At 74.9% G+C, this 57,671-nt stretch carries 53 protein-coding genes and 1 pseudogene (2 of these 54 running past the window's edge); 28 read left to right on the top strand and 26 right to left on the bottom strand.

The annotated features are described in order from the left end of the window. Both KG103_RS14235 and KG103_RS14230 read right to left on the bottom strand, forming a co-directional pair. On the bottom strand, positions 1-122 hold the beginning of the coding sequence (locus tag KG103_RS14235; protein ID WP_207339187.1) for a hypothetical protein. 688 nt of this gene lie to the left of the window's left edge; 122 of the gene's 810 nt are visible here — the first part of the coding sequence; its start codon is at positions 120-122; the stop codon falls past the left edge of the window. 111 nt (positions 123-233) lie between these two features. Next, positions 234-1,163: a formate/nitrite transporter family protein gene (locus tag KG103_RS14230; protein WP_207339186.1), complete on the bottom strand. Its 930-nt coding sequence runs from the start codon at positions 1,161-1,163 to the stop codon at positions 234-236. A gap of 338 nt (positions 1,164-1,501) precedes the next feature. Here KG103_RS14230 and KG103_RS14225 point away from each other — a divergent pair, with 338 nt between their 5' ends. From KG103_RS14225 to KG103_RS14215, 3 genes are all read left to right on the top strand, one after another. Beyond that, positions 1,502-3,154 (top strand): ABC transporter substrate-binding protein, encoded by a 1,653-nt coding sequence (locus tag KG103_RS14225; RefSeq protein WP_242635215.1) that lies wholly within the window; start codon positions 1,502-1,504, stop codon positions 3,152-3,154. Positions 3,155-3,237: 83 nt separating this feature from the next. Next, positions 3,238-4,266: an ABC transporter permease gene (locus KG103_RS14220; protein WP_207339184.1), complete on the top strand. Its 1,029-nt coding sequence runs from the start codon at positions 3,238-3,240 to the stop codon at positions 4,264-4,266. Next, positions 4,263-5,195, top strand: a complete 933-nt coding sequence (locus KG103_RS14215) for a carbohydrate ABC transporter permease (protein ID WP_207339183.1) — start codon at positions 4,263-4,265, stop codon at positions 5,193-5,195. Before KG103_RS14220 ends, KG103_RS14215 begins: the two co-directional genes overlap by 4 nt. Before the next feature lie 79 nt (positions 5,196-5,274). Here the strand turns inward: KG103_RS14215 and KG103_RS14210 are convergent, their stop codons facing one another. Beyond that, positions 5,275-6,726, bottom strand: a complete 1,452-nt coding sequence (locus tag KG103_RS14210; protein ID WP_207339182.1) for an NAD-dependent malic enzyme — start codon at positions 6,724-6,726, stop codon at positions 5,275-5,277. An 84-nt stretch (positions 6,727-6,810) separates the two neighbouring features. Here KG103_RS14210 and KG103_RS14205 point away from each other — a divergent pair, with 84 nt between their 5' ends. Beyond that, a complete protein-coding gene (locus KG103_RS14205) occupies positions 6,811-7,290 on the top strand; it encodes an NUDIX hydrolase (RefSeq protein ID WP_207339181.1) in 480 nt (159 codons plus the stop codon). Beyond that, positions 7,287-8,150: a Fic family protein gene (locus KG103_RS14200; RefSeq protein WP_207339180.1), complete on the top strand. Its 864-nt coding sequence runs from the start codon at positions 7,287-7,289 to the stop codon at positions 8,148-8,150. Before KG103_RS14205 ends, KG103_RS14200 begins: the two co-directional genes overlap by 4 nt. A gap of 244 nt (positions 8,151-8,394) precedes the next feature. On the opposite strand, the gene KG103_RS14195 is transcribed toward KG103_RS14200, so the two are convergent. The 7 genes from KG103_RS14195 to KG103_RS14165 form a co-directional block, all read right to left on the bottom strand. Next, on the bottom strand, positions 8,395-9,246 hold the full coding sequence (locus tag KG103_RS14195) for an HAD family hydrolase (RefSeq protein ID WP_207339179.1): 852 nt from the start codon (positions 9,244-9,246) through the stop codon (positions 8,395-8,397). 78 nt (positions 9,247-9,324) lie between these two features. Continuing rightward, complete coding sequence (locus KG103_RS14190) at positions 9,325-9,885, bottom strand: nucleotidyltransferase family protein (RefSeq protein WP_207339178.1); 561 nt, start codon at positions 9,883-9,885, stop codon at positions 9,325-9,327. Then, positions 9,878-10,729, bottom strand: a complete 852-nt coding sequence (locus KG103_RS14185) for an ABC transporter permease (RefSeq protein WP_249670604.1) — start codon at positions 10,727-10,729, stop codon at positions 9,878-9,880. The genes KG103_RS14190 and KG103_RS14185 overlap by 8 nt, the downstream gene beginning before the upstream one ends. Next, entirely contained in the window at positions 10,726-11,616 is an 891-nt protein-coding gene (locus KG103_RS14180; protein ID WP_207339177.1) for an ABC transporter permease, read from the bottom strand. Before KG103_RS14180 ends, KG103_RS14185 begins: the two co-directional genes overlap by 4 nt. Then, positions 11,613-12,446 carry an ABC transporter ATP-binding protein gene (locus KG103_RS14175; RefSeq protein WP_207339176.1) on the bottom strand — a complete coding sequence of 278 codons (834 nt, stop codon included), beginning with the start codon at positions 12,444-12,446 and terminating at the stop codon, positions 11,613-11,615. The genes KG103_RS14180 and KG103_RS14175 overlap by 4 nt, the downstream gene beginning before the upstream one ends. A 7-nt stretch (positions 12,447-12,453) precedes the next feature. Then, a complete protein-coding gene (locus KG103_RS14170; RefSeq protein ID WP_207339175.1) occupies positions 12,454-13,518 on the bottom strand; it encodes an ABC transporter substrate-binding protein in 1,065 nt (354 codons plus the stop codon). 288 nt (positions 13,519-13,806) lie between these two features. After that, complete coding sequence (locus tag KG103_RS14165; protein WP_207339174.1) at positions 13,807-14,352, bottom strand: nucleoside deaminase; 546 nt, start codon at positions 14,350-14,352, stop codon at positions 13,807-13,809. 105 nt (positions 14,353-14,457) lie between these two features. Here KG103_RS14165 and KG103_RS14160 point away from each other — a divergent pair, with 105 nt between their 5' ends. Further along, a complete protein-coding gene (locus tag KG103_RS14160; RefSeq protein WP_207339173.1) occupies positions 14,458-15,444 on the top strand; it encodes an XdhC family protein in 987 nt (328 codons plus the stop codon). Positions 15,445-15,552: 108 nt separating this feature from the next. Here the strand turns inward: KG103_RS14160 and KG103_RS14155 are convergent, their stop codons facing one another. Then, positions 15,553-16,176: a GyrI-like domain-containing protein gene (locus KG103_RS14155; protein ID WP_249670603.1), complete on the bottom strand. Its 624-nt coding sequence runs from the start codon at positions 16,174-16,176 to the stop codon at positions 15,553-15,555. Positions 16,177-16,749: 573 nt separating this feature from the next. On the opposite strand from KG103_RS14155, the gene KG103_RS14150 reads away from it, so the two are divergent. Further along, a complete protein-coding gene (locus KG103_RS14150) occupies positions 16,750-17,607 on the top strand; it encodes a hypothetical protein (RefSeq protein WP_207339171.1) in 858 nt (285 codons plus the stop codon). A 285-nt stretch (positions 17,608-17,892) separates the two neighbouring features. Here KG103_RS14150 and KG103_RS14145 read toward each other — a convergent pair whose 3' ends face one another. The 11 genes from KG103_RS14145 to KG103_RS14095 all read right to left on the bottom strand — a co-directional run bounded on the left by KG103_RS14145 (position 17,893) and on the right by KG103_RS14095 (position 30,982). After that, positions 17,893-20,673 (bottom strand): molybdopterin-dependent oxidoreductase, encoded by a 2,781-nt coding sequence (locus tag KG103_RS14145; RefSeq protein WP_207339170.1) that lies wholly within the window; start codon positions 20,671-20,673, stop codon positions 17,893-17,895. Continuing rightward, positions 20,670-21,467, bottom strand: a complete 798-nt coding sequence (locus KG103_RS14140; protein ID WP_207339169.1) for an FAD binding domain-containing protein — start codon at positions 21,465-21,467, stop codon at positions 20,670-20,672. Before KG103_RS14140 ends, KG103_RS14145 begins: the two co-directional genes overlap by 4 nt. Next, complete coding sequence (locus KG103_RS14135) at positions 21,467-22,369, bottom strand: MurR/RpiR family transcriptional regulator (protein WP_249670602.1); 903 nt, start codon at positions 22,367-22,369, stop codon at positions 21,467-21,469. The genes KG103_RS14140 and KG103_RS14135 overlap by 1 nt, the downstream gene beginning before the upstream one ends. Next, positions 22,366-23,670, bottom strand: coding sequence for an allantoate amidohydrolase (locus KG103_RS14130; RefSeq protein WP_207339168.1), 1,305 nt, complete (start codon positions 23,668-23,670; stop codon positions 22,366-22,368). Before KG103_RS14130 ends, KG103_RS14135 begins: the two co-directional genes overlap by 4 nt. After that, positions 23,667-24,875, bottom strand: coding sequence for a pyridoxal-phosphate-dependent aminotransferase family protein (locus tag KG103_RS14125; protein ID WP_243656161.1), 1,209 nt, complete (start codon positions 24,873-24,875; stop codon positions 23,667-23,669). The genes KG103_RS14130 and KG103_RS14125 overlap by 4 nt, the downstream gene beginning before the upstream one ends. A gap of 57 nt (positions 24,876-24,932) precedes the next feature. After that, entirely contained in the window at positions 24,933-26,288 is a 1,356-nt protein-coding gene (gene allB, locus KG103_RS14120; RefSeq protein WP_207339862.1) for an allantoinase AllB, read from the bottom strand. A gap of 76 nt (positions 26,289-26,364) precedes the next feature. After that, positions 26,365-27,267 carry a factor-independent urate hydroxylase gene (gene pucL, locus KG103_RS14115; protein ID WP_207339167.1) on the bottom strand — a complete coding sequence of 301 codons (903 nt, stop codon included), beginning with the start codon at positions 27,265-27,267 and terminating at the stop codon, positions 26,365-26,367. 2 nt (positions 27,268-27,269) lie between these two features. Further along, positions 27,270-27,590, bottom strand: a complete 321-nt coding sequence (uraH, locus tag KG103_RS14110; protein ID WP_207339166.1) for a hydroxyisourate hydrolase — start codon at positions 27,588-27,590, stop codon at positions 27,270-27,272. Further along, complete coding sequence (gene uraD / locus KG103_RS14105; protein ID WP_207339165.1) at positions 27,587-28,195, bottom strand: 2-oxo-4-hydroxy-4-carboxy-5-ureidoimidazoline decarboxylase; 609 nt, start codon at positions 28,193-28,195, stop codon at positions 27,587-27,589. The genes uraH and uraD overlap by 4 nt, the downstream gene beginning before the upstream one ends. A 130-nt stretch (positions 28,196-28,325) precedes the next feature. After that, positions 28,326-29,873: an AtzH-like domain-containing protein gene (locus KG103_RS14100; RefSeq protein ID WP_207339164.1), complete on the bottom strand. Its 1,548-nt coding sequence runs from the start codon at positions 29,871-29,873 to the stop codon at positions 28,326-28,328. Further along, positions 29,870-30,982: an acetamidase/formamidase family protein gene (locus KG103_RS14095; RefSeq protein ID WP_207339163.1), complete on the bottom strand. Its 1,113-nt coding sequence runs from the start codon at positions 30,980-30,982 to the stop codon at positions 29,870-29,872. Before KG103_RS14095 ends, KG103_RS14100 begins: the two co-directional genes overlap by 4 nt. A 231-nt stretch (positions 30,983-31,213) precedes the next feature. Between KG103_RS14095 and KG103_RS14090 the strand changes: the two genes are divergently transcribed. The 7 genes and pseudogenes from KG103_RS14090 to KG103_RS19180 form a co-directional block, all read left to right on the top strand. After that, entirely contained in the window at positions 31,214-31,918 is a 705-nt protein-coding gene (locus KG103_RS14090) for a pilus assembly protein FlpE (RefSeq protein ID WP_249670599.1), read from the top strand. Further along, entirely contained in the window at positions 31,915-33,156 is a 1,242-nt protein-coding gene (locus tag KG103_RS14085) for a TadA family conjugal transfer-associated ATPase (protein WP_207339162.1), read from the top strand. The genes KG103_RS14090 and KG103_RS14085 overlap by 4 nt, the downstream gene beginning before the upstream one ends. A gap of 52 nt (positions 33,157-33,208) precedes the next feature. Continuing rightward, positions 33,209-33,880, top strand: a complete 672-nt coding sequence (locus KG103_RS14080) for a type II secretion system F family protein (protein ID WP_207339161.1) — start codon at positions 33,209-33,211, stop codon at positions 33,878-33,880. Beyond that, positions 33,877-34,521 (top strand): type II secretion system F family protein, encoded by a 645-nt coding sequence (locus KG103_RS14075; RefSeq protein WP_249670598.1) that lies wholly within the window; start codon positions 33,877-33,879, stop codon positions 34,519-34,521. Before KG103_RS14080 ends, KG103_RS14075 begins: the two co-directional genes overlap by 4 nt. A 207-nt stretch (positions 34,522-34,728) precedes the next feature. Continuing rightward, positions 34,729-34,983 carry a DUF4244 domain-containing protein gene (locus tag KG103_RS14070; RefSeq protein ID WP_249670596.1) on the top strand — a complete coding sequence of 85 codons (255 nt, stop codon included), beginning with the start codon at positions 34,729-34,731 and terminating at the stop codon, positions 34,981-34,983. Beyond that, positions 34,980-35,360, top strand: a complete 381-nt coding sequence (locus tag KG103_RS14065; protein WP_207339159.1) for a TadE family type IV pilus minor pilin — start codon at positions 34,980-34,982, stop codon at positions 35,358-35,360. The genes KG103_RS14070 and KG103_RS14065 overlap by 4 nt, the downstream gene beginning before the upstream one ends. After that, a pseudogene (locus tag KG103_RS19180) lies at positions 35,270-35,686 on the top strand (Rv3654c family TadE-like protein); the annotation flags it as partial. The gene KG103_RS14065 and the pseudogene KG103_RS19180, both read left to right, overlap by 91 nt. 42 nt (positions 35,687-35,728) lie before the next feature. Here the strand turns inward: KG103_RS19180 and KG103_RS14055 are convergent. Further along, the gene (locus KG103_RS14055) at positions 35,729-38,317 is read right to left on the bottom strand and encodes a DEAD/DEAH box helicase (protein WP_207339158.1); all 2,589 of its coding nucleotides are present in this window, start codon (positions 38,315-38,317) and stop codon (positions 35,729-35,731) included. A gap of 171 nt (positions 38,318-38,488) precedes the next feature. Here KG103_RS14055 and KG103_RS14050 point away from each other — a divergent pair, with 171 nt between their 5' ends. From KG103_RS14050 to KG103_RS14005, 10 genes are all read left to right on the top strand, one after another. Next, positions 38,489-39,478 carry a LamB/YcsF family protein gene (locus KG103_RS14050; protein ID WP_307860893.1) on the top strand — a complete coding sequence of 330 codons (990 nt, stop codon included), beginning with the start codon at positions 38,489-38,491 and terminating at the stop codon, positions 39,476-39,478. Then, entirely contained in the window at positions 39,475-41,364 is a 1,890-nt protein-coding gene (locus tag KG103_RS14045) for a 5-oxoprolinase subunit B/C family protein (RefSeq protein ID WP_207339157.1), read from the top strand. The genes KG103_RS14050 and KG103_RS14045 overlap by 4 nt, the downstream gene beginning before the upstream one ends. 104 nt (positions 41,365-41,468) lie before the next feature. Then, a complete protein-coding gene (gene fepB, locus KG103_RS14040; protein WP_207339156.1) occupies positions 41,469-42,479 on the top strand; it encodes a Fe2+-enterobactin ABC transporter substrate-binding protein in 1,011 nt (336 codons plus the stop codon). Positions 42,480-42,486: 7 nt separating this feature from the next. Beyond that, complete coding sequence (locus KG103_RS14035; RefSeq protein WP_249670595.1) at positions 42,487-43,533, top strand: FecCD family ABC transporter permease; 1,047 nt, start codon at positions 42,487-42,489, stop codon at positions 43,531-43,533. Continuing rightward, a complete protein-coding gene (locus KG103_RS14030; RefSeq protein ID WP_207339155.1) occupies positions 43,530-44,597 on the top strand; it encodes a FecCD family ABC transporter permease in 1,068 nt (355 codons plus the stop codon). Before KG103_RS14035 ends, KG103_RS14030 begins: the two co-directional genes overlap by 4 nt. A gap of 26 nt (positions 44,598-44,623) precedes the next feature. Beyond that, positions 44,624-45,481 carry an ABC transporter ATP-binding protein gene (locus KG103_RS14025; RefSeq protein WP_207339154.1) on the top strand — a complete coding sequence of 286 codons (858 nt, stop codon included), beginning with the start codon at positions 44,624-44,626 and terminating at the stop codon, positions 45,479-45,481. Next, positions 45,478-46,317 carry a siderophore-interacting protein gene (locus KG103_RS14020; RefSeq protein WP_207339153.1) on the top strand — a complete coding sequence of 280 codons (840 nt, stop codon included), beginning with the start codon at positions 45,478-45,480 and terminating at the stop codon, positions 46,315-46,317. The genes KG103_RS14025 and KG103_RS14020 overlap by 4 nt, the downstream gene beginning before the upstream one ends. A 4-nt stretch (positions 46,318-46,321) precedes the next feature. Further along, entirely contained in the window at positions 46,322-47,692 is a 1,371-nt protein-coding gene (locus KG103_RS14015; protein ID WP_213319921.1) for an enterochelin esterase domain-containing protein, read from the top strand. A 133-nt stretch (positions 47,693-47,825) separates the two neighbouring features. Next, entirely contained in the window at positions 47,826-49,655 is a 1,830-nt protein-coding gene (locus KG103_RS14010) for a ribonucleoside triphosphate reductase (protein ID WP_207339151.1), read from the top strand. 104 nt (positions 49,656-49,759) lie between these two features. Beyond that, positions 49,760-50,413 (top strand): anaerobic ribonucleoside-triphosphate reductase activating protein, encoded by a 654-nt coding sequence (locus tag KG103_RS14005; protein WP_207801163.1) that lies wholly within the window; start codon positions 49,760-49,762, stop codon positions 50,411-50,413. A 10-nt stretch (positions 50,414-50,423) separates the two neighbouring features. On the opposite strand, the gene KG103_RS14000 is transcribed toward KG103_RS14005, so the two are convergent. Together KG103_RS14000 and KG103_RS13995 are read right to left on the bottom strand one after the other, a co-directional pair. Then, a complete protein-coding gene (locus KG103_RS14000) occupies positions 50,424-51,578 on the bottom strand; it encodes a hypothetical protein (protein ID WP_207339150.1) in 1,155 nt (384 codons plus the stop codon). Next, positions 51,575-52,141, bottom strand: a complete 567-nt coding sequence (locus KG103_RS13995; protein WP_207339149.1) for a SigE family RNA polymerase sigma factor — start codon at positions 52,139-52,141, stop codon at positions 51,575-51,577. Before KG103_RS13995 ends, KG103_RS14000 begins: the two co-directional genes overlap by 4 nt. A gap of 166 nt (positions 52,142-52,307) precedes the next feature. Here KG103_RS13995 and KG103_RS13990 point away from each other — a divergent pair, with 166 nt between their 5' ends. Both KG103_RS13990 and KG103_RS13985 read left to right on the top strand, forming a co-directional pair. Continuing rightward, on the top strand, positions 52,308-52,643 hold the full coding sequence (locus tag KG103_RS13990; RefSeq protein WP_207339148.1) for an STAS domain-containing protein: 336 nt from the start codon (positions 52,308-52,310) through the stop codon (positions 52,641-52,643). Between the two features lie 133 nt (positions 52,644-52,776). Beyond that, positions 52,777-55,068, top strand: a complete 2,292-nt coding sequence (locus KG103_RS13985; protein WP_207339147.1) for a sodium-translocating pyrophosphatase — start codon at positions 52,777-52,779, stop codon at positions 55,066-55,068. Between the two features lie 67 nt (positions 55,069-55,135). On the opposite strand, the gene KG103_RS13980 is transcribed toward KG103_RS13985, so the two are convergent. Then, complete coding sequence (locus tag KG103_RS13980) at positions 55,136-55,810, bottom strand: hypothetical protein (RefSeq protein ID WP_207339146.1); 675 nt, start codon at positions 55,808-55,810, stop codon at positions 55,136-55,138. 115 nt (positions 55,811-55,925) lie between these two features. Here KG103_RS13980 and KG103_RS13975 point away from each other — a divergent pair, with 115 nt between their 5' ends. Next, positions 55,926-56,618, top strand: a complete 693-nt coding sequence (locus KG103_RS13975; RefSeq protein WP_207339145.1) for an endonuclease/exonuclease/phosphatase family protein — start codon at positions 55,926-55,928, stop codon at positions 56,616-56,618. A gap of 21 nt (positions 56,619-56,639) precedes the next feature. Then, a protein-coding gene (locus KG103_RS13970; protein ID WP_207339144.1) for a DUF7059 domain-containing protein crosses the window boundary here: on the top strand, positions 56,640-57,671 show its 5' portion. 537 nt of this gene lie beyond the right edge of the window; 1,032 of the gene's 1,569 nt are visible here — the first part of the coding sequence; it begins with the start codon at positions 56,640-56,642; the stop codon falls past the right edge of the window.

Here is a 57,671-nt window from a genome sequence, read left to right as displayed (position 1 = left end):
GGGGCGGGCCGCTGCACCGCGTGGCGGCCGGTGTCCGTCTCGCTCGCGTCGGCGGGGGTCGCACCCGGCGTGCCGCCCGTGGTCGGGCGGTCGCCCGGTCGCTCGGGGTCCGTGGTGCTCACGCGTGCTCCTCGGGTCGGGGTGGCGCGTCGTGCGACGCCCTGCGAGGCCACGCTATTGCGCGCGTGCGCCGCTCGCCGGTCGGCGCGCGGCGCACGGCCCGCGGCGGCGCGTCAGCCGCGGCCGACGGGCTGCGGCGGTGCCGGGGCGACCGCGTCGTGCGCCGAGGCGTCCGCGTCCGCCGCCCGGACGGGGGTGCGGCCGTCGTCCGCGGGGGAGGCGTGCGGTGCGGGGGCGGTCGCGACGGGCGCCTGGACGTCGCCCGGCAGCGCGGGCACGCGCGCGCCGTACGCGTAGGCCGCACCCACCAGCAGCGCACCGCCGATGGTGTTGCCGACACCCACCGCCACGAGGTTCCGGGCGAACTCGGCGACCGTCGCCTCGGGCAGCCCGGCGTACAGGCCCAGCGAGAACGTCGTCATGTTGGCGACGACGTGCTCGAAGCCGGAGGTGATGAAGACCAGCACGCAGGCGAAGACGGCGACGATCCGGGCGCTCTCGCTCGTGAGCCGGGCCCAGCACCACACGGCCAGGCAGACGAGCAGGTTGCACAGCACACCGCGCACGACGAGCTGTGCCGTCGTCGCCTCCGCCTTGTGGGCGATCATCCCGGCGATCGCCTCCCCGCCGGCGGTCCCGGGCGCCAGCACCCCCGACGCGTGCAGGAGCCCGGCGAAGGCCATCGCGCCGAGCAGGTTGCCGCCCAGGCAGGCGAGCAGCGTCAGGCCGGCCCGGCCCCACGTGATGCGGCGTGTCATCGCACCCTGGGTGAGGATCATCATGGCGCTGGTGGCGAGCTCGCCGCCGGCCACCAGCACGATGGTCAGCGCGATGCCGAACACGGCGCCGTTGACGAGCGGCGCCCACGGCGAGCCGGCGACGGTCAGGGGACCGCCGGCGGTGACCATGATGAGGACGCCGATGCCGATGTAGGCACCGGCCAGCATCGTCCGGACCAGGAACAGACCCGGTGACCGGGTCAGGTCGACCTTGTGCGTGGCGGCGTCGGCGTGCGCGGCGACGGCTTCGGTGATCGTGAGCACGGCACCATCGTCCCCCCCGGTCAGAGGCCCTGGGTGGGACGAAAGCACCCGTCCGGAACACGCGCTCGGCGTCGATCCGGTAACGACCGCAGAGGTCACTTGACCAGCGGCCACGGGGGCGCATAGCGTCCGGCACATCGGCAGATGTATCGTTAATACTCTACTTCTGGCGATACATCCGATGTACCCCGGCGACGACGCCGACGGGGCGTCGGGCCGGTGGCGTGACGCGGCGGACCGCACGCGTCAGCGGTGTCGTTTTTCCCTGCTCCAACGCCCGGGTCGTCGCCTGGGACCGGATCTCGAAGAGGAGAGCCCTGATGGCACGTGCGGGACATATGGCAGGACGGCGGACGCGATCGGCGCGTGCGGCCGGTGCGCTGACGCTGGTGGGTGCGCTCGCGCTCGCCGCCTGCGGCAGCGGGGACGGCGGGGAGGCCACCGCCGACGGTGAGGCCAAGGACCTCGAGTGCTCGACCGAGGCGGTCGCGGACAAGCCGTGGAAGGCCGCGGAGCCGCGCGAGTTCTCGCTGCTCTGGACCGACTGGGCCGACTTCCCGATCACGGACAGCTGGGAGTTCTTCGACGAGATCGAGGAGCGGACGAACGTCAAGCTCAACCTGACGAACATCCCGTTCAGCGACGCGACCGAGAAGCGCAGCCTCCTGATCAGCGCCGGTGACGCGCCCCAGATCATCCCGCTCGTGTACACGGGTGAGGAGCGCCAGTTCGCGGCCTCCGGCGCCGTGGTGCCGCTGAGCGACTACGCCGACTACATGCCCAACTTCCAGAAGTACGTGGACGAGTGGGACCTGCGCGACATGGTCGACGACCTCCGGCAGGAGGACGGCAAGTACTACATGACGCCGGGTCTCCAGGAGGTCTCCGTCCCGACCTTCACGCTGATCATCCGCAAGGACGTCTTCGACGAGGTCGGCGCCCCGGCGCCCGAGACCTGGGAGGACCTCCAGAAGGGCATGGAGCTCATCAAGGCCAAGTACCCGGACAGCACGCCGCTGGCCGACGGCTTCGAGGGCCAGTCGATGATCAACTACGCGGCCCACGCCTTCGGCACGGTCGGTGGCTGGGGCTTCGGCGACGGCGCCTGGTGGGACGAGGACAAGGGCGAGTTCGTGTACGCCGCCACGACCGACGGCTACAAGGACATGGTCACGTACTTCGCCGGGCTCAACGAGGCCGGGCTGCTCGACAGCGAGTCCTTCACGGCTGCCGACGACGGCGGCGGCACGGTGACCGAGAAGTTCGCGGAGGAGAAGGTCTTCGCGGCTTCGGGTGGCTCGTGGACCGTCCAGGAGTTCGCGACGGCGCTCGACGCCGCAGGTGTCACGGACTACGAGCTCGTCCAGATCGCGCCCCCGGCCGGTCCGGCCGGCGACTTCGTCGAGCCGCGCAACTTCTGGAACGGGTTCATGCTCACCAAGGACGCGGTGAACGACCCGAACTTCTGCGACCTGCTCGCGTTCACGGACTGGCTCTACTACAACCCGGAGGCGCGCGAGCTCATCCAGTGGGGTGTCGAGGGCGAGCACTACACCAAGGACGCCGAGGGCAAGTACACCCTCGAGCCCGACTTCAAGCTCACGAACCTCAACCTGAACCCGTCCGGCACGATCGACCTCAAGAAGGACCTCGGTTACGCCAACGACGTCTTCGCCGGGTCGACCGAGTCGCGCGCGCTCAAGGAGTCCTACAACGTCCCGGCGTTCGTCGAGTACATCGACTCGGTGCAGTCGACGCGCACGCCGCGGGACCCGTTCCCGCCGCACCCGCTCGACGAGGTCGAGCTCGAGCAGGCCTCGCTGCTGAGCACCCCGCTCAAGGACACGGTGGACACGGCGACCCTCGGGTTCATCCTCGGGCAGAAGGACCTCTCGGAGTGGGACGCGTACGTGTCCGGGCTTGAGGGCCAGGGCCTGTCGGGCTACATGGACCTGATCAACGGCGCTCGTGAGCGCGCCGAGAACAGCTGACCGACGCTCGACGAGGTGCGGTGGGCCGGTCCCTCACGGGGCCGGCCCGCCGTACCACCGAACCGCTCACGAAGGAGTGAGAGATGAGCGCTGCTCACGCGACGGGTGACGCACTCGCGACCACGGTCCCGGTGCCACCCTCGGGGACGACCTCCCCGTCGAGGGACGGTCAGGACCCCGGCAAGAAGGACGCACGGCCTCCCGTGCGGAAGATCGGGTGGCGGCACACCATGCGCCGCGACTGGGTGCTCTACGCGATGGCGCTGGTACCGGTGCTGTTCCTGCTGGTGTTCCGGTACGTGCCGATGTTCGGCAACATCATCGCCTTCCGGCGGTTCCGGGCGGGTGGCAGCATCTTCGGCGACGAATGGGTCGGGATGCGCTACGTCGAGCTGTTCCTCAACGACCCCAACTTCTGGAACGTCTTCGGCAACACGGTGATCCTCGGTGGGCTCACCCTGATCTTCTGCTTCCCCCTGCCGATCGTCCTCGCGCTCCTGCTCAACGAGGTGCGCAAGAAGGCGTTCAAGCGAGTCATCCAGTCGATCTCCTACCTGCCGCACTTCCTCTCTGTCGTCATCGTGGTCGGCATGCTCATGCAGCTCCTGTCGCTGCAGGGCACGGTCAACCAGATCATCGAGGCGATGGGCGGGGAGGCCATCCCGTTCCTGCAGCGTGCCGAGTGGTTCCGCACCGTGTACGTCACCTCCGAGGTCTGGCAGACCGTCGGCTGGGGCACGATCCTCTACCTCGCGGCCCTCACCACGGTCGACGCCTCGCTCTACGAGGCGGCCCGGATCGACGGCGCCAACCGGTGGCGCCAGACCTGGCACATCACGCTGCCGGGCATCCGCCCGACGATGATCACGCTGCTCATCCTCAACATCGGGCTGTTCCTCAACGTCGGGTTCGAGAAGGTCCTGCTCCTGTACAACCCGCTGACCTACGCCACGGGTGACGTCGTCTCGACGTACCTCTACCGCGTGGGTCTGGTTGCCAACAACTTCAGCTACGCGACGGCCATCGGACTGTTCCAGGCGATCATCGGCCTCGTGATGATCCTCACCGCGAACTTCGTGTCGCGCCGAGTGGTAGGAGCAAGCCTGTGGTGACCCAGAGCGCACTCACGTCGACGCCGTCGGCCGGCGGCGGTGTGTCCGTCGGGCCGCGCGACTCGAAGAGCTACAAGGCGTTCACGTGGTTCAACGGCACGTTCCTCGTGGTGCTGTGCGGGTTCATGCTGTACCCGTTCGTCACGGTGCTGGCGCAGTCGTTCAGCAGTGCCGGCGCGGTCAAGGCCGGCATGGTCAACGTCTGGCCCGTCGGCTTCAACCTGACCACCTACAAGGTGGTCATCGCGAACGACCTGTTCTGGTCGTCGTACAAGAACACCGTCGTCTACACGCTCGTCGGCACGACGATCGCCATGGTGCTGACGACGCTGCTCGCCTACGTGCTCGCGAGGCGCGCACTGCGCGGGCGGAACATCCTCATCGGCATCGCCGTGTTCACGATGTTCTTCAACGGCGGCCTCATCCCGAACTACGTGCTCATCCAGACCCTCGGGCTGAAGAACACGATGTGGGCGGTGGTGCTCCCGGGAGCGATCTCGGTGTTCAACCTCCTCGTCATGAAGTCGTTCTTCGAGAACATGCCCACGGAGCTCGAGGAGGCCGCGCAGATCGACGGGCTCGGCTGGTGGGGGATCTTCCGGCGGATCGTGCTGCCGCTGTCGAAGGCGGTCATCGCGACGATGATCCTCTTCTACTCGGTGGCGATCTGGAACGACTGGTTCGCGGCCTTCCTGTACCTCGACAAGCAGGAGCTGTTCCCGGTGACGCTGTACCTGCGCAACATGATTGCGGGTGCCTCGTCGACCGCCTCCCAGGGCGCGGCGGCCTCCGGGTCCAGCACGTCGGAGATCGCGGCGAACATCCAGGCGGTCACGATGATCCTCACGATCATCCCCGTGCTGTGCATCTACCCGTTCGTGCAGCGGTACTTCGTGTCCGGCATCATGCTCGGCTCCGTCAAGGGCTGACCGACGACGACGGGCCCCGCTCCGGACGACCGGAGCGGGGCCCGTCCGCGTGCCCGGGGCACGCGGGCCGCGGCTCCCGTCAGGTCGTGCGCAGGCGGACCGCGGCGATCTCACCGGTCTCGGGACGAGGCCCGGCGTGCCCCTGCTCCGCCTCTGCCGCCTGCCGCACCGCCGCCGCCACGGCCGAGGTCGCCTCGGCGTTGAAGACGCTGGGGACGATGTACGTGGGGTTGAGCTCGTCCGGGTGGACGACCGACGCCAGCGCGTACGCCGCGGCGAGCAGCATCGACTCCGTGACGGTGCGGGACTGCGCGTCGAGCAGGCCGCGGAAGACGCCGGGGAACGCCAGCACGTTGTTGATCTGGTTGGCGAAGTCGGAGCGGCCCGTGCCGACGACGGCCGCGTGGCGTGCCGCGTCGTCGGGGTCCACCTCGGGGCGGGGGTTGGCCAGCGCGAACACGATCGCGTCGCCGGCCATGCGAGCCACGTCGTCCCCGGTGATGACGTCGGGCGCCGACAGGCCGATGAAGACGTCGGCGCCGACGACCGCGTCACGCAGCGCGCCGGTCAGGCCCCGGTGGTTGGTGGCCTCCGCGGTCCAGCGCAGCGACGGGCTCAGCCCGGGGCGGGCGTGATGCACGACCCCGTCGACGTCGGCGACGACCACGTCGCGCACCCCGGCGGCCAGCAGCAGCCGCAGGACGGCCGTGCCCGCCGCGCCCGCGCCGGACATGACCACGCGGACCTCACCGATCCGCTTGCCGACCACCTGCAGCGCGTTGTGCAGCGCGGCGACGACGACGATGGCCGTGCCGTGCTGGTCGTCGTGGAAGACCGGGATGTCCAGGCGCTCACGCAGGCGGCGCTCGATCTCGAAGCACCGCGGTGCGGAGATGTCCTCGAGGTTGATGCCGGCGAAGGCGGGCGCGATCGCCACCACCGTCTCCACGATGCGGTCCACGTCGGTCGTGTCGAGGCAGATCGGGAACGCGTCGATGCCGGCGAACCGCTTGAACAGCACGGCCTTGCCCTCCATCACGGGCAGCGCCGCCAGCGGGCCGATGTCGCCGAGGCCGAGCACGGCGGTGCCGTCGGTGACCACCGCGATGGTGTTGCGCTTGATGGTCAGGCGCCGGGCGTCCTCGGGGTGGTCCGCGATCGCGCGGCAGACGCGGGCCACGCCGGGCGTGTACGCCATCGACAGGTCGTCGCGGTTGCGCAGCGGCACCTTGGACTCGATCGACAGCTTGCCGCCCAGGTGCATGAGGAACGTGCGGTCGGACACCCGCTGCACCACCACGCCCTCGAGCTCGTCGAGAGCCTGGACGACGTCCGCGGCGTGGTCGGCGTCGCGGGTGGCGCACGTGACGTCGACGGTCATCGTCTCGTGGAAGGACGCCGTGACGTCCAGCGCGGTGACGATCCCCCCGGAGCGCTCGATCGCGGTGGTGAGGTCGGAGACCGCCGTCGGGCGGGCGCGGACCTCCAGACGGGCGGTGATGGACGACGAGACGGAGGGCGCGAGGACCATGCGGACATTGTGGACGTGCAGGTGCCCGCAGCGCCTCCGGCCACGCCGGACCGTGCCGGGTCGCCACGCCGCTAGCATCGTCGCGTGCCGACCCCGCCGTTCGTCCTGGCCCTGCGTGAACGCGTCGGGCACCAGCTGCTCTGGCTGCCCGGGGCCACCGCCGTGGTGCTGCGGGAGGACGGCCCCCGCCCCCGCCTCCTGCTGGTGCGGCGCGCCGACACCGGTGAGTGGACGCCCGTGACGGGCATCGTCGACCCGGGTGAGGAGCCCGCGGCCGCGGCCGTGCGCGAGGTGCTCGAGGAGGCCGACGTCGTGGCCACGGCGCAGCGGCTCGCGCAGGTCAGCGTCGTGGGGCCGGTGGTGTACGAGAACGGTGACCGGTCGCAGTACCTCGACCTGACGTTCCGCTGCCGCTGGGTGTCGGGCGAGCCGTTCCCCGCGGACGGTGAGAACACGGACGCGCGCTGGTTCGACCTGGACGACCTGCCGCCCATGGCGCCGGACATGGTCTCGCGTGTGGCGGCGGCGCTGCCGGCGCGGGGCGAGGCCGAGTTCACGGCGTGAGCCGTCCGGGGGGCGACCCGCTCGCGGGCCTGGTCGACCTGCCCGGCGTGACCGACGCCGTGGCCGCGGCGCGCGCGGCGTGCGAGGAGCTGCGCTGGCACGAGGCCTTCCGGCGGCGGTGGCGCGAGGTGCGGGCCGAGGCCGGTCTGCGTGCCGCGGCGGCGTCGGCGGCGCTGGACGGGGCGCCGGTCGGCGTGGAGGCCGTGCGGGCGTGGGCCACCGGGACGGCGGCGCCGACGGGCGGCGCGGAGGCTGTCGCCGCGGGTGCGTTGCGGGCGCAGGGTGTCGTGGAGTCGCAGCTGCCCGCGCTGGGGGCCCGCGGCGGTGCCCCGGGCGCGCCGTTGCCGCAGGTGCTCGCGCGGCTGCACGCCGCCGCGGCGGCGGACCTGCTGCCGGCGGACCTGGTGGGCAGGCCGCGCACCGGACCCCCGGGCGACCTGCGCGGTCTGGGCACGGCGCCGTCGGCGGACCAGGCGGTGGCCCGGACCGCCGCCGTGCTCGCCGACGCCGGTGCCACCCGGGCGCCCGCCCTCGTGGTGGTGGCGGTCGTGCACGGCGAGCTGCTGGCGGTCCGGCCGTTCGCCGCGGCCAACGGCGTGGTCGCTCGCGCGGCGGCGCGACTGCTGGCCGTGCGCACGGGCCTGGACCCCACGGGGACGGTGCTGCCGGAGGTGGTGTGGCAGGAGGCGCCGCCGGTGTACCTCGCGGGTGCGGCGCGCTACGCGGCGGGCGACCCCGATGCGGTCGCGGCCTGGGTCGTGGCGTACGCCGGGGCCGTGGTGCGGGGCGCGCAGGTCGCGCGGGGCGTCGCGGACGAGGTGCTGGCGGGGCGCCGGGCGGCGGGTCCGTCGGGCCCCTGAGCGACGTCCGGGGCAGCGGGTCCGTCGCCGTGAGCGAGGACCGCGGGAGTGATCATGCGTGCAACCTCTCGGTCGCTCCGGGACCAGCCCGGTCGACCCGCCCTAGGGGGGCGATCCTGCGCGTGGGTGCTCCCGCGGCCCTGCAGGTGGTGTCCTATACCCGCGCACGGAGCCGCTGCAACTCCCACGGGTGTCCTCGCAGGTCAGCTGCGCTTCCGGGTCGCATGGTGAGAACGGCGGACCGTCACGCGGGACGCCGTCGTCGGCGCCACCACCACACCGTGACGGCTGCCGCCGCGAGCACCGTGAGGACGGCGCCGGTGGTCACGCGCACCTGCGTGTCGAGCCGGCGCAGCGGCACGGGGCGGCGGAAGGCGAGCACCTCCCAGCCGCGCTCCTCGGCGATCCGGCGCAGCGCGCGGTCGGGGTTGACGACGTGCGCCCGCCCGACGGCCGCGAGCATGGGGACGTCCGTCACCGAGTCCGAGTACGCGAAGCTCGTGGTCAGGTCGTAGCCCCGGGTCGCCGCCAGCTCCCGGATCGCGACGGCCTTGTTCTCGCCGTAGGCGTAGAAGTCGATCTCCCCGGTGTACCGGCCGTCGGCCACGGCCATGCGCGTCGCGACGACGGCGTCCGCACCGAGCATCTCGGCGATCGGCTCGACGACCTCGGCGCCGGATGCCGACACGACGACGACGTCGCGCCCGGCGGCCCGGTGGGCGTTGATGAGCTCGACCGCCTCCGCGTACACCGTGGGGTCGATGGACTCGTGCAGGGTCTGGCGCACCACCGCCGACACGAGGTCCACGTCCCAGCCCACCACGGTGCGCGACAGCTGCGCCCGCAGGCGCTCCGTCGCGGCCTCGTCGGCACCGCCCAGCAGGTACGCGAGCTGCGCGTACGCCGACGCGACGACCGAGCGGCGCGTCAGCAGACCCTCCGCGAGGAAGCCGCGGGAGAAGGCCGTCGCCGACGACGTCGCGATGATCGTCTTGTCGAGGTCGAAGAAGGCGGCCGGCCGTGCGTGCTGCGCGCGCGGCTGCCCGCTGCGTGGCGGCGCGCCGCGCGACGGGTCGGCGGGCTGCTGGTCGGCCATGACGCTCCACGGCTCGGGGACGAGGACCCTGACCTGCGCGAGCGTAGCGGGAGGGACCGACAGGCGCCGGTCGCGCGCTCAGTCGGGGGTGTCGCGGTCCGTCCCGCCGGGCAGGCCCGTGCAGTCGACCGCTACCGGCGGATGGGTGCGCAGGTAGTCGCGGGCACCGGTGTCGCCGTCGAGCGCCTGGCGCAGGGCCGCCCAGTGGTCCCGACCGAGGAGCACCGGGTGCCCGGGTGCGCCCGCGAAGGTGGCGCGACGCAGGTCGCCCGGACCGACGGGTCCGGCGGTCACCCGGGACACGGCGCGCGCGTCGAGGTCCGGCAGGTCGACCAGGGTGACGACGACCGCCGTGGCGGGGGAGTCGTCCAGGCCGGCCAGCCCCGCGGCGAGCGACGCCCCCATGCCGCGCGCCCAGTCGTCGGCGACGACGGCGTCGGTGCCCGTCGGCACGAGCGCGCGGGCCTCGTCGGCCCCCGCACCGAGCACGACGCGCACGCCCGCGCACCCGCCACCGCGCAGCGCGTCCGCGGCCCGGTGCAGCCACGGCACGCCGTCGGTGGCGCACAGCGCCTTGGGCCGGCCCATGCGGGTGCCGGCCCCGGCGGCCAGGACGAGCCCGAGCAGGTGCTCAGGCACGCCCCGCCGCCGGTCCGAACCGCGACAGGACCCACTGCTCCAGCAGCTGGGCGAGCGTGTAGAGCACCAGCGACGCGACGGTCACCACGACCACCAGCGCCCACACCTTGGTGTTCTGCGCCCGGCCGACCGCCGACACGACGCCGTAGCCGATGCCCCCGCCCGTGGCCAGCCACTCGGCGATCAGGGCACCGGTGATCGCCCCGGGCACGGAGATCCGCACGGCCGCGAACACGGCCGGCAGTGCCGCGGGCAGCTGCACGAGCCGCAGCACCGTGCGCGGGCCACCGCCCAGCACCGTCACGACGTCACGCATCTGCGGCGACGCCGAGCGCAGCCCCAGCACGATCGTCACGAGCGCCGGGAAGAGCACGACGATGCCGCTCATGACCGCGACCGACGCCACGCCCCGCCCGACGAGCAGGACGATCACCGGCGCCAGCGCGATCAGCGGCACCGACCGGAAGAGCATCGCGACGGGCATGATCGCGCCCTCCGCCGTGCGCGAGAGCACCATGGCGGCGGCCAGCAGGAGCGCGGCGGTCATGCCGGTGACGAAGCCGATCGACGCGTCGGTGAGCGTGCGCCCCAGGAGCGCCAGCACCTCGGTGCGGCTCTCGAGCGCGTCGGGGTCGCTCACCAGGTACTCCCACACCTCCGCAGGCCCCTTGCCGACGTACGGCGACACGTTGAGCACCGTCAGCAGCGCCACCCACGCGACCAGCACGACGACGGTGGTCGCGGTCGCGTCGAGCAGCACGCGGCCCGCGCGGCGCCACGCCGGGTGGGCACCGGCCCGCACCGGCTGCTCGGGCGCCACGGGCGCGGTGACCGGGGCGCTCACGACGCACCCCCGTCGCGTCCCCCGGCCCAGGGCGTGACGAGGCGAGCGAGCAGCGCGAACAGGCCGTAGCCCGCCCCGGCAACCAGGCCGCACACCAGGGCGATGCCCCAGGCGCGCTCGGCGTTCAGCGACTGACCGGCGTTGACGAGCGCCGGTCCGACGCCGCGGTCCACACCGCCGATGTACTCGCCGAGGATCGCGCCGAGCAGTGCCGCGGGGGCGGCGATCTGCAGGGCGCCGATGATGCCGGGCAGCGCCGCGACCAGACGCACGCGGACCAGCTGCTGCCAGCGCCCACCGCCGAAGACGGTGACGACGTCGAGGCTCGCGGGGTCCGCGGACCGGAAGCCGAGCACGGCGCCCACGACGGTGGTGAAGAAGACCGACAGCGCGGCGAGCACGACGGCGGTGCCGGACGGCTCACCGGACGGTGGCGGGCCGATGACGATGTAGAGGATCGGGGTGATCGCGACGAGCGGCAGGCAGTAGCTGATGACCGCGACCTGCATGATCAGCCGCTCGAGCGCGGGCACGAGGAGCACCAGCGACGCGAGGAAGAGGGCCAGGCCGTTGCCGACCGCGAAGCCCCGCACGGCCTCCTGGAGCGTGACGGACAGGTGCGTCACGTAGAAGCCCACGCCGTCCGCCGCGAAGCCCTGCAGCACGCCCACCGGCGTGGGCAGGGTGCTGTCGGCGAGCACGGTGACGGCGGCGAGCCACCAGACTGCGACGATGCCGAGGACGCCGGCCGCGCCGGGGGCGGCCCGGCGGCCGAGGCCCGCGAGCCGCCGCGCACCGGTGCCGGCGGCGGGTGCGCCACCCGGGACGGTGCCGGTCGTCGTGCCGCCCCCCGCGTCACCGGGTGCGACGTCCGCGGCGGCGCTCACGCCGCGCCCTCCGGCGCCGCGGCACCGCCGAACAGCAGCTCGGACGCGTGGTCGTGCAGGGCGTGGAACTCCGGCGTCCGCATCATCTCCGGCGTGCGCGGTCGGGGCAGGTCGACCTGCAGGACCTCCTTGACCCGGCCAGGTCGCGGGCTCATGACCGCGACCTGGTCGGACAGGAAGATCGCCTCGCCGATGCCGTGGGTGACCATGAGCGTGGTCGCAGGCTTCTCGGTCCAGATGCGCAGCAGCTCGAGGTTGAGGCGCTGGCGGGTCATGTCGTCCAGCGCCCCGAACGGTTCGTCGAGCAGCAGCACCGAGGGCTGCACCACCAGCGCCCGGGCGATGGACACGCGCTGGCGCATGCCCCCCGAGAGCTGCGCGGGCTTGGCCTTCTCGAAGCCCTCGAGGCCCACCAGCCGCACGAGATCGGCGACCAGGGCGTCGTCCACGGGGGTGCCGGCGACCTCGAACGGCAGCCGGATGTTGGCCACCACGCTGCGCCACGGCAGCAGCGCGGAGTCCTGGAACGCGATGCCGAGCGCGTGCTCCGCGCGCAGCTCCACCGGGGTGCGCCCCTCGACGAGCGCGGAGCCCGTCGTGGGCTCCTCCAGCCCGGCCAGGATCCGCAGGATCGTCGACTTGCCGCAGCCCGACGGCCCGAGCAGCGACAGGAAGCTGCCCTTGTCGGTGAACAGGGTCGTGTCCTGCAGCGCGGTGACGTGGCGACGGCCGGACGTGAACGTCTTGCCCAGGCCGTCGAGGCGCACACCGGTGCCCAGCGAACCCGCGGGGGTCCGCCGGGCACCGGCGTCGTGCTGCACATCCGTCACGGACGCCTCACTTCGCGAGGTCGGGCTGCTCCTCGAGCAGCTCCGTCAGCAGGGACAGGTCGAACAGGTCCTCGGCCTCCAGCTCGATGCCGGCCGCGGCGAGCGTCGTGAGGTTCTGCGCGATCAGGTCGTCGGAGATGGTGAAGAGCCCGTTCTTCTTCGTCTCGTCGGTGACGATGAGGTCGATCTGGATCGTCGCCTGCGCGATCTCCTTCTCCAGGTCGAGCTCGAGGTCGGCGCCGTACTCCTCGACAGCCAGGCGCGCGCCCTCCTCCGGGTCGGCGACGGCGTCCTTCCAGCCCCGGATCTCGGCCTCGAGGAACGCCTTCACCTTCTCCGGCTCGTTCGCGATCATCTCGTCGGTCGTCACGACGGACTCGGCGACGAACGGCAGGCCGTTGTCCGCGAAGAGCAGGTTGGTCACCGGGTGGCCCTCGGACTCGACCGTGATCGACTCGTTGGTGACGTAGGCCAGGAAGCCGTCGACCTCCCCGTTGACGAGCGGGGACGGGTCGTACTCGACGGGGACCTTGGTGACCTCCGACGGGTCGATCTCGTTGATCGCGAGCAGGGCGTCGAACAGCGCCTCGTTCGGCCCGGCCTGGACGCCGATCCGCTTGCCCTTGAGGTCGTCCGGCGTCGCGATGTCGCCGCCGTCCTTCAGGGACAGGATCGTGAACGGGTTCTTCTGGAACGTCGTCCCGACGATCTTCAGCGGTGCGTCCTCCTCCGCGACGACCTGGCCCACCGACACGGCGTTGGACAGCCCGAAGTCCGCCCCGCCCGACAGCACGATCGACTCGGTCGCGCCCGGACCCGCGTTGAGCGTGACCGAGGAGAAGCCGGCGTCGGCGAAGTAGCCCTTGCTGTCGGCGAAGAACTCACCGGCGAACTCGGCGTTCTTGATCCAGGAGAGCTGGACCGTGATCGCGCCGAGGTCGGTGCTCTCGTCGTCGTCGGCCGGCTCGGCGTCGGCGCCCGAGGAGCAGGCGGCCAGCACGAGCGCGAGGGCGGCGCCGGCGGCGGCCAGGCGGGCACCGCGGGTGCGGCGGGGGCGCAGGGGGAGGGTCATCGGCACTCCATCGGGAACGGGCGCGAGGGGGTTCGCGCAGTGGCACCGTGCGATCGCTGCTCGCCGGCACGGCGGGGGACGAGCGGTGAAGCCGACGCCGTGGGACGGACGTCGTGAAGCAGAGGTCGTGAAGCAGACGTTGTGAAACAGACGTTGCGGGCCGTGACGCTACGGACGGGTCGTGTCGCGCCGGGTGCGGCCCTGTGTCCCGGGTGTAAACGTGCACCCGCCCGGGGTCACGGTTCGGTCTCGGGCTCTCGTCCCGGCCCGGCGCGCGGTACGCAGCGCTCAGTACGCCGTGCGTGCCGTGTGCGCCAGCCACGCGTCGAAGGGGTCGGTGGACCCGGGCACGCGCCGGGCGACGACCCGGGTGCGGTCCCAGGTCGCGCGGTCGCGGGCGAACAGCTCGTAGAACGCGGAGTCGTCGAACCCGCCCCGGGCGGCGTCCTGGCGGTCCGCGCTGAAGACGACGCGGTCGAGCCGGGCCCACAGGCACGCCGCCAGGCACAGGGGGCACGGCTCGCACGACGTGTAGAGCGTCATGCCGTCCAGCGCGAACGTCCCCGTGGCCCGGCACGCGGCCCTGATGGCCTGGACCTCGGCGTGCGCGGTGGGGTCCAGGTCCCGGGTCACCCGGTTCTGCCCGACGGCCACCTCGACGCCGTCGGCCACGACGACGGCACCGAACGGGCCACCGCCCTCGGAGACGTTCGCGGTGGCGAGCTCGACGGCGCGCGCCAGCCAGCGGGCGTCGGCGTCGGTCCGCGCGTCGACTCCCGGAGGAGAGGCGGCGTGGTGCGCGGTGCCGGCGACGGGGTCCACGACGATCGACATGGCAGGTCCTCTCGTTGTCCTGCGCCGATCGTCCGACTCGGCTGTTTCGGTGCCGTTACCCCCGCGCGCCGGTTCTCGAAACATTCATTTCGTAGCGTCGCGGGCATGCTCGACCAGGCCGCGGAGATCTGCCGCCGCCTCGACGCCGGTCAGCGCGTCGCGGCGGCGACGCTCGTGCGCGTCGAGGGCAGCGCACCGCGGGCCGTGGGCGCCTCGTTCGTCGTCGGGTCGGACGGCACCGTGGCGGGCAGCGTGTCGGGCGGGTGCGTCGAGGCGGACCTCGTCGAACGGTGCCGGGCGGTGCTCGACGGCGGTCGGGCCCACCTGACGTCGTACGGGATCGGCGACGACCTGGGGGAGCCGGGCCTGATGTGCGGCGGCACGATCACGGTGCTGGTCCACGAGGTCTCCACGCTGTCGGCCGACGCCCTGCACCAGGTGCGCCGGGCCGCCGAGGGCCTGGACGCGTGGATCGCGCTCGACGCCGACGGCGACGCGTGGACCGCCGAGGTGGGGTGCCCGGAGCCTGCTGACGACGGCCGTGCCGCGACCGCCGAGCCGCTGGTCACGCTGCGGACGCCGGCGGCGCAGCCGCTCCTCGTCGTCGGCGCGGGCGAGCACGCCGTCGCGCTCACGCACCTCGCCGCGGCGTGCGGGTTCGCGGTGACCGTGCTCGACCAGCGCCCGTTGTTCGCGACCAAGGAACGCTTCCCCGACGCGTACGCCGTCGTCCGCGACTGGCCCGACCGCTGGCTCGCGGCGCACCCGCTGACGTCCACGCACGCGGTCGTCGTCCTGACCCACGACCAGCGCGTCGACGTCCCGACGCTGGCGACGGCGTTGGCCTCGCCGGCCCGGTACGTCGGGGCGATGGGCTCGCGCACGACGCACGCCCGACGCGTCGAGGCGCTGCGGACGGCCGGGGTGAGCGGTGCGGCGCTCGCGCGGCTCCGCTCGCCGATCGGCCTGGACCTGGGCGGGTCGACGCCGGAAGAGACGGCGCTGTCGATCCTGGCGGAGGTCGTGATGACCCGGCACGGCGCGACCGGCCGGTCCTTGTCGACGACGACCGGTCCGGTCCACGGCCGCTGACCCGCCGTGCCGGCGGCGAGACCGGGCCCAGGTCGCTCATGAGGGTTCGTCAGCCACCGGAGTCCGGTCTCGCGCCGTGGGCGTCTCGCCACCGGGATGGCAGGCGCGTCACGGCGTCGCGACCGGCGTGACGGGCTGACGCAGGATCGTGCGGAGTCGCTCCGGCGCCGTGCGACGGGCGTCGCTCAGGTAGATCTCGTGGTGCGTGCCCGTCATCCGCAGACCATGGGCGGGGAGGAACTCGTGGTGCATCGCGTCGAGCACCGGGGCCTCGGCGTCGTAGGGGCCGACGTGCAGGGTCTGCACCGCGAGCCCCTCGTCGAGCGCGTCCACACGGATCGCCTCGATGAGGGGTGCGCTGCCCTTGCGGGCCACGGCGGCACGGGCGGTCTCGACGTGCTCGGCGGTGATCCAGTCGGGCACCAGGCTGAGCAGGGTCCAGTCCCACCGGGACTTGTCGCGTCGGGCGGTGAACGCGGCCATGTCGTCGGACCACCACAGGCCCTCGAGCGGCGGGATCCCGTAGTCGCGGTCGAGCTCACGCTTGCTGAGGAACTTCAGGGTGTACGCGAGCGGGTAGATCGAGCTCAGGGCGTCGCGGTACGCGTCGGACGTGTTCGGGTCGCCGTGCCCGTCGACCATGAGGTACCGCAGGGGCGGGACCGTGACGACGTCGAACCGGCCGCGCGTCGCGCGGTACGTGGGCGTCTGCTTGACGAGGTCGACCTTCACGGTGGGCACCTCCGGGGCGGTCGGGTCGGGCACTAGGTCGAAGGGCGCGGTCTTCGTCTCGGTCAGCGGCAGCACCGGCCGGGACGAAGGGGAGAGGTGTGCGGGTCGGCGGCACGAGGCAGCCACCGGCTTCACCGGCATCGGGGTACAGCGACAAAGTCCAAGCGAGGTGCACGAGAACCACCAGAGACGACGCGACAGGGACGCGACCGATCGTGTCTGTGTCGTCTCGTGACGGGCAGTGACGCGCTCTGCGGGCCGCGCGCCCTGTGGTTCCCGCCTCCCTGCAGCCGCGTGCTGCTCGCGTGGCCCCGGGACAGGGCCTCTCTGTCTGTAGTCGCTGCCGGTCAGCCAGCGCCCGCACCGGCACCAAACCACACCGTGCGACTCACCTCAACGGGTTCACCCGTTTAGCGGCTGCCGCGGGACCGTTCGTCCTCGCCCGCAGAGCGGGCTGCGGGCGCTGCGTCCCTTCCCCTCGAACCGCTCGGGTCGCCTCCCGAGTTACGTTGCTACTTCAAGTCAAGAGCTCGCCTATGGCGCGCCTCCGCTAGGTCCTGTCAGTATGGCTCGGTGCCGAGACTTGTGAAGTACCCTCACTATCGAGACCACGAGCAGCAGCGCATTCAAACGAACGACACGATGATGGGCCTGCTCGCCGGATCGAGACTCGCTTCTCAGACATTGAGCCTAACCGAAGGTTCGCAACTGGTCTTGAGTCAGATCTTCCCGGGGGTCCCGCATATCGAGCGGTTCAATTTGCGAACCGATCGCGCGCGCGAGATCCTCGACGACGCAGAGAATCTGCTTGGCATTCTTGCTGTGCCCCAGGTTCTCGCGCTGCACGAGGACCTGCTGCGCGAGATGCTAACTCTTCTAGCCGCGGACGACCCTCAATGGTCTAATATCGACGATAACGCTAAGGCGGCGAATGTTCACGCGAAACTCAGCTCGGCTACCGGCGTCGCTTTCACTCCCGAGTCGATCGAGATATTTCACCTTGTGCGGGTGGCCCGAAATGCGCACATCCATTCAGGCGGCCGGGCGAACCAGACGCTTCTGAACCGCATATCGAGCGTGAGTCCAGCCGCTTTCGCCGTGTGGGAGGAAATTACCGGTACCGCCTTTCCTCCGTACGAGCTGGGTCAGCCGGTGGCGTTAGGCTTGAGTGAGCTTATCGGGATACTGGCAGTTACTAAGCGCCTGGCCGAAGAGGCCAATGTTGCTCTCCAGGCCGCCCTGTCGAGAGTCGGATGGGCAGATATCATCGTAACTGATTGGTCCCGGTTCGCCAAAGCAGGTAACCCGGGGCAGAAATTGCGCCAAGTCGTCGGTGTCGCGCGTCGTTACTATGCTCCGCTATGTCTGACGGAGGACGAGCTTGCGGCTGCAATGACAAGAGCCGGGCACAAGGTCGAGAAAAAGCAGTAGGGCCGACCTTGCGGTCGGCCCTACTGGGAAGAAAGCGGGAGCTCTGCACTAAGCTACGTCTCCGCGAAGAGCCGCCAGGAATCGAACCTGAGTCACCCTCGTTCTGTGGAGCATCCGGTGGTGAACCGGAGCCTGGTCGTCAACCAATGCCCCGTCTCTGACTTGGGACGTTGCCACGTCTACCACGGAGCTGCCGACTGTGTCCCGATCATCATGGGATGGATTGGCAACTAGTCGCCTTGCCCAGGTCGGGTGGACCTCAGCGCACCGGCTCGCCGATGGGGCTCACCTCGCCGATGCCCCCTGCGCCAGCCGCCAGACCCGGTCCTTCGTCATCGGGATCTCGTGCGGGCGGACGCCCAGGGCGTCGCGGACCGCGTTGGCCAGCGCGGGTGCGACGGGGTTGTACGGGGCCTCGCTCATGGACTTCGCCCCGTGCGGGCCCAGGCCGTCGCGGGTGCGGGCGAGCAGGACGCGGGTCGGGGGGACGTCGGCCATCTGCGGGACGCGGTAGCCGCGCAGCGCGCGCGTGACCACGACCCCGTCGCGCAGCACCGTCTCCTCCAGCAGGGCCGAGCCGATGCCCTGCGCGACGCCGCCCTCGATCTGGCCGCGCAGCTGCTCGGGATTCAGCACGACGCCGGCGTCGGCGGCCTGCACCGACTGCAGGATCCGCACGGTACCCGTCGCGGTGTCGACGGCGACGCGGAACCCGTGGACGTTGAACGCGACCGACCGCGGGCTGCCGTGGTGCGAGCCCTCGGCGGATCGTGGGCCCAGCTCGGCGAACGTCACGAGCCGGTCGCCGACGCGCACGCCGTCCGGTCCGACGACGGGGGCGTCGTGCGACGTGGGTGCGCGACCCGCCGCGGCCCCCGCCTCGTCGGCGCCCTCGAGGATCCCGCAGGCCGCGGCCACCAGATCCTCGCGCAGCAGCGCCGCCGCCTGCGCGACCGCGCGCCCCGCGACGACCGACCCCGTCGACCCGTACGCGCCCGTGTCGTACCCGGCCCGGTCGGTGTCCGACTGCCGCAGCCGCACCCGGTCCGGCGTGGTGCCCAGGGCCGTGGCGACGAGCTGCACGTGCACCGTCGACGTGCCGTTGCCGAACTCGGCGGTGCCGACCGCGACCTCGTAGCGACCGTCCGCGTCGACCGAGACGGTCGCCGTCGAGTGGTGACCGCGCGGCGGGATGGTCGCGATCATCGCGACCGCCATGCCCTCGCCCACGCGCCACCGGTCGCCCGTGGGGACCTGTGCGGTGTCGCCCGCCCGCGTCGTCGCCAGCGCGTCCTCGACCAGGTCGAGGCACTGCGTGAGCCCGTAGGACGGGGTGTCGTCGCCCGGCTCGACCAGCCCGTACCCCAGGTCCGTCGTCGTGTCGGCGTGGTTGACGAGGAACTCGTCGCCGGGGCGCACGACGTTGCGCCGCCGCATCTCGAACGGGTCGATCCCCACCTCGCGCGCCAGCTCGTCGACCGCGGACTCCAGCCCGAACATCACCTGCCCCAGCCCGTACCCGCGGAACGCACCGGACGGCAGCTGGTGGGTGTATACGGCCTCGGCGTCCACGCGCTTGGCCGGGCACCGGTACTGCGCGACCGACTCGTGGATGCCGTGGAACAGCACGCCCGGCGCGTGGTTGCCGTACGCGCCGGTGTCCGAGAGGACGTCCAGGTGCATCGCGGTCAGCCGCCCGTCGGCGTCGGCGCCCAGCGTGACCTCGACGCGCATCGGGTGCCGGCAGGGCGCCAGCGCGAGCTCGTCCTCGCGGGTCATCTCGTACTGCACGGGCCGTCCGGTGCGCAGCACGGCGAGGGTCACGAGGTCCTCGGTGAGCACCTCCTGCTTGCCCCCGAACCCGCCGCCGACGCGTGCCGCGACGACCCGCACGCGCTCGCGGTCGAGCCCGAACACGTGGCACAGCTCCTCGCGCACGAGGAACGGGACCTGCGTGCTCGTGCGGACCACGAGCCGGCCGTCGTCATCGAGCCACCCCACCGCCGCGTGCGTCTCCAGCGCCGTGTGCGACACGCGGGCCGTGCGCCACGTACCCCGCACCACGTGCGCCGACGCCGCCAGCGCGGCCGCCACGTCGCCGACCTCGCCGTGGCTCGCGGCCACCACGTTGCGGCCCGGGTCGGCGATGCGCGACGCCGCGGCGTCCTTGTCGCCGTGCACCAGCGGGGCCCCGGGGCGGCGTGCCTCCTCCGGGTCGAGGACGGCGGGCAGCGGCTCGTACTCCACGTCGATCAGCGCGCAGGCCGCCCGGGCGAGCGCCACCGAGTCCGCGACGACCGCCGCGACGCGCTGGCCGTGGAACCGCACGACGTCGTCGAGGACGCGGGTGTCGTCCGGGTCGTCCGTGCGGTGCTGATGGCGGCCGGTCGAGAAGAGCACGTCGGGGGAGTCGCGGTGGGTGAGCACGAGGTGCACGCCCGGCAGCGCCTCGGCGCGGCTCGTATCGATCGCGACGATGCGCGCGTGCACGTGCGGGGAGCCCAGCACGGCCAGGTGCAGCAGCCCGGTCGGCACCTCGTCGAGCGTGAACGGCTCGCGCCCGCACACGATCCGCCGCCCCGCGGGCACGGCCACCGGGTCCCCGACCCCGCCGTCGCGCACGACGTTCGCCTTGCCCGCCAGCGCGTCGCGCACCGACCGGTACCCCGTGCACCGGCACAGGTTGCCCTTGAACCGGCGGACCAGCCCGTCCTCGTCGAGGTGCACGTGGCCGGCGTCGTCGGCCAGCGCCGTCGCGGTGACGACCATGCCGGCCGTGCAGAACCCGCACTGGAAGCCCTGGGCCTCGACGAACGCCTCCTGCACGGGGCTCAGCGCGTCGGGCGTGCCGAGGCCGGCGGCCGTCGTGACCTCGGAGTCGAGCGCGCGGGCCGCCGGCACGAGGCACGAGTGCCGCGCCTGCCCGTCGACGAGCACGGTGCACGCGCCGCAGTCCCCGGAGTCGCAGCCCTTCTTCACCGCGACGTGCCCCTCCTGGCGCAGGAACGTGCGCAGGCACTGGCCCGGTGCGGGCGTCGCGGTGACGTCCTGGCCGTTGACCCTCATGCGGTCACCTCCTCGACGACCTCGTGCGCGAGCAGGGTCGTCACGGCGCGCCGCCAGTCCGGGGCGCCGTGCACGTCGTCGTACCACTCGAGGCCGGCCAGTACCCCGCTGACCTGGGACGACGTCGGCAGCGAGGCGAACCGGTGCTGGACCGGGCGCGGCGTCGCGGCCGTCACGGTGAGCGTCACGGTGCCGTCGGTGTCCCGCCGCGCGACGACCAGCGAGGCCGAGCGGCCGACGGCGGTCAAGGACACCTGCCGCACCGCCGTCCGCGCCCGGAGCGCGTGCCCGGGAACGTCGAACGCGCGCAGCACCTCACCGGGCGTCAGCGTCGTGCGGCCGGGCCCGACGACGAGGTCGGCGACCGCCTCGCGGCGCTCACCACCGTCCGGCGTCCAGACCACGGCGACCGCGTCGAGGGCCACCAGCAGCGCCGTCATGGCACCGGCGGGCAGCGCCATCGCGACGTTGCCGCCGACCGTGGCCTGCCCCTGGACCTTGAACGACATCAGCAGGGCGTCCGCGCAGGCACCGACGAGCGGCCACGCGGCCCACGCGGGGTCGGGCACGTGCGCGGCGAGCTGCTCGACCGTGCACGTCGCGGCGACGCGCAGGCCGTCGGCGGTGCGCTCCAGCGGCTCCCATCCGAGCGTCGTCAGGTCGACGAGGCCGGTGACCCCCGGCTGCGGCTCGGAGAACAGCCAGGTGCCGCCGGCGAGCAGGCGCTCACCGGGCGCCAGGCGCAGGTCGGCACGCGTGCGGGCGGCCCGCAGGGACTCCACGGCGAGGTCCATCAGCGTGCCTCGACCTCTCCGAGCGTGCGGTACGCCGAGTCGATCGCGGCGACGCGCTGCTCACCCGTGCGTCCGCGCCGGGCCAGGACCGCGTCGGCGAGCGCGGCGACGACGGACGACGCGGCCGCGTACGAGTCGAACGCACCGCGGGCCTGCACCGGACACTCCAGCCACCACGTCGCGTGGGCCGCCAGGGCACGCGCGGTGGGGTCGGCCAGCAGGACGACGGGCGTGCCCGCGGCGTGCAGTCGCTCGGCGAGCGCGCGCACGCCCGGCGGACGGCGGCGGAACGCGACCAGGACGACGGCGTCCTGCCCGGACAGGTCGACGACGTCCTCCGACCACGACTGCCCGGGCTGCGGGAGCAGAGTGACGTGCGGGCGCACCTGCGTGAGCTGCTGACGCAGGTGCAGCGCGACGGGGTAGCTGTTGCGCAGGCCCACGACGACGACGCGCGGCGCGTGCGCGAGGAGGTCGGCGACCGCGTCCACGTGCACCGCGAGGCTCGCCGCGGCCACGCGCACGGCGGCGCTCTCGGCGTCGGCGTGCGCGTCGAGGTCCGGCGTGGCGCCGAGCGTCACCGGCAGGCCGTGGCCGCGCAGGCGCCGCAGGTGGTCGCGGACCTGCGTGAAGTCGTCGAAGCCCAGGCTGCGGAACAGGCGGCTCATGGTCGCCTTCGAGACCCCCGCGAGGGTCGCGAGCTCGGCGGCCGAGTACGTCGCGAGGTCGCCGAAGTGCTCGAGCAGCACGTCGGCGCCCTTGCGCTCCTGGGGTGGCAGGTCCGCGTAGCGGGCGACGACGCGCTCGTCGAGGCGCAGACCGTCGAGGTCCGGGACGGGGGGTGCGGTCGGTGCGGAGGGTGCGGTCAGTGCCGGTGTGACGGCGGGGACCGTGGTCGTCACGCGCGTGCCTCCGCGTCGGCCACTGCGGCATCGGGGACGGCGGCGGCGGCCGCTGCGGCGTGGGCGACTGCTGCGTCGGTCCGTGCCGCGACGGTCCGTGCCGCTGCCGTCAGCGCGTCCAGCCCTGCGGCGACGTCGACCTCGCGCACCGACTCGTCGGGGTGGTGGCTGATGCCGTCGCCGCAGCGCAGGAACAGCATGCCGACGTCGGTCACGGCGGACACGGCCATCCCGTCGTGCCCCGCCCGGCTCCACACGTCGAGCGGGTCGGTGTCACCGCTCGTCGCGATGCCGTCGCGCAGGGCGTCGCGCAACCAGGCGGCGCACGGGGTGGCGGGGGCCTCGTACAGGTCGGTCACGCGCATCGTCAGCCCGCGTGCCGCGCAGACGTCGGCGATCCCGGCCAGCAGGGTGGCGCGCATCGCGTCGCGCTCGCCGTCGGTCGCGGCCCGCAGGTCGACGGAGAACACGGCGCGGCCGGGGATGACGTTGACGGCGCCGGGCTCCACGGCGACCTGCCCGACCGTCGCGATCGCCCCCGAGTCGCGCACCGTCCGCTCGATCAGCACGATCGCCTCGGCGGCCCCGACGAGGGCGTCGCGTCGCCGCGGGTACGGCGTCCCACCCGCGTGCCGTGCCTCCCCGACGACCTCGACGCGGAACCGCTGCGCACCCGCGATGGTCGTGACCACGCCCAGCGAGCGGTCCGCCTCCTCCAGCAGCGGGCCCTGCTCGATGTGCGCCTCGAGGTAGGCCACCAGCTCGTCGGGCCGACGCGCGGCCGTGCCGACCAGCGCCGGGTCGAGCCCGAAGTCCCGGGCGGCCTGCTCGAGCGTCGTGCCGTGCGCGTCGCGCAGCGCCCACCACGCGTCGTCCCAGGTGCCGGCGAGCGCGCGGGACCCCAGCAGCGCGGTGCCGAAGCGTGCGCCCTCCTCGTCGGTGAACCCGACGACCTCCAGCGCGCACGGCCACGCCGGGACCTCGTCGCGCAGCCGCTCGGCGGCGGCGACGGCCAGCAGGACGCCGAGCATGCCGTCGTACCTGCCCGCGTCGGGCACCGTGTCGAGGTGCGAGCCGAGCAGCAGCGCCGGCAGGCCCGGCTCGCGGCCCTCGGCGCGTCCGCACAGGTTGCCGGCCTGGTCCCGCCACGTGCGCAGCCCGGCCGCGGCCATCCAGCCCTCGACCAGGCGCTGCGCCGCGGCGAGCGCGGGCGTCAGGTGCGCGCGGTCCAGGTGCTCCGCGTGCTCGCTGCACGCGGCGAGCGCGTCGCAGCGGCGCAGCACCTCGGCGGCGGACGTCACGCGGCGTACACCTCCTGCGCAGCGGTCACGCCGCCACCCGTCGGGACGGCCACGCCCTGCGCGCGCAGCACGTGCTCGAGCGCGGCGAGCGTCGTCAGCACGGCGTCCTTGCGCGCGTTGACGCCCATGGTCCCGATGCGCCACACCCGCCCGTGCAGCGGGCCGAAGGACGTGCCGATCTCGATCGCGAAGTCGTCGAGCATCGAGGCGCGCACCGCGTCGGCGACGACGCCCTGCGGGACCTCCACGGCGACGACGTTGTGCATCCGGTGCGCGACGTCGCCGAACACGCCGAGCCCGAGGCCCTGCACGCCGGCCAGCATCGCCGCCCCGGCGACGCGGTGGCGCTCGATCGTCGCGTCGAGCCCGTCCTCGACGAGGATGCGCGCGCACTCGTGCGCGGCGTACAGCATCGAGGTGGCCTCGGTGTGGTGGTTGAGGCGGCGCGGGCCCCAGTAGTCGAGGAGCTGCGCGAGGTCGAGGTAGTTCGAGCCGATGACGGTGCCGCGCGGCTCGTCGTCGTCGGTGCGCAGGCCCTCCTCGACGTGCCGGCGCGCACGCACGGCGTCACGCGCCCGCTCCGACAGCGTGGCCGGTGCACTGCCCGACGGTCCGCCCAGGCACTTCTGCAGGCCGGCCGTGACGACGTCGAGGCCCCAGTCGTCCGTGCGCAGGTCGTTGCCGCCCAGGGACGCGGTCGCGTCGACGTACAGCAGCGCGTCGTGCTCGGCGCACACCGCGCCGAGGTCGGCCAACGGCTGACGCATCGTCGTGGAGGTGTCTCCGTGGACGACCGCGACGAGGCGTGGTCGGTGGGCGCGCACGGCGTCGGCGATGCGCTGCGGGTCGACGACCTGGCCCCACGGGGCCTCGACCGTCTCGACGACCGCCCCCGCACGCCGGGCGATCTCCACCAGCAGGTGGCCGAACCGCCCGAACACCGGGACGAGCACACGGTCGCCGGGCTCGACGAGCGACACGACCGCCGCCTCGATCGCCGCGCGGGCCGTGCCGTCGACCAGCAGCGTCGCGTCGTTGGCGGTGCGGAACACCTCACGGTAGAGGTCCTGCGTGGCGTTCATGTACCCCGTCATCACCGGGTCGAACTGCCCGACCAGCGGGGCGGACATCGCGCGCAGCACGCGCGGGTCGGCGCTGATCGGGCCCGGCCCCATGAGCAGGCGGTGCGGGGGGTTCAGGGTCATGGGCGGCACGCTACGAAACGGCCGTTTCACCGAGGTTTCGGCCAGGTGCGCCGCGGGTCACGGACGCCCCAGGAGGCGGCCCGTGCCCGCGGTCACCGCCCCGTCGCGCACCACGACGCGCCCGCGCAGGACCGTGCCCGTGACCGATGCGGAGAGCTCGACCCCGTCGTACGCGCTGATGGGGTTGCGGTGGGCCAGCGCGTGCGCGTCCACGTGCAGCGGGACCCGCGGGTCGAGCACGAGGACGTCCGCATCGGCACCCGGTGCGAGGCGGCCCTTGTGGGGCAGCCCGACGAGGTCCGCGGTCCCCGTGGCCATCCAGCCGCTGACACGGGCGACGTCGATGCCCCGGGCCGCGGCGCCGTGGGCGACCGCCTGGAAGCCGACCTGCAGCCCGGCGACCCCGCCCCACGCCTGCTGCAGGTCCCCGTCACCACGCAGCTTCTCCTGCGCCGTCGCGGGGGAGTGGTCCGTGACGACCACGTCGATGATCCCGTCGAGCAGGCCGTCCCACAGGGCCTCCCGGTTGCCGGCGTCACGGATCGGCGGGCAGCACTTGTGCGCCGGCGACGCGTCGGGGATCGCCTCGGCGTCGAACGTCAGGTAGTGCGGGCACGTCTCCACGGTCACGGGCAGCCCCTCGGCGCGGGCGTCGGCGAGCAGGTCCAGCGCGCGGGCGCTCGACAGGTGCAGCACGTGCACGCGGCAGCCGGTCGTCCGGGCGCCCGCGACGACCCGCGCGATCGCGGCGGTCTCCGCCTCGTGCGGGCGTGACGCGAGGAAGTCCCGGTAGGCACCGCCGGGGCGCACGGGGGCGTCCGCCAGCACCGCCGGGTCCTCGGCGTGGACGATGACGAGCCCGTCGAACGCCGCGACGGTCCGCAGCGCGGCGTCGAACGCCGCCGGTCCCAGGGGCGGGAACTCGTCGACGCCCGACGGTGACAGGAAGCACTTGAAGCCCATCACGCCCGCGTCCCACAGGGGGCGCAGGTCGTCCAGGTTGCCGGGCACCGCACCGCCCCACAGCGCCACGTCGACCGAGAGCTGGCCCGTCGCCGCGCACCGCTTGGCGGCCAGGCCGGACGTCGTGGTGGTGGGCGGGATGCTGTTGAGCGGCATGTCCACGAGGGTCGTGACACCGCCCAGCGCCGCGGCGCGCGTCGCCGTGGCGAACCCCTCCCACGCCGTGCGGCCCGGCTCGTTGACGTGCACGTGCGTGTCCACCACGCCCGGCAGCACGTAGGCGTGGTCCGGGGCCGTGAGCACGGGCCCGTCGACCGGGGCGTCGTACGCGTCGACCGCTGTGATGCGGCCGTCCGCGACGTGCAGGGTCGCGGCGCGCAGGGTCCCGTCCACGAGGACCTGGCGGCCGCGGACGCCGGCGACGAGGTCGCCGGGGGCGGGTGCGGCCAGGCGGACGGCGGTGCCGGGCCCCGGCGTCGCGGGACGCGTGTCGTCGTCGGGTGCGGTGGTCGTCACGGCGCGGCCCTCAGACGAACCCGGGGACGCAGGCCCACACGTGCGGCACCGGGGCGTCGCCCTCGCGGTGCACGGCCGCCTCGATCAGTCCGTACGGGCGGTCGGCGGCGTAGAACACCTCGTTGTCGTTCTCCAGCCCGAACGGCTCGAGGTCGACCAGGAAGTGGTGCTTGTTGGGGCACGACAGCCGCACCTCGGCCACGTCGTCGCACGCCTCGAGGACGGCGCGGCCCATCTCGAAGATGGTGTGCTGCAGCGCGAGGGAGTGCACCTGCGCGAAGGTCGAGAGCAGCAGGTCGCGCACGATCGGGTAGCGGGTCTCGAAGTCCACGTCCGCGGTCCGCCACCGCCACCAGGCGGTCACCGACGTCGCCAGCACGCGGTCCTTCGTCTCCCCGAGCGTGGTGTACCGGTCGCGGGGGAAGCCCCAGAACTCCGAGCCCGTCGTCTTGAGCACCGTGGCCCCCGTGAACCCGGAGACGACGTGCGCCCCGTCGCCGCCCAGCTGCACGACGGTGCGCCGGGTCTCGCGCCCCGTGCGGACGAACGCGTGGTCGTGCGGCTCACCGTCGACCGCGATGCGGTCCCAGGCGTGCACGTCGGCGGCGAACCGTCCGCCGGTGACCTGCGCGAACTCCTGGACGAAGTGCCGACCCAGCCGCAGCAGGAACTGCTCGGGGGAGCCGACGCCGTGCTCCTTCGCGAACGCGTACACGGTGTTCTTCTGCGTGTCCGTGGCCACGACGTGGGCGTTGTCGCCGGTGGTGTGGCAGGCGGTGAAGTCGCCGCGCAGCTGCGTGGTGACCGTGAGGTCCTCGATCTCGTGCACCGCGGTGTCGCGCGTGACGCGCACGAGCCGCACCTCGGCCTTCCCGTACTGGTTGGTCCCCAGGACCACGTCTCCCACGGCCATCGTCAGCTCCCTCGGTACGTGGTGTAGGCGAACGGGCTCAGCAGCAGAGCCAGGTGGTAGTGCGGCTGGTCGGCGTCGACCAGCACCTCCAGGTGGACGGCGGCGTGGACCGTCGGGACGCCGGCGGTCGCGAACCACGCCGCCGTGTCGAACCGCAGGCCGTACCGGCCGGTGCCCAGGACCGTGTCCCAGCGCAGCCGTCCGTCGGCGTCGGTGCGACCCGCCTCCAGGGGCGTGCCGTCGCCCGCCAGCAGGGTCACGGCGAGGCCGACGGCCGGGCGGCCGGCGACGGCGTCGAGGACGTGCGTGGAGCAGGTCGTCATGCGACCGGGCCCCCCGCCGGGACGGCCGCGGGTGCGGCGGGGACCGTGCGTGCGGCGTCCGCGGACGTGGCGCGCGGCGGTGCGTCGCGCGGGGCACGGGGCGCCGGGGCGGCCGTCACGAGCGACGTCAGGCGCAGGAGGGCGATCTCGCGGAGCTGCTGCGCGGTGACCTCGGCCTCGGTGAGGTCGTCGTGCGTGAGACGCTGCTCGAGCAGCGCGAGGATCTCCGCGCTGCTGCGTCCCGCGGCGCGCACCAGGTAGACGCGCCCGAAGCGCCGCTCGTACCGGGCGTTGCCGGCGGCGAGCCGCGCGGCGACGTCCGCGTCGGAGGCGTCCACACCGGACTGCTCGTACGTCGACATCGCGGCCGTCGGGCCGTCGCCGCGGTGCCGCTCGCCGATGCGGGGGTGGTCGGCCAGCGCCCCGTCGACGTCGACGTGCGCCCAGGCCAGTGCCTGCTCGGCGGCGTGGGCCCGGAGGTCGCCGACCGATCGGTACGGACGCGCCGCGACGACGGTCGCCGCCCACCACGGCACGTCGGCGCAGGCGCCCACGACGGCCTGCGCGTCCGCCACCGGCAACGCGTTGAACTCCTGCAGCAGCATCCCGTGTCCTCTCGCCCGCGCCGACCGTAGGCGCCGGATGTGTCCCCGAGGGAAACGGTTGTTTCAGCAGCGTGAATACGTGTGGCCGGTGCCGGTGCCGGTGCCGGTGACAGTGCCCGTGCCCGTCGGGTCAGCCGGTGCCGGCGAGGTCGCGGGCGAGCGCCAGCAGGTCGCGGTCCCGTCCGGGTGCCGCGACGAGGCACACGCCGACGGGCAGCGGCGCCCGCCGTCCGACCGGGGGGAGATCGCCCGGTCCCGTCCCTCGCCGTGCGGGCAGCACCACCGCCGGCAGGCCGCCGAGCCCGGCGACGCACGTCAGCCGCAGCGTGGCCGCCCGCACGGCGTCGAGCTCGGCGGGGGCGGGACGCGGCGCGACGGACGGCGTCGCGGGGACGACCAGCACGTCGTCACCGACGAGGTCGACGATCCGGTCGCGGATGGACTCGCGCGCCGCACCCGCGGCCCGGCCCGCGGCGTCCGTCACCGTGGACGCGACGGCGAACCGACCGGCGACGTCCGCCCCGAGGGCACCGGGGTGCGCGCGCACCCAGTCGCCGTGGGCGCGCCAGGCCTCCCACGCCTGGAGCACCCGGAACACCTCGGCCCACGCGCCGAGGTCGACGTCGTCCCACCGGTCGGTCGGGGTGGCACCGGCCGCGTCCGCGAACGCGGCGACCCGCGTGGCCACGTCGTCCTGGGCGGCGGCGAGCAGGGCGTCGCTCACGACGAGCCGCCCCGACCAGGTCCCCGTGCTCCCGGTGGGCAGCAGCACGTCGCCGACCTCGGCGAGCAGGTCCGCGTCGCGGGTGAGCCACCCCACCGTGTCGAACGTCGGTGCGAGGGGCACCAGGCCCGTCGTGGCGACGGAGCCGTGCGTCGTCCGGACCCCGAACAGGCCCTGGTACGACGCGGGCACGCGGATCGACCCGCCGGTGTCGGTCCCCAGGCCGATGTCCGCCTGCCCGAGCGCGACGGCGGCGCCGGAGCCCGACGACGAGCCCCCCGGCACCCGGCCCGGCGCCCGGGGGTTGGGCGGTGTGCCCGAGTGCGCGTTCGTGCCCGCGAGCGAGTAGGCCAGCTCGTCGGTGCGGGCCACGCCGCGCACGTCCGCACCGGCGGCGAGCAGGCGTGCGACCGCCGTCGCGTGCGACCCCTCGACGTCGGCGTCGGCCAACCACTCCGGGTTGCCGGCTCCGACGCGCTGACCTGCGACCGCGAACAGGTCCTTCACCGCGACCGCCCGCCTCGCCAGGGGGCCGACCGCGGCTCCCGCGACCAGCGGGTCGCCCAGGACGCGCCACACGCGGGTGTCGGCAGCCGCCGCGGACGTGTGCACGTGCGCGGCGACGACCACCCAGCCGGTGGGTCCCCGCTCCCACAGCTGGGTCTGCTGACCGCGCCCGCCACGCAGCAGCTCGGTGACGGCGACGACGAGGGCGTGCTCGTCGTCCACGGTGCGCACGTGCACCTCCACCAGGCGGCGCGCCGGGGCGCCGCCGCGTGCCCCGCGGAAGGCCGCGATGCTGTCGTGCCCCACCAGGAGCCCCGTCGGGTCGCCGCGCAGCGTGTCCGGGCCGGGCGCGAAGAGCCGGTCGAGGGCGTCGAGGTCGTCGGTGCCCAACGCCCGCTCGTAGGCGCGGAAGGCCTCGAGGAGGCCGGCGGGCGGGTCCGTCCTCATGCGCCGACCCCGGTGCTCGGCCCGCCCTCGGTGTCCCCGCTCGCGGGCTCCGCCAGGTCCGCGAGGCGGATCCGGGCGTGCACCCCGGTGACGCGGTCGACGACCTGCGACACGTCGAAGTCCGTCGCCGCCGACAGGTACGCCAGGGCGTGGGCGCGGTCCATGCCGAACCGGGCCTGCAGGAGGTCGAGCGCCGCACGCACGCACTTGCGCAGCGCCTCGTCCAGGTCGACGTCGAGCCCGGTGGGCACCAGGTGGTCCGCCGTGCGCACCAGGGGACCGCTCAGGGGGCCCAAGGCGGCGACGGCGTCCGCGCGCGGCAGCAGGTCGAACCGCAGCGTGACGCGCAGGGAGGCCTCGAGCGCCGTGAGGGCGACCTCGCCGTCGCCCTGGGCGAAGTGCGGGTCGCCGACGTAGGCGAGGGCGTCGTTCACCTGCACCGGCAGGTACAGCGTGGCACCGGCCTGCAGGAGGTTGATGTCGAGGTTGCCGCCGTGCGCGCCGGGCGGCACGGAGTGCGGGCGCTCGTCGCCCGCGACCGCGACCCCGAGGATGCCGGGGAAGGCGGCGACGGGGAACGAGACGGTGCGCGGGCTGCCGGCGGCGCGCGGCATGACGGCGCGGGTCCCGGACGCGTCCAGGTGGGCGAGGACGCTGACGACGTCGGCGCCCCCCTCGGGCATCTCGCCCGGCAGGGCGCCGCGCCCGTGCCGGTTCGAGATCACGCCGTAGGGCACGCGGGGCAGCGTCTCGAGCACCGTGATGGCCAGGACGTCGCCGGGACGCGCCCCGCGCACGGCGATCGGCCCGGTCACGACGTGCGGGCCGTCGTGCACGGGGTCGTGCGGGTGCGCGGACGCGGCGAGCGCGACGGCGTCGGACAGCACGTCCGTGAGCCCGTGGGCGCCGAAGTACGCGCGGGGGTCGCGGCCCTGGTCCTCCAGCAGCCCCTCGTGGCTGAGCGTGTCGACCGTGACCTCGGTGCCGGGGTCCACCGTGAGGACCGGGGCGTCGCCCGCGCACGGCAGCCGGCCCCACAGCACGTTCTCGGGGGTGGACGGCAGGTAGGTGGCGGCGCGCACGGGGCCGGTACCGGGGTCGAGCAGCATGCGCCGGACTGTAGGCGGCGTCGGTGTCCGGCATGTTGCGCGGTGCCACGGGGCTGTGGACGGGGCCCCGGACCGGCCGGTAGGCGGCACCTGATCCCGCGTCGACCCGACCACACGTCCGGCTGTCGGAGGGGTCGTCCACGGATGTGCCCGCCGGGTGCGGTGCCGGCACACCCCGGGCAGCAGGCTCGACGGACGCCCGACCTGGGACCGGTGGCGGAGGGAGGCACGGTGGAACGGGTACGCACGGCGACGGTGGTGGGGGTGGTCGGCGCGGCCGGCGGGGTCGGGGCGTCGACGCACGCGGCGCTGCTCGCGCGGCGGCTGTCACGGAGCACGTCGACGGTGCTCGTGGACCTCGACCGGGGCGGCGGCGGTCTCGACGTCGTGGTCGGCGTCGAGGACGTCGACGGCGCGCGGTGGCCGGACCTGCGGGGTGCGGGCGGGGACGTGCGCGGCGCCGACGTCGTCGCGCTGCTGCCCCGCTGGGGCGCGTGCGCCGTGCTGTCAGGCGACCGGACGCGGTCGGCACCCGTCGACGCGGGGGTTCGGCTCGACGTCCTGCACGCGCTCGCGTGCGAGGTCGGGGCGCTCGTGCTCGACCTCGACCGCGCGGGCGTCGTGGACGGGGACGCGCCGCTCGCCGCGTGCGACGCGGTGGTCGTGGTCGCACGCCCCGACCTGCGCAGCGTCGCGGGCACGCTCGCGCTGCGCCCGCGGCTGCACGCGGCGGGGACCCGGTGCGGGCTCGTCGTCCAGGGGGCGGCGGGCCTGGGTGCCGCGGACCTGGCCGAGGCGAGCGGGTTGGAGGTCTGGCACCTGGGGCGCGCGGACCGTGCCCTCGCGGCGCGGGCCGAGCGAGTCGGGCCCGGTGGCCGCGGTCGCGCCGCGCGGACCGCCGACACCGTGGTCCGTCGGCTCGGGCTCACCGCATGAGCGTGGTGCCGAGCGGGCGCGGGGCGGGTGCGACGGCTGCCCGGAGCAGCGCACCCGCACGGCGTGCCCCGCCCGTCGCCGTCCTGGACCGGGTCCGCGCCGACCTGCGGGTACGTCCGGCGGGATCCGCGGACCTCGCGGTGCTGGTGGACGAGGCGCTGCGGGCCCACGGCACGCTCCTGGGGCCGGTGCCGCTCGCGGAGACGGTCCGCGCGGTGGCCGACGAGCTGGTCGGTGCCGGTGCGCTGCAGCCCTGGCTCGACGACCCTCTCGTCACCGACGTGCTGGTCAACGCGCCGCAGGAGGTGTGGGTGGAGCGCGCCGGGGCGCTGGTGCGCGTCCCGGTCGACCTGGGCACGCCGGCAGACGTCCGGGAGTTGGCCGTGCGCCTCGCGGCCGCCGCGGGGCGCCGCCTCGACGACGCGGCGCCGACCGTCGACGCCCGGCTGCCCGACGGCACCCGGCTGCACGCGGTGCTGCCGCCGCTGGCCGAGGCGTGCACGGTGCTGAGCCTGCGTGTCGTGCGGCCGCGTGGCTTCACGCTCCCGGACCTGGTGGCGGCGCGGGCCGTCGTGCCACCGCTCGTGCCGTTGCTCGAAGGGCTGGTCCGGTCCCGCAGCAACGTGCTCGTGTCCGGCGCCACCGGCGCGGGCAAGACGACGCTGCTCGCCGCGCTGCTGTCCCTGGTGCCGCACGACGAGCGCATCGTGCTGGTCGAGGAGGCGGGTGAGCTGGTCGCCGACCACCCGCACGTCGTCCGCCTCACGAGCAGGCCGGCGAACGTCGACGGTGCCGGCGGGGTCGGCCTTGCGGACCTCGTGCGACAGGCGCTGCGCATGCGGCCGGACCGCATCGTGCTGGGCGAGTGCCGGGGCGCGGAGGTGCGCGAGGTCCTCGCCGCGCTCAACACCGGCCACGAGGGAGGCTGCGCCACGCTGCACGCCAACACCGCGGCGGACGTCCCCGCGCGGCTCGAGGCGCTGGCGGCGCTCGCGGGCCTCGACCGTGCGGCGGTGGCCGCGCAGGCCGCCAGCGCGGTCGACGCGGTGCTCCACGTGCGACGCGTCCGGCGCGGGGCGGACGCCGGGCGCCGGTACCTCGCGGAGGTGGCGGTGGTCGACCGCGGGACGGACGGCGGGCTGCGCGTCACACCGGCCGTCGTGGTGGGGGAGGACGGGACCACCCGGACGGGCCCGGGCGCGCGGCGTCTGTCCGAGCGGATCGGGTCCGAGCCGTGAGGGCGTGCCTCGGCACACCGGCGGTCCGTGCCGACCGCGTCGGTGCCGGCCCGTGAGCGGCCTCGTCGCCGTGCTCGTGGCGCTCGCGGTCGTCGCCGCGGGGGGCCCGCCCGTGCGGCGCCCGCCCGAGGCGCGCCGAGGTCGTGCCCGCGGTCCGCGGGGCCGGCTGACGGCACGGCTGCGGGGCGGGTGGGGGCCGTGGCGCCGACGCGGCGCACCGTCCGGGCCCGACACCGACCTGGCCGGGCTCCTGCACGCCGTCGCGGCACAGCTCCGTGCCGGTGCCCCGCCCTCTGCCGCCTGGGCGCACGTGCTGGGCACGGCGGTCGACGGGCAGGTTCCCGACGTCGACGTGCTGATCGGGTCGACCGGTGCGCGCGGGGAGCGATCGCGCGCTCGCGCCGTCGTCGCCGGGGCCCGTGTCGCGTCCGAGACCGGCGCGCCGCTGGCCGACGTGCTGGCGGACCTCGCCGACGCGGTGGCCGCGGACGCGGAGCTCGCCGGCGACCTGGAGGCCGCCCTCGCCGGCCCGCGTGCCACCGCCCGGGTGCTCACCCTGCTCCCGGTGATCGGCCTGGTGGTCGGGACGGCCATGGGCGCGCAGCCGTGGCGGGTCCTGCTGGACGGCGGGCTGGGCAGCGGGCTGGCGGTGACCGGCGTGCTGCTGCTCGCCGCGGGGCGCGGCTGGGTCGCCGCCCTCGTGCGTCGGGCGGCTGCATCGTGAGCCCGCCCATGGTCGGGCTGGTCGTCGCGGTCGCCGTGCTGCTGGCGGGGTCGCCGTGGGTCGTCGCGCGTGCGCCGCGCCGGGTCGCGGGCGGGGCCGCGGCGTGGCGGGGCCCCGACGTCGCAGCCCGGCGGTGGTCGGCCGGTGCCCGGTCCCACCCCGCCGGTCGCGTGCACCGCCGCCGCGTCGGCCGGCTCGACGTGGACGTCCTCGACCCGGCGTTCGTCCTCGACCTGTGCGCCGCCGCCGTGCGAGGCGGTGCGGCCGTGCCGACCGCGCTCGTGGCGACCGGGCGGCACCTGCCCGGCGCCGAGGGGCAGGCGCTCGTGCACGTGGGGACCGCGCTCGGACTCGGGGCGTCCTGGCAGTCCGCGTGGGCGGGGGTGCCGCCGTCCGTCGCGGCGCTCGGAAGGGCGCTCGACGCGGGCCGCGGGGTGGGTGCGTCGCCCGGGCCGCAGCTGCGGGCCGCGGCCGCCCGCCTGCGACGTGAGCGCCGTGCGCGCGTGCGCGTCGCCGCCGGTGCGCTGGGCGTGCGCCTCACCCTGCCGCTGGGGCTGTGCTTCCTGCCGGCGTTCGTCCTGCTCGGGCTCGTCCCGGTGGTGGTCGGCCTGGCCGGTGACCTGCTCGGCGGTGGTCGGTGACGGCCGGGCGGGAGGGGCGGGCCGCACCCCGCTCACCCACCCACAGCCACCCGTGGTGGCGCGCCGTCCACCGGTGCACCCGGTCGACGCACGCGGTGAGGTGCCGCCCGAGCACGCTCGCCGCAGGAGCCGACCGGCTCCCGGCCCGCGTCGCGGGCCCGGTCCAGGACGAAGGAGCAGTGCGGCATGGGACGGACGATGAGGCAGGTGCCCGGTCACCCGGGCAGGGCGCCGGCGGTGCGGGCACGGGCCGCGGTGGGTCGGAGCTCGGTGGTGGTGTCGACCGTGGAGCGCCTGCGGGGCGTGCACGCGCGGGCGGGCGACGCGGGCATGGCGACCGCCGAGTACGCGATCGCGACGCTGGCGGCCGTCGGGTTCGCGGGGGTGCTGGTGGTCGTGCTGAAGGGGAACGAGGTGAAGGGCCTGCTCACGGGGATCGTGCGGCAGGCGCTCGGCGGATGACGCGGCGGCGCCGCGGTGCCGGCCCGGCCGCCGGTGCCGCGGTCGTCGGCGGTGACCGCGGCGCCGTCACCGCCGAGCTGGCCGTGGGTCTGGTCGCCGTGGCGGTGGTCCTGCTCGCCGTCCTCGCCACGGGTGCGGCGACGATCACGCGGATGGCCTGCGTGGACGCCGCCCGCACGGGTGCACGGGTCGCTGCCCTCGGTGAGTCCGACGCGGAGGTGAGTGCCGCAGCGCGCCGCGTCCTCGGCGCCCGTGAGGGACGGGTGGGCCTGACTCGGGAGGACGGGTGGGTGACGGTCGACGTGAGTGTCCCGTTCACCGGGTGGCCGGGCGGGATGCAGGCGCGTGCCAGCGCGACCGCACGGGCGGAACCGTGAGCACGCGAGCCGCCCTCGCCCGCGACGCCGGCTCGGGGTCCGTGCTCCTGCTCGCGGTGGTCGCCGTCGCGGTCGCGCTGGCCGGGGGCGCCGGGCTCGTGGGGTCGGCCCACGTCGCGGCGGCCCGGGCAGCGGGCGGGGCGGACCTGGCGGCGCTGGCCGGCGCGCAGCTGCTCGCGGACGGCGGGACCGGCGCGTGCGACCGGGCGGCGGATGCGGCCGGCAGGAACGGGGCGAGCATGGTCGCGTGCGCGGTCGGACCGCACGGTGCGGTCACCGTCGAGGTGCAGGTACCGGCCGTGCTCGGGTCCGCGCACCAGGTCGCCCGGGCCGGGCCGCGCGGGGCGGCCGCAGCCGGGCGACGCGGGTCACGAGGGCGTGCCCACGGCGTGGGACAGCACGGTGGTGAGCAGGCGGAGGGCCGCGGCCTTGTCCAGCGGCTCGTTGCCGTTGCCGCACTTGGGCGACTGCACGCAGGCCGGGCAGCCGGTCGCGCACGGGCAGGCGGCGATCGCGTCGCGCGTCGCGGCCAACCACACCGGCCCGAGCCCGAACCCCCGCTCCGCGAAACCCGCCCCACCGGGATGCCCGTCGTGGACGAACACCGTGGCGTGGCCGGTGTCGGGGTGCACCAGTGTCGACAGGCCACCCAGGTCCCAGCGGTCGCACGTCGCCAGCAGGGGGAGCAGCCCGATCGACGCGTGCTCGGCGGCGTGCAGCGCGCCCGGCGCGGCCTCCAGGGTCACTCCCGCGGCAGCCAGGACCTCCGGCGGGGCGGTCCACCACACCGCCGTGGTCCGCAGCGTCCGTGCCGGCAGGTCGAGCTCGTGCGTGGACAGCACCTGCAGGTCCGGGATCCGTCGTCGCTGGTAGCCCACGACCTGCGTGGTGACGTCGACCTGTCCGTAGCACCACGTGACGGGCCCCCAGACGACCTCGCGCTCGACGTCGACCACGGCCGTCGAGGTGATCCACCGTGCCCACGTGCCGTGGTCGACGTCCCGCCGGGTCGCCAGGGCGACACCGTCGTCGAGGTGCAGCTCGTCCACCACGTAGGTCGCCCCGAGGTGCACGTACACCGCGCCGGGGTGGACGGTGGCATCGGCCGAGGCCGCGTCGACCGTACCCAGCAGACGTCCCGTCGCCGTCTCCACCACGCGCACCGGCTGGCCACCCGCGCCGCGCAGGTCGGTCATGCGGCTGGCGGGCTCGGCGTGCGTCCAGTACCACCCCGAGACGCGTCGACGCAGGATGCCGCGCTCGGTGAGCTCCGTGAGCAGCCCGAGGGCGCGGTCACCGAACAGCTCCAGCTCCTCCGTGCGCAACGGGCGCTCCGCCGCGGCGGCGCACAGGTGCGGCGCGAGGACGTAGGGGTTGCCGGGGTCGAACACGGTGGCCTCGACCGGGGCGTCGAGCGCCGCCTCCGGGTGGTGCACGAGGTAGGTGTCCAGCGGGTCCTCCCGGGCGACCAGGACGACGAGCCCCTCGGCGCCGGCGCGGCCGGCGCGGCCCGCCTGCTGCCACAGCGACACGCGCGTGCCCGGCCAGCCGGCGATCAGCACGGCGTCGAGACCGGAGATGTCGACACCGAGCTCGAGGGCGTTGGTGGTCGCCAGCGCCCGGAGATGACCCGCCCGGATGGCCCGCTCGAGGGCGCGGCGCTCCTCCGGCAGGTAACCACCGCGGTACGACGACACCAACGACGGCAGGGTCGGGTCGACGGCAGCCAGGTGGTCGCGGGTCGCCGCGGCCACCGACTCCGCACCGCGCCGCGACCGCGTGAACGCCAGCACCCGGGCACCCGCCGCGACCAGGTCGGCGAGCAGGTCCGCCACCTCGGCGGTGGCCGTCCGCCGCGGGTTGTCCTGCGGCAGCGCGACGACGTCCTCACCGGTGCCCAACGGCCCCGAGCCCTCGCCCGCCTCGGGCGCGGCCGGTTGCGCCGCGGTGACGTCCGGCGGGGTCGCGCCGCCGGACGTCGGGACGTCATCCGTGGCGTCGTCGTCCCCGGGGTCGGCCGCGTGCAGGTCGCGCCGTGGCACGGGGACGACCGTCGCCCAGGGGTCCTCGTCGGGCAGCAGCGACGCCCACGGCCCGCCGCCGCCCGGGAGCTCCGGCGGCTGCCACAGCACGAACGTCTTGCGGCCCGCCGGCGACGTGTCGACCGTGACGGCGTGGACGTCCTGCGCGGCCACGCCCAGGAGCCGTGCGGCGCTCGCGGCGGGGTCGGACGTCGTCGCCGACGCGAGGACCATCACCGGCGCCGCGCCGTACGCCGCGGCGAGCCGCCGCAGCCGCCGCAGCACGAGCGCCACGTGCGCACCGAACACACCACGGAACGCGTGGCACTCGTCGACCACCACGTACGCGAGCGACGACAGCAGGCGGGACCACTGCGAGTGCGCAGGGAGCATCGCGAAGTGCAGGAAGTCCGGGTTGGTGAGGACGACGTCCGCGTGCTCCCGCACCCAGCGCCGCTCGTCGCGCGACGTGTCGCCGTCGCACGTCGCGACGCGCACGTCCCGCGTCCCGGCAGCGGTGAGCAGCCGCTCCAGACCCGCGAGCTGGTCGGCCGCGAGAGCCTTGGTGGGGCTGAGGTAGAGCACGGTGGGTCGGCGACGGACCGTCTCGATGCGCCCCGGGTCGAGGAGCGTCCCTGCGGCCCCGCGACGCACGGCCGACAGCCCCGGCAACCAGAAGGCGAGCGACTTGCCCGACCCGGTCGACGTCGCCAGGACCGTGTGACGCCCCGACCACGCCGCGTCCGCCGCGTCGACCTGGTGCTCCCACGGCCGCTCGACACCGAGGGCCCGGTAGCCACGCACCAGGTCCGGGTCCGCCCAGTCGGGCCAGTCCGCGCGGCGGCCCTCCCGGGCCGGGAGGTGCCGCACGTGGGTCGCTCGGTCCGCCCGCCGGCCACCGGCGAGCAGCACGTCGAACAGCTCGCCCGGCCCCACCCCCCGATCCTCCCACCACCCTCGCCCGCACCGGCAGCGCCCTCGCACCCGCGTCCCCCGAGAGAGTGCGGTCCGGCCCGCGCCCCTCCTCACCTGGCCTGTGACGGCTGGATGGCCCACCCGCCGGTGGGGTGGGGCGTCGTCGGAGGCCAGGTGGGGGAGGATCGCGGGGTGCGTGTCATCGACCTGAACGCGGACCTCGGCGAGGGGGACGGCCCGTGGCGTCTCGAGCCGTCGGCGGACGACGCGCTGCTGACCCTCGTCTCGAGCGCGAACGTCGCCGCGGGGTTCCACGGCGGTGACTCCGCGACGATGGCCGCGACCTGCGCGGCGGCGCTTCAGCGCGGTGTCGCCGTGGGGGCGCACCCGTCGTACGACGACCGCGAGGGGTTCGGCCGACGGCGTCTCGACGTCCGACCCGAGCTGCTGCGCGCCCAGGTCGCGCACCAGCTCGGCGCGCTCGCTGCGGTGGCCCGGTCGGTCGGTGCACGCGTGACGCACGTCAAGCCGCACGGCGCGCTCTACAACGCGGTGGTGCACGACGAGGTGCAGGCCCGCGCCGTCGTCGAGGCGGTCCTCGCGGTCGACCCCGCACTGGCCGTGCTGGGTCTGCCGGGGTCCCGCGTGCTCGCGGTGGCCCGGGCCGCCGGCCTGCGCATCGTCGCCGAGGCCTTCGTCGACCGCGGCTACGCACCCGACGGCACGCTGGTCCCGCGTGACCGGCCCGGTGCCCTGGTCACGGACCCTCAGGCGGCTGCCGCCCGCGCCGTGCAGATGGCGGTGCACGGGACCGTCACGGCCGTCGACGGCACGGTCGTCCGGGTCGACGCGCTGTCGCTCTGCCTGCACTCCGACACCCCCGGGGCCGTGGCCATCGCGACCGCCGTGCGCGCCGCGCTGGACGCCGCGGGCGTCGAGGTCCGGCCGTTCCGCACGGCGGGCGAGGTGCCGCTGCTGCCGGGCGGCGCGGCGCAACCCCGCACCGGCGGTGCGCAGCGGGTGCGCCCTGACGACGTCGCCGCGCCCCGCGTGCGTCCCGACGACCTCCCGGCGCCCGACCCGCGCGACGCCGCGCTGGACGCGGGCGATGCCGCGACGGACCGACCCGGCGAGGCTCGGGCGCCGCGTGATGGAGCGCGCGGCGAGGGACCAGCTCGGTGAGCGGTGCCGCCGGGACGGACGCGCCCGGGACGGACGCGAGAGGCCGCACGCCCCGGGTCCTGCCGTGCGGTGAGGACGCGGTCCTCGTCGAGCTCGCGGACCTCGACGGGGTGTCCGCCCTCGCGGACGTGCTCCGGACCGACCCTCCGCCCGGCGTGGTCGACGTCGTGCCCGCGGCGCGCACGGTCCTCGTGCGTGGGGACGTGCGGCGTCGCGCGGTGTGGCTGGCGGCCGTGACCCGCGCCGCCGTCGCCGGACCTGCCGCTGACGGACCTGCCGCTGACGGACCTGCCGCCGACGGACCCGCCGCGGGCGACCGGCCGACCGGTCGGGTCGTCGACATCCCGGTCGTCTACGACGGGCCCGACCTGGCGCAGGTCGCCCGTGCGACGGGCCTGTCCGTCGAGGAGGTGGTGGCGCGGCACCTCGCAGGCGGTCCCGGCGGGTACCGCGTCGCGTTCGGCGGGTTCGCCCCCGGGTTCGCGTACGTGGTGGGTGTCGACCCGCGGTTGCACGTCCCACGGCTCGCGACGCCCCGCACCCGCGTGCCGGCGGGCGCGGTCGCCCTCGCGGGCGACTACACCGCGGTCTACCCGGCGGCGTCACCCGGCGGCTGGCAGCTGCTGGGCACGACGTCCGTCGCGATGTTCGACGTCGGCCGCGGGCGGGACGCGGCGGCCCTGCTGAGGCCGGGCGACGTCGTGCGGTTCGTGCCCGCGCCGGCCGTCCCGCGGGCGGTCGCGGCGCCACGCGCAGCGCCACCGTCGGCCGCACCACACGCCCCGGGCCGCACCGTCGCACAGGACAGCACCGTCGCCCCGGACAGCACCGTCGCCCCGGACAGCCCCGTCGCCCCGGACAGCCCCGTCGCCCCGCCCTCACCCGTCGCCCCGTCCCCACCCGTCGCCCCGCACGCGGGCGCGCGGGCGGTGACGGTGCTCGCCACCGGGCCGCTGCTGCTGCTGCAGGACCTCGGCAGACCGGGCCTGGCGGCGGTCGGGGTGCCGCGCTCCGGCGCCGCCGACCCGGACGCGCTGCGCCGTGCGAACCGGCTCGTCGGCAACCGGCCCTCCGCGGCGGGGCTCGAGGTCGTGCTGGGCGGCCTGGTGCTGCGGTGCACGGCGACCACGGCCCTCGCCCTGACCGGTGCGCCGGTGGCCGCGGACCTCGACGGTGCGGCGGTGCCGCACGGTGCTGCGATCCGCGCCCCCGCGGGTGCCGTGCTGCGGCTCGGGTCGCCGCCGGAGGGCCTGCGCACCTGGGTGGCGGTGCGTGGGGGCCTCGCCGTGCCGAGCGTGCTCGGGTCGCGCTCCGCCGACGTCCTGTCGGGGCTCGGGCCGGCGGCGGTGCGACAGGGGGACGTGCTGCCGCTGGGGGACGACGTCGACGGCCTGCCGGAGCCGGCGCTGCCGGACGGTCCCGTCCCTGCCGTCGAGGTCCACGGTGTCGAGGTCCACGGTGTCGCGATCCCGGGTGTCGCGGTCCCGGGCGTCGAGGGCCCTGATGTCGAGGTCCCCGGCCACGTCCTGCTCCCGGCGTCGGACGGCCCTCGGCTGGACCACCTCGACGCCCGCGGCCGCGCGGCACTGTGGGCGACGGTCTGGGACGTGTCGCCCGCGAGCAACCGGGTCGCCGTGCGGCTGGCGGGCGCGCCGCTGATGCGCCGGGCGATCGGGGAGCTGCCGTCCGAGGGCCTGGTCGCCGGGGCGGTCCAGGTGCCGCCCGACGGTCAGCCGGTGGTGTTCGGCGCGGACCACCCCGTGACCGGTGGCTACCCGGTGGTCGCCGTGCTGACGCGCGAGGGCCGGGCACGCGCGGCACAGCTGCGCCCCGGGCAGCGCGTGCGCCTGGCCAGAACTGACGTCCCGCCGATCCATCCCTCGTGACCAGCGACGACGTCGCCGGACCGCTCGCGGAGCATAGGTAAGGCTGTGCTAAGTTCTCGCCTGCCGCGGCTCGTCCGCCGTCGTCCCCCTCCCGAGGAGCACAGGTGAAGCACGTCCGTCCCCGCACCGTCCTGGCCGCGCTCGCGGCGACCGTCGCGCTCGCCCTGTCGGGGTGCAGCGCGTCGTCCTCCGCGGCGCCGGCCGCATCGGCGCCGGCGAGCGACGCCACCGAGGACGCGTCGTGGCCCCGCACGGTCACCCACGAGCAGGGCGAGCTCACGCTCGACGCCGCGCCGCAGCGGATCGTGTCGACGACGCCGTCGGTGACCGGCACGCTCCTGGCGATCGGCGCCCCGGTCGTGGCGAGCGCCGCGACCGCGCCGGGCACGGCCGTCGCGGACGAGGACGGGTTCTTCCGCCAGTGGGGCGACGTGGCGCGCGAGCGCGGCGTCGAGGTGCTCTACCCGAATCTCGAGCTCGACCTCGAGGCGATCATCAGCGCGGAGCCCGACCTGGTCGTGGTCTCCACCTCGGGTGCCGACTCCGTGCTCGACCAGTACGAGCAGATCGCCGAGCTGTTCCCGACGGTCGTCGTCAACTACTCGGACAAGTCGTGGCAGGACCTGGCCACCGACCTCGGGGAGATCACCGGTCACGAGGACGGCGCGGCCGACGCGATCGCCGACTTCGACGCGTACGTCGCCGAGGCGGCCGAATCCCTGACCCTGCCGGACGGTCCGGTGTCCGTCGTCTCCTACAACGGCCCCACCGACGACTCGGCGATCGCCAAGGAGACGTCCCCCTGGGCGGGCATCCTGGGTGACCTGGGCCTCGAGGTCGTCGGCGCCCCCGACGAGCTCGACACCTCGGAGCAGGTGCGCCAGGACGTCGCGTGGGTCTCCTTCGAGAACCTCACCGCGGCGATCACGGGTACGCAGGTGTGGCTGCTGTCCGGCACCCCCGACGACGTCGCCGAGCTCACCGCGGAGCCGACCCTGCAGAACCTGGAGGCGGTGACCACCGGCCAGGTGTTCGAGCTGGGTCCGACCTCGTTCCGCCTCGACTACTACAGCGCGACCGCGCTGGTGGACACGGTCGTCGGGCACCTGGGCTGACCGACCCGTGCCCGTCGCGTCCGACGCACCGCAGCGCACGAGCCCGGCGCCGACCACCGGTCGGCGCCGGGCCGCGCTGGTGCTCACGGGTGCCCTCCTGCTGGTGCTCACCGCGGCGAGCCTGGCCCTGGGGTCCCGCACCGTCCCGCTGCACGAGACGTGGACGGCGGTCACGGCGTACGACGCGACCAACGACCTGCACCTGGTCGTACGGGAGCTGCGGGTGCCGCGCACCGCGCTGGTGCTGCTGGTCGGCGTGGCCCTGGGGCTGTCGGGTGCGGTCCTGCAGGCCGTCACGCGCAACCCGTTGGCGGAGCCCGGGCTGCTGGGGGTGAGCGGCGGCGCCGCGGCCGCGATCGTCGTGGGCATCGCCTTCTTCGGTGCGACGACGGTCGCGGGCTACGTCTGGTTCGGGTTCGCCGGCGCCGGCGCCGCGGCGGTCGCCGTGTTCCTGCTGGGCCGCGCGCACGACGCCGGCACCAACCCGGTGCGGCTGGTGCTGGCCGGCGCCGCGTTGTCGATCGTCCTGGCCGCGCTGACCCAGCTCGTCGTGCTGAACACCGGCGACCGCGTGCTGCAGGCGCTGCGGCAGTGGATGACGGGGTCGTTCCAGGGTCGCGGGGCCGAGGTGGTGCCCGTGGTCGCCGGGGCCGTGCTGCTCGGCGCGCTCGTGTGCGTCGCGGTCGCGCCCGGGCTCAACGCGATGAGCCTGGGCCAGGACCTCGCGACCGCGCTCGGGCTCGACCTGCGTCGCACCGTCGTGCTCGCCACCGTCGCGGTGCTGGTGCTCGCCGGGGCGGCGACGGCAGCGGCGGGCCCGGTCGCGTTCCTCGGCCTGGCGGCACCCCACGCGGCGCGCCTCGTCGTGGGCCCCGACCAGCGGCGCGTCCTGCCGGCGTCGGCCCTGGCGGCCACGGTCCTGCTGCTGGTGGCCGACGTCGCCGGGCGCCTGGTGGACCACCCGCAGGAGGTCGGGGCCGGGGTCATGGCAGCCCTCGTCGGCGGGCCCGTGTTCGTCGCGCTGGCGCGCCGACGCAGGTTCGTGCGCCTGTGACCGCCACGCCCGCCCCGGCCGGCACGGGCACCGTCGCCGCGCCGTCGGTCACCCTGCGCCGCGGCCCCCTGTCCTGGCGCCTGCACCCGCGCACCGTGACCGTGTGCGTGCTGCTCGGCGTGCTGCTGCTGGTCGTCGCGGTCCTGGCCCTGGGCACCGGCTCGCTCGCGCTGTCCCCGGCGCGCGTCGTGGACGTCCTGCTGGGGCGCGGGGACACGACGGCGAGCACGGTCGTCACCCGCATCCGTGCGCCGCGCGTGCTGACCGGGATCCTGGTCGGCGCCTGCCTGGGCGTCGCCGGTGCGGTGCTGCAGTCGCTGTCGCGCAACCCGCTGGGCTCCCCGGACGTCATCGGGTTCACCGCGGGCGCGGCGACCGGTGCGGTCGTGCAGATCGTCCTGGTGGGCGCGGGGCCGGGAGCCACGGCGGCCGCCGCGGTCGGCGCGGGCGTGCTCACCGCGCTCGTCGTGTACGGGCTGTCGGTCCGCCGTCGCGTGAGCGGGTCGTCGCGCATCGTCCTGGTGGGCATCGGGGTCGGCGCCGTCCTCGAGGCCGTGACCAGCCTGGTGATGTCCCGCGGTGACATCGACGACGTGGCCGGTGCGCAGGTCTGGCTCGCCGGCTCGGTGAACGGGCGCACCTGGGACCACGTCACCACCGTGGCCGTCGCCCTCGTGCTCGTGCTGCCCGTGGTGCTGGCGCACGCCCGGCACCTCGACCTCCTGGCCATGGGCGACGACACCGCCCAGCAGCTCGGTGCACGGGTGGAGCGCACCCGCCTGGTGCTGGTGCTGGCGTCCGTGACCCTCGCGGCGGCCGCGACCGCTGCGGCCGGTCCCATCGCGTTCGTCGCGCTGGGGGCACCGCAGCTGGTGCTGCGCCTGACGCGCTCCCCGCGGGTGCCCGTGCTCTCGGCGGGTCTGCTGGGAGCGGTCCTGCTCGTCGCCACCGACCTGGTGACCCAGCGGCTGCCGTTCGCGGCCGCCGTGCCGATCGGGCTGATGACCGGCCTGCTCGGCGGCGTGTACCTGCTGTGGCTGCTGACCCGGCCGGGGAGGATCTGACCCGTGCCGCCCGACGAGAGGACCCCATGACCACGCTCGCGGCCCGCGGCGTGACGCTCGGCTACGACGGCCGGACCGTCTCGACCGACCTCGACGTCGAGATCCCGGACGGATCGTTCACGGCGATCATCGGCCCCAACGCCTGCGGCAAGTCCACGCTGCTGCGCGCCCTGTCGCGCCTGCTCGCGCCCACGGCCGGCCGGGTCGTGCTCGACGGCCGGGAGATCCGCGAGTACTCGACGCGGGACGTGGCGCGTCGCCTGGGTCTGCTGCCGCAGTCGTCGCTCGCCCCCGACGGCATCACGGTCGCCGACCTCGTGGGCCGCGGGCGGTTCCCGCACCAGTCCTTCCTGCGGCAGTGGTCGCCCGACGACGAGCGGGCCGTGCGCGAGGCGATGGCCGCCACCGGTGTCGCCGAGCTCGCGGACGTGCCCGTCGACCAGCTCTCCGGCGGCCAGCGGCAGCGGGTCTGGCTGGCGCTGGTGCTCGCGCAGCAGACGCCGCTGCTGCTGCTGGACGAGCCCACGACGTTCCTCGACGTGGCGCACCAGATGGAGGTCCTCGGCCTGTGCCGTCGCCTGCACGCGACCGGGCGCTACACGATCGTCGCGGTGCTGCACGACCTGACGATGGCGTTCCGGTACGCCGACCACGTCATCGCCATGAAGGACGGGCGCGTGGTCGCCTCCGGCCCGGTCGAGGAGGTCGCGACCGCCGAGCTGGTCGGGGAGGTCTACGACATCCGCTGCCTGTGCCTGCCCGACCCGGTCACGGGACGACCCGTCGTCGTCCCGGTCGACCCGGACCATGAGCTCCCCGCCGACGTCCCCGCCGGCGCCCTCGCCGACGGACCACCCACCCGCCTCCCCGGACGGACCGCATGACCGACCACGACCGCTCCCACCTGCCCGTCGCCGCGCGTGTCGTGGCCGTCACCGACCTCACGCCGCGCATGCGCCGTGTCACCTTCGCCGGGCCGGAGGTCGAGGCCTACCTGTCCGGCCGGTCGGTGCCCAACGTCAAGCTGTACTTCCCCCGGCCGGACGGTGAGCTGGACCTGCCCGAGCGTGCCGGCCACCGGTACACCTGGCAGCCGGGGCAGCGCGAGCGGGTGCGCACCTACACGGTGCGCCGCGTGCACCCCGACGGGTCCGCGATCGACGTGGACCTGGTCCGCCACGGGGACGCGGGCGTGGCGTCCGCGTGGGTGGAGCGGGTGCGTGTCGGTGACCGGCTGGGGCTGCTGGGCGGCGGCGGCCTGGTGCCCGGCCTGTGCGACTGGTTGCTGCTGGTGGCGGACGAGACGGGGCTGCCGGCCGCTGCGGCCATCCTCGAGGCGCTGCCCGGCACGACGCGCGGCGTCGCGCTGCTCGAGGTCGCCGACGCCGCCGAGGAGCAGGTGCTCGCCGGACCGGCGGGTGTGCAGGTGCGCTGGCTGCACCGCGACGGCGCGCAGCCGGGCACGACGACGCTGCTGCAGGACGCGATGGCTGAGGTGGACCTCCCGGGCGAGGGCGGTGCGCGGGTGTGGGTGTCCGCGGAGTCGCAGGTGGTGCGGTTCGCGCGCGGGCACCTGCGTGACCTGGGCTTCGACCGGCGACGCCAGCTCGTCATCGGGTACTGGCACCGCGGGCTGAGCGAGGTCGGGTACGCGGTGGAGTCGGACCACGACCGGGTGGACGGCGAGCTCGAGGTCGAGGCCGCGGCGGCCCGGCCGTGACGTCGTGACCCCGGACGCCGTGACCCCGGACGTTGTGACCCCGGACGCCGTGACCCGCCCCGCTGAGCGTCCGGCCCCGCGCGTGCACGAGGCCGCCGGGTGGCGGTTCGACGAGCGGCACCCGGTCGCCCCGCCCGGGGTGCCGGTGCCGCGCGTGGTGGGTCCGGTCGAGCGTGCGTGGGCCGGTGCCGACCACGACGGGCGCCGGGGCCTGCTGGCCCGGCTGCGCGCCGCGGGCTCGCCGGTCGTCGTCGACGAGGGCGGCACGTGCACGCTGACGTGGTGGTACGAGGACGGGGACGCCCGGGCCGTGGTGCTGGCGGCGAACGGGCTGCTCGACCACCGGGACGTCGGGGCGAGCGAGCTGGTGCGCCTGCGGGGCAGCGACGTCTGGACGATCACGTACCGGCTGCCGAGCGACTGGCGCGGGTCGTACGTGCTGACGACGCACCGGGGTGACGGACCGCCGCCGTGGCGCACCGCGGACGACCGGCGCGCGGTCCGGCTGGCCGCGATGGCCGGCCGGCCCGACCCCGCCAACCCCCGGGTCATGGGGACCATGCACGATGCGGCGGTGTCCGTGGCGCAGGGCCCTGCGGCCCCGCCGCACCGCTGGTGGGTGCCGGGCCGCCCGACACCGCCGGCCGAGCTCGTCCTGCCGGCGACGGCGCACCGGCGGGCCCGGCGCGTCTGGCTGCACACCACGCCGGGCCTGCCGGACGACCGTGAGGCGCCGCTGCTGGTCGTCCACGACGGCCAGGTGTGGGCGCGGTCCGTGCCGCTGGCCGCGTCGCTCGACGCAGCGGTCGCGGACGGCGCCCTGCCGCCCCTGCGGGCGGTGCTCGTCGACTCCGGCACGGTGGCCACGCGCTGGGACGAGCTGGGGGTGCCGGGCGGGACGACGCGGTTCGTCCTCGACGACCTGCTGCCCGTGCTGGCCGGACGCTGGGCGCTGCCGGCCGACCCGACGCGCGTCGTGGCGACCGGCGCGAGCTTCGGCGGGCTGGGCGCGCTGTGGCTGGTGGCCCTGGGCGGCGACCGGGTGGGCGCGGCGCTGGCGCAGTCCCCGTCGCTGTGGCGGTTCGACCTGCGGGACGTGCTGCGTGCCGCTCCCCGGCACGTGCGGGTGGCGCTGCAGGCCGGGGTCCACGAGCCGGAGGTGCTGCGCGGCACGCGCGAGCTGGCGGCCGCGCTCGTGGCGGACGGCCGGTCGCCGCACGTCGTCGAGGTCACCGGCGGGCACGACTGGGCGTGGTGGTGGCCGGGGATGCTCGACGGGCTCACGCGGTTGCTGCCGCCGGACCCGTGCGACGGCGCCGCCGACCCGACGCGCGTCGCCGGAATCACCTCGCCGGCGGGACCTACGTCCTGCTGAGCGGCCGCGCGAGACCACTCAGGACCGCACATGTGGGCGTGTCGCGCGTGTTGGACCACAACATGTTGTGTCGTTCGGCGTTGGCTGGTGTTCCACTCAGAGGGACGCAGCAGCACACCGAAGGAGCGCACGCATGTCGCAGCAGGGCCGTACCGGCACGCCGGTCGTCGTCGAGGTCGGGTCGACCGTCGGCGAGTACCTCGACCGCAGCGACTGGCGGGTGAACGCGAACGCCAACCAGGGGTACTCCCTCGGCGGCATGATCCTCAACACCGCGGGGAAGGTCGTCGCCAACTACTGGCTGAGCGAGATCTACCCGGCGGAGGTCGGCCAGGCGCACCGGGACGGCGACCTGCACATCCACGACCTCGACATGCTGTCCGGCTACTGCGCCGGCTGGTCGCTGCGCACCCTGCTGCAGGAGGGTCTCAACGGCGTCCCCGGCAAGGTCGAGGCGCGCCCGCCCAGGCACTTCAGCGCCGCGATCGGGCAGATCGTCAACTTCCTGGGGACGATGCAGAACGAGTGGGCCGGGGCGCAGGCGTTCAGCAGCTTCGACACGTTCATGGCGCCGTACGTGCGGCTCGACGCCCTGACCTACACCGAGGTCCGTCAGGGGATCCAGGAGCTCATCTACAACCTGAACGTGCCGTCGCGCTGGGGCACGCAGACGCCGTTCACCAACCTCACGTTCGACTGGACGTGCCCGGCGGACCTCGCCGACCAGACGCCGTTCGTCGCGGACGAGCCCTGCGACTTCACGTACGGCGACCTGCAGGCCGAGATGGACATGATCAACCGCGCCTACATGGAGGTCATGACCGAGGGTGACGCGTCGGGCCGCGTGTTCACGTTCCCGATCCCGACGTACAACATCACCAAGGACTTCCCCTGGGAGTCGGAGAACGCGCAGCGGCTGTGGGCGATGACGGCCAAGTACGGGCTGCCGTACTTCCAGAACTTCATCAACTCCGACATGGAGCCCGGCGACGTGCGCTCGATGTGCTGCCGCCTGCAGCTGGACCTGCGGGAGCTGCTCAAGCGCGGCAACGGCCTGTTCGGGTCCGGCGAGCAGACCGGCTCGATCGGCGTCGTCACCATCAACTGCGCGCGCCTGGGCTTCACGCACCCCGGTGACGAGGCGGGTCTGCTGGCCGACCTCGACCGGCTGCTGGGCCTGGCGCGCACCTCGCTGGAGCTCAAGCGCACCACCATCCAGCGGCTCATGGACGACGGCCTGTTCCCGTACTCGCGGCGCTACCTCGGCTCGCTGGACAGCCACTTCTCGACCATCGGCGTCAACGGCCTGAACGAGATGATCCGCAACTACACCGGTGACCTGTACGACATCACCGACGAGCGCGGCCACGCCATGGCGCTGCGCGTGCTCGACCACGTGCGCGCGCGCATGGTCGAGTTCCAGGAGGAGACGGGCAACCTCTACAACCTGGAGGCGACCCCGGCGGAGGGTACGACGTACCGCTTCGCCAAGGAGGACAAGAAGCGCTTCCCGACGATCCTGCAGGCCGGGACGCCGGACCACCCGTACTACACCAACTCCTCGCAGCTGCCGGTGGGCTTCACCGACGACCCGTTCGAGGCCCTCGAGCGTCAGGACGAGCTGCAGACGCGGTACACCGGCGGGACCGTGCTGCACCTGTACATGTCGGAGCGCATCTCCACGCCGGAGGCGTGCCGCGAGCTGGTGCGGCGGGCCCTGACGCGGTTCCGGCTGCCGTACCTGACCGTCACCCCGACGTTCTCGATCTGCCCGGCCCACGGGTACCTGGCCGGTGAGCACCACGTGTGCCCCACGTGCGAGGAGGACGGCGTCACCACGACCTGTGAGGTGTGGACGCGGGTCATGGGCTACCACCGGCCCGTGAGCTCCTTCAACATCGGCAAGCAGGGCGAGCACGCCGAGCGCGTGCCGTTCCGCGAGCCCGCGGGGGCGCGGGCGTGACACCCGACGACACCGGGTCCGGGCGCACCGTGCGGGGTGCGCCCGGACCGGCGCGTCCCCACCCGTCGGCCCCCGACGCAGCCCCCGACGCGGGTGCCGACACCCTGCAGATCGCTGGTCTGGTGCCGCTGTCCACGGTCGACTGGCCGGGCCGGCTGGTCGCCACGGCGTTCCTGCAGGGCTGCCCCTGGCGCTGCACCTACTGCCACAACAGCGCGATCCTCGACCCGTGCCTGCCCGGTGTGGTGCCGTGGTCGGACGTCACCGACCTGCTGGCCCGGCGCCGCGGCCTGCTCGACGGGCTGGTCCTGTCGGGCGGGGAGCCCACGCGCCAGGCGGGGGTCGTGGCCGCCGCGCGCCAGGTCAAGGACGCCGGGTTCCTCGTGGGGCTGCACACGGCCGGCGCGTACCCGGCGCGGCTGCCCGCGCTGCTCCCGTACGTCGACTGGGTCGGGCTGGACGTCAAGGCGCCCGCCCACCTGTACCGGGCGATCACCCGCACGGGCGGCCCGACGACGGCCGCCGACAAGGCGTTCGCGTCCCTGCGGCTGGTCCTCGACAGCGGCGTCGACGTGCAGGTCCGCACCACGGTCGACCCGACGGTACTGATGGACGAGGACGTCGCCGAGCTCAGCACGCTGCTGGCCGACCTGGGGGTGCGCGACCACGTCCTGCAGCAGGTCCGCCCGGACGGGACGACGGACGAGTACCGGCAGGCCCTGGCGACGCTGCCGCGCGAGCGGCTGCACCGGGCCTGAGAGGCGGGTGTCAGGGGCGGACGTCGGGCCCGGGCCGCAGGACGTAGACCACCGACGGCTCACCGTCGGCGGTCCGCGACGGGATCGCGTCGACCAGCCAGTCGTCGACGTGGTACCCGGCCCAGAACGTCGCACCCGACAACGGGTCGGGCGGCACGGTGACCGGCTCGTCGAGCGACTCCGCCTGAGCGTCCGCCAGCAGGTCCCACGCCACGCGGCCGCGGTCCTCGCCGTCGGCGGCGACCTCCGCAGCCCAGCCGGCCCCGTGCGGGTGGGCGGCCACCAGGCGCCCACCGATCAGCGGGACGTCGCGCGGGAAGCCGTCGGGCAGCCGCGCGTCCAGCCGCCGCTCGGCGGGTGCGACCGTCAGCTCCCACGGTCCGGCCGCGCCGTGCGCGGTGCCCGCGGCGTCGACGGCGGTCACCCACACGTCGTACTCGCCCGGCAGCAGCGGACCGGAACCGTCGCACGCCGCCAGGCCCATCGGGGTCCGCTGCGCGATCGGGCCCGGGCCGCCGTCCACCAGGGACTGCGTCCAGAACGTCTCGCTGCCCCGCAGCGCGTGCAGGGTCGTCCCGGGGTCGTCCACGGGCGGACGGTCGGTGCCGTACATCTCGGCGAGCAGCTGCCCGGAGGGTGTCGGCGCGTGGTCGACCGGCTGCTGCGCCGTCGCGACGACGACCTCCTTGCGCGTCACCAGGAACCGCAGGCGGGACGGGTCCGTGGTCGCGGCGGGCAGCTCCGAGACGGCCACCACCAGGTCGATGCTGTCGGCCTGCCAGGTGCCGACGCCTCCGTCGTTGCCCGGGCCGCCGACCGTCTCCGTGCCGTCGGCGGCCGCGAACCCCAGGTCGACCCCCAGCGTGTCGTCCGCGCCGGACGGCAGCGTCGCCACCGAGGACCGGCACGTGCCCGGGTCGGCGTCCGGGTCCGCGGCGGGGGACAGGTCGGCCGTCAGCTGCGGGCCCACCAGGACCACCGCACCGGCGGCGCTCGCGGCCACCGTGACGGTGCCGGCCGCGCGGGTCGCCCGTCGCCGGCGCACCCGGCTCGCGAGCCGGTGGACGGTGGCGACGGTCGTGCCGTCGTCCGGGTCCCCGAAGGCGCTCGCGTGCGCGGCGGCGTCGGCGACGTCGTGCAGCGCGAGACCCAGCCGTGTGCTCATCGTGACCTCCGGACGTCGACGAGGACCTCGTCGATGTGGTGCGCGGGCTCCTCGTCGGCGAGCGAGCCCAGGCGCGACTCCAGCGTGCGGGTGGCGTCCGACAGGTACCGCTTCACGGTGCCGACGGACAGGGAGAGGGCGTCGGCCACCTGGGCGACCGTCATGTCCTCGAAGTGGCGCAGGACGATGCACGCGCGCTCGCGGGGCGGCAGCAGCGCGAGCGCCTGCTGCACAGCCATGCGCGTGGTGACCACGGGCTCCGGCCCGGCGTCCGGCCCGTCGGGCGGCGTGGGCTCGGGCACGGCGGCGAGGTGCCGGATCGTGGCCCAGTGCCGCCGGCGGCGGAACCCGTCGACGTACGTCGTGAGGATCGCGCGGCGCACGTACGCCTCGGCGGACGCGACCTCCCGCGTCCCACGGCCGCGGGTGAAGGTGCGGACCAGGGCGTCCTGCACCAGGTCCTCCGCCTCGCGCGCGTCACCCGTCAGCAGGTACGCGTACCCGACGAGCGCGCGGCCGCGCGTGCGGACGAGCTCGTCCAGCGCATCCGGCCAGGGCGTCACGGTGCTCCCGTCGTCGGCACGGCAGCGCACGGCACGCCCCGTCATCCATGGTGACGGACGAGGCGTCCGAAACGTTGGGTCTCGCGCACCGAATCACGAGAACGATGAGGGATGAACCCCGGCGGGTGCTTGAATGCACCTCGACGCCACAGCCGGGAGGACGTCGATGGACGTGCAGGTCACCACCGAGGACTTCGGCGTGCGCACGGTGCTGCGCGTCGCGGGCGAGATCGACGTCGCCTCCGCCGACCGGCTCCGCGAGCGTGTCTCCGTGCTGCTGTCCGACGGCCGCACCGACCTGGTCGTCGACCTGACCGGCGTGACGTTCATGGACTCCACCGGCCTGGGTCTGCTGGTGGGCGCCCTCAAGCGCGCGCGCCTGCTCGGCGGCCGGCTCGTGCTCGTCGTGGACTCCGAGCGGCTGCTCAAGGTCTTCCGCATCACCGGCCTCACCCAGGTGTTCACGATCCACGACACGCTGGTGGACGCGCTCGCGTCCTGACGCCCGGCGTCCCGGACGTCTCGACAGGTGCGATCTACGTCACACCTGTCGCTAGACTCGCCGGGTTCGCCGGCAACGGGGCCGGGCGGCCCGGCGCGCTCAGGGGGCGGCGCCGGTGTGTCGAGGAGGATGCATGGAGCTCGGTACCACGAGCATCACGATCGTCGCGGCGATCGCCGTCGTCGGACTGGCCGCCCTCGTGGTCGCCGCCGTGCTGCGCCGCCAGGTGCTCGCGGCGGGCGAGGGCACGGCCTCGATGCAGGAGATCGCCCAGGCGGTGCAGGAGGGCGCGTCGGCCTACCTGAGCCGGCAGTTCCGGACCCTCGCGCTGTTCGCCGCGATCGTCTGCGCCCTGCTCTTCCTGCTGCCGGGTGACAGCGGGGTCAAGCTCGGGCGTTCCATCTTCTTCCTCGTCGGGGCCGGGTTCTCCGCCGCGATCGGGTTCCTCGGCATGTGGCTGGCCACGCGCGCCAACGTGCGCGTCGCGGCCGCCGCGTCGGGGCCGGACGGTCGCGCGGAGGGCGCACGGATCGCGTTCCGCACCGGCGGCGTCGTCGGCATGGCCGTCGTCGGGCTCGGTCTGCTCGGTGCGGCGCTGGTCGTGCTGGTCTACCGCGGGGACGCCCCGGCGGTGCTCGAGGGCTTCGGGTTCGGCGCCGCCCTGCTCGCGATGTTCATGCGCGTCGGCGGCGGCATCTTCACCAAGGCCGCCGACGTCGGTGCCGACCTGGTCGGCAAGGTCGAGCAGAACATCCCGGAGGACGACCCCCGCAACGCCGCGACGATCGCCGACAACGTCGGTGACAACGTCGGCGACTGCGCGGGCATGGCCGCCGACCTGTTCGAGTCCTACGCGGTCACGCTCGTCGCCGCGCTCATCCTCGGGCGTGCGGCGTTCGGCGAGGAGGGCATGGTCTTCCCCCTGATCGTCACCGCGGTCGGGGCGCTCGTCGCCGCGCTCGGCGTGGCGATCACGAAGGTGCGCGGCGCCGAGAGCGGCCTGACGGCCATCAACCGCGGCTTCTACGTCTCGGCGCTCGTCGGCGTCGTGCTCGCCGCCGTCGCCGCGTACGCGTACCTGCCGGCGTCGTTCGCCACCCTCACCGGCGGCACCGCGGGGCTCGAGGGGCACGCGGGCGACCCGCGGCTCGTCGCGTCGGCCGCCGTGCTCATCGGCGTGGTGCTGGCCGGCGTCATCCTGTGGGTCACCGGCTACTTCACCGGCACGACGAGCAAGCCGACGCTGCACGTCGCCCGCACGACGCTCACCGGCCCGGCCACGGTCGTGCTGTCCGGCATCGGCGTGGGCTTCGAGTCCGCGGTGTACACCGCGGGCATCATCGCGGCCGCCATCTGCGGCGTGTTCCTGCTGGCCGGCGGCTCGGTGCCGCTCGCGCTGTTCCTCATCGCGCTCGCGGGCTGCGGCCTGCTGACGACCGTCGGGGTCATCGTCGCGATGGACACGTTCGGCCCCGTCAGCGACAACGCGCAGGGCATCGCGGAGATGTCGGGCGACGTGTCGCCCGAGGGGGCGCAGATCCTCACGGACCTCGACGCCGTGGGCAACACCACGAAGGCGGTGACCAAGGGCATCGCGATCGCGACGGCCGTGCTGGCCGCCACGGCGCTGTTCGGCTCCTACGCCGACGCCGTGCGCGAGGCGCTGTCGCAGATCACGGGCGACGTCGGCGGGGACCTCGTCGTCGCGATGATGTCGTACGACATCATCAGCCCGATCACGCTGGTCGGGGTGATCCTGGGCGGCGCGACCGTGTTCCTGTTCTCCGGCCTGGCCGTCGACGCCGTGACCCGCGCGGCGGGCGCCATCGTGTTCGAGGTGCGGCGCCAGTTCCGCGAGCACCCGGGGATCATGACCGGCGAGGTGCGGCCCGAGTACGCGCGCGTCGTCGACATCTGCACCCGCGACTCGCTGCGCGAGCTCGCGACCCCGGGCCTCCTCGCGGCGTTCGCCCCCATCGCCGTCGGCTTCGGGCTCGGCGTCGGGCCCCTCGCGGGCTTCCTGGCCGGTGCCATCGGGTCCGGCGTGCTGATGGCGGTGTTCCTCGCCAACTCCGGCGGCACCTGGGACAACGCGAAGAAGATCATCGAGGACGGCAGCTACGGCGGGAAGGGCTCGCCCGCCCACGCCGCCGCCGTCATCGGCGACACGGTCGGTGACCCGTTCAAGGACACCGCCGGACCGGCGATCAACCCGCTCATCAAGGTGATGAACCTCGTGTCCGTGCTCATCGCGCCGGCCATCGTCGCCGTGTCGGTCGGCGACGACGCGAACCACGTGGTGCGGCTGTCCATCGCGCTGGTCGCCACGGCCATCGCGTTCGGCGCGGTCATCGCCTCGCGGCTGCGCGCCGCCCGCGTCGACCGTGAGGGTCGCCTCGAGCACGAGGTCCAGCTGGTTCCCTGAGCGCCGGGTCGCCGCCCTCCTCCGCGCCGCGGGGGAGGGCGGCGCCGCGCCCGGCGAGGTGTCCGGCTCAGCGGCGCAGCGTGTAGGTCAACGTGGTCGGCTCGCTGCTCTCGTCGGCCTGCAGCGTCGACACCAGCGTCAGCGTGCTCGGGCTGCAGGTCGCCGTCGACACGGTCGGCGGCAGGGCCTCGATGGCGTCCTCGGCGGCGCCGTCCGGGACGTCGAGCTCCTCGCCGTCCAGGGTGCCCGTCGTCGTGACCCGCAGGCCGGAGGTGTCGACGTCGGAGATGGTCAGCTGGTCGTCCGTCAGCGACCACGTGCCCGTCAGGTCGCCCGCGGACCGTGACGACGACGACAGCTCGGCACCGTCGGCCGCGATCGTCATCGACGACGTGGAGTCCACGGTGGCGCCGAACCGTCCTCCGGCGGCGAACTCGTACGTCGACGAGCCACCCACGACGACCTCGACCGCGTCCTGGTCGTTCCCCGCTGCGGTCAGCAGCCCGCGCAGGTCGTCCTGCATCGCCGCGAGGTCCAGCCGCCAGGTGCCGAGCAGGCAGTCCTGGACGGCGTCGCCCGCGACGGGCTCGTCGTCGCCGGTGGTGGGCGCGGCCGTGGCGCCGGGGGACTGCGTGGTCGCGCCCGCGGTCGTCGGCGTGGACGGGGCGTCGCCGCCACCGGTGCAGGCCGCCAGCAGCAGCGCGGTCGCGGCCGTCAGGACCGTCGCTGTCGCACGTCGCACGGTCCGTCCCCTCGTCGTGCGCGCACGCGCAGCGGTTCTCGGTCGCGTCCAACGTACGCCACGCCGCGGGCCGGTACGCTCGCGCGCAACCCGTGGACCGACGGAGGGACGGACGGTGGATGCGCGCGACGTCGGCACCCTGCGGGTGATGACCTACAACCTGCGTGGCCTGCGCGGTGACGTCCGCGCGCTCGTCGACGTCGTCCGGGCCGCGCGACCCGACGTGCTGGCCGTCCAGGAGCCGCCGCGGGGGTGGCGGGGCCGGTGGCGGCTGCGGCGGTTCGCGTCCCGCACGGGGCTGCGCGTGGTGGTCGGCGGACGCGGTGCACGCACGACCGCGCTGCTGGTGGTGCCGCACCGCGCGGTCCGCGGTGCGTCCGCCGTGCGGATGCCGCTGACGCCGGGGCTCACCCGGCGGGGCGTGGCCACCGCGCTCGTCGACGGGGTGCGGGTCGTCGTCGTGCACCTCGGGCTGCGTGCCGAGGAGCGGGCCCGGCACGTGGACCTGGTCCGGCGTCGCCTGCTGCACGGCGGCGACGGACCGCTCGTCGTCGCCGGCGACCTCAACGAGCGACCCGGCGGCCCGTCGTGGGGCGCGTTCGGTGCGGGCGGGCTGCTGGACGCCGCCAGCGTCGTGGGCGTCGACACGCCCACGTACCCGGCGGACGTCCCGCGGCTGCGCATCGACGTGGTCCTGGCCGACGCCCGGCTCGCGGTGCTCGGCGCCCGCGTGCCGGACGAGGCGGGCGCCGGGGTGGCCAGCGACCACCGTCCCCTCGTGGTGGACCTGCGCCTGCCCGTGCCCTGAGCGGTGCGGCCGCCTGGGACGATGGAGCCCGTGAGCGCCACCCCGCAGACCCCCGTCGTCGTCCCCGAGCTCCTCGACGCGCTCCGCGCCGACCTCACCACGGCCGGGTACACCGTCGAGCACGTCGCCGAGCTGCTGGGACCCGTCGCGTCCGGCGCCCTCGACCGCGGCGAGTCGTTGCCCGCGCTGCGCGCCACCGCCCCCGGGGCGCCCGCCGGCGGCGACCCGGCAGCCGTGCTGACCCGGGCCTTCGTGCTCGGTGCGCCGGTGCGGGCCGACGCCCTCGCCGGGGCGCTGCCGACGCTCGGCGTCGAGGGTGCCCGCCGCCTGGGGCTGGTCGACGCGGCCGGCCACGGCTCCGCCGACGAGGTGCGCGCCACGGTCGACCTGCGCCCGTACGCCGCCACGGACGGCACCGGCGAGGCCGCGTGGTGGGTCGCCTCGGACCTGGGCGAGCTCGCCACCGGGGCGGCGCTGCGCACGGACCACGTGCTGGGCGTCGGCGGGGCGTCCGTGACCCTCGCCCAGGCCACGGTCCGCGACCCCCGCCGCCGGGTGCTGGACCTGGGCACCGGCTGCGGCGTGCAGGCGCTGCACGCCAGCCGGCACGCGCAGCACGTCGTCGCCACCGACCTGTCGGCGCGCGCGCTGGCGTTCGCACGCTTCACCACCGCGCTCGCGGGGCTCGGGCCGGACCGCGTCGAGCTGCGCGCCGGGTCGATGCTCGAGCCGGTCGCAGGCGACACGTTCGACCTGGTCGTCAGCAACCCGCCGTTCGTCATCACCCCGCGGCGCGCCGACGTGCCGGCGTACGACTACCGCGACGGCGGGCGGTCGGGTGACGACCTCGTGCGGGACCTGGTCACCGGCGTCGGCGCCGTGCTCGCGCCCGGCGGGGTCGCGCAGATGCTGGCCAACTGGGAGGTGCGCGACGGCGAGGAGTGGCACGAGCGCATCGGCGCCTGGGTCGACGCCTCCGGGCTGGACGCGTGGGTCGTGCAGCGTGACGAGCAGGACCCGGCGCAGTACGCCGAGACGTGGATCCGCGACGGC

Source organism: Cellulomonas wangleii (assembly GCF_018388445.1).
Classification (GTDB): domain Bacteria; phylum Actinomycetota; class Actinomycetes; order Actinomycetales; family Cellulomonadaceae; genus Cellulomonas; species Cellulomonas wangleii.
The sequence above is the reverse complement of the archived record's forward strand: the minus strand, read 5'-3'. Positions and strand labels throughout refer to the sequence as shown.

Excerpts from the sequence above, each read along its gene's own strand:
- KG103_RS14095 (WP_207339163.1), bottom strand. The coding sequence starts at position 30,982 with ATGCTGCTCGACCCCGGTACCGGCCCCGTGCGCGCCGCCACCTACCTG.
- KG103_RS14100 (WP_207339164.1), bottom strand. The coding sequence starts at position 29,873 with ATGAGGACGGACCCGCCCGCCGGCCTCCTCGAGGCCTTCCGCGCCTAC.
- KG103_RS14170 (WP_207339175.1), bottom strand. The coding sequence starts at position 13,518 with ATGACCCTCCCCCTGCGCCCCCGCCGCACCCGCGGTGCCCGCCTGGCC.
- uraD (WP_207339165.1), bottom strand. The coding sequence starts at position 28,195 with ATGCTGCTGCAGGAGTTCAACGCGTTGCCGGTGGCGGACGCGCAGGCC.
- KG103_RS14220 (WP_207339184.1), top strand. The coding sequence starts at position 3,238 with ATGAGCGCTGCTCACGCGACGGGTGACGCACTCGCGACCACGGTCCCG.
- KG103_RS13985 (WP_207339147.1), top strand. The coding sequence starts at position 52,777 with ATGGAGCTCGGTACCACGAGCATCACGATCGTCGCGGCGATCGCCGTC.
- KG103_RS14085 (WP_207339162.1), top strand. The coding sequence starts at position 31,915 with ATGAGCGTGGTGCCGAGCGGGCGCGGGGCGGGTGCGACGGCTGCCCGG.
- KG103_RS13990 (WP_207339148.1), top strand. The coding sequence starts at position 52,308 with ATGGACGTGCAGGTCACCACCGAGGACTTCGGCGTGCGCACGGTGCTG.
- KG103_RS14065 (WP_207339159.1), top strand. The coding sequence starts at position 34,980 with ATGACGCGGCGGCGCCGCGGTGCCGGCCCGGCCGCCGGTGCCGCGGTC.
- KG103_RS14020 (WP_207339153.1), top strand. The coding sequence starts at position 45,478 with ATGACCGACCACGACCGCTCCCACCTGCCCGTCGCCGCGCGTGTCGTG.
- KG103_RS14195 (WP_207339179.1), bottom strand. The coding sequence starts at position 9,246 with ATGGCCGACCAGCAGCCCGCCGACCCGTCGCGCGGCGCGCCGCCACGC.
- KG103_RS14145 (WP_207339170.1), bottom strand. The coding sequence starts at position 20,673 with ATGAGGGTCAACGGCCAGGACGTCACCGCGACGCCCGCACCGGGCCAG.
- KG103_RS14010 (WP_207339151.1), top strand. The coding sequence starts at position 47,826 with ATGTCGCAGCAGGGCCGTACCGGCACGCCGGTCGTCGTCGAGGTCGGG.
- uraH (WP_207339166.1), bottom strand. The coding sequence starts at position 27,590 with ATGACGACCTGCTCCACGCACGTCCTCGACGCCGTCGCCGGCCGCCCG.
- KG103_RS14000 (WP_207339150.1), bottom strand. The coding sequence starts at position 51,578 with ATGAGCACACGGCTGGGTCTCGCGCTGCACGACGTCGCCGACGCCGCC.
- KG103_RS14210 (WP_207339182.1), bottom strand. The coding sequence starts at position 6,726 with ATGGTCCTCGCGCCCTCCGTCTCGTCGTCCATCACCGCCCGTCTGGAG.
- pucL (WP_207339167.1), bottom strand. The coding sequence starts at position 27,267 with ATGGCCGTGGGAGACGTGGTCCTGGGGACCAACCAGTACGGGAAGGCC.
- KG103_RS14140 (WP_207339169.1), bottom strand. The coding sequence starts at position 21,467 with ATGGACCTCGCCGTGGAGTCCCTGCGGGCCGCCCGCACGCGTGCCGAC.
- KG103_RS14165 (WP_207339174.1), bottom strand. The coding sequence starts at position 14,352 with ATGTCGATCGTCGTGGACCCCGTCGCCGGCACCGCGCACCACGCCGCC.
- KG103_RS14125 (WP_243656161.1), bottom strand. The coding sequence starts at position 24,875 with ATGACCCTGAACCCCCCGCACCGCCTGCTCATGGGGCCGGGCCCGATC.
- KG103_RS14225 (WP_242635215.1), top strand. The coding sequence starts at position 1,502 with ATGGCAGGACGGCGGACGCGATCGGCGCGTGCGGCCGGTGCGCTGACG.
- KG103_RS14160 (WP_207339173.1), top strand. The coding sequence starts at position 14,458 with ATGCTCGACCAGGCCGCGGAGATCTGCCGCCGCCTCGACGCCGGTCAG.
- KG103_RS14025 (WP_207339154.1), top strand. The coding sequence starts at position 44,624 with ATGACCACGCTCGCGGCCCGCGGCGTGACGCTCGGCTACGACGGCCGG.